Below are 56977 nucleotides of genomic sequence, written 5' to 3'. Positions count from 1 at the left end.
TGCCCAGCGCCAGCTTCGACCGCGAGTCGGTGCCGGTGATGGTCAGCCGCCTGAACTTCGACACCGAGCAGGTCACCCAGGCCAGTGCCGACGCGCTCAAGGTCATCGTCGCCGACGGCCTGACCATCGTCCTGCTGCTGGCGCTGATGTTCATCACCAGCGTCAAGGTGACCCTGGCGATGATCGTGATCGCGCCGCTGATCGGCGTGCTGGTGTGGGTGGTGGGCAAGCGCTACCGGCGCATCAGCGGCGGCATCCAGACCGGCATGGGCGACCTGGCCCAGGCCGCCGAGCAGTCGCTGGCCGCGCAGCAGGACGTCAAGGTCCACGGCGCCCAGGAGTTCGAAAAGAGCCGCTATTCGGGCCTGGCCAACCGCATCCTGCGGCTGAACATGAAGGTCGAGACCACGCGGGCGATCGCCTCGGCGATGGTGCAGATCCTGGCCGCGATCGCGCTGGCGGCGATCGTCTGGGTGGCCACCCGCGAGGCGCTGGCCGGCCAGCTCAACCCTGGCGAGTTCGTCAAGCTGATGACCGCAATGATGGGGATCATTCCCTCGCTGCGGCGGATCACCAACGTGCAGAGCGTGATCGGGCGCGGCGTGGCCGCGGCCGAGCGCCTGTTCCAGGTGCTCGACAGCGAGGAGGAGCGCGACACCGGCAGGCGCGCCATCGATCGCGCGCGTGGCGAGCTGGTGTTCGACAACGTCGGCCTGCGCTACAGCCGCGACGGCGACGACGCCCCGGGCATGGCCCTGGAGGGCATCAGCTTCACCGCCAGGCCGGGCACGGTGACCGCCATCGTCGGCCGTTCGGGCAGCGGCAAGACCAGCCTGGTGCGGCTGGTGCCGCGTTTCTACGAGCCCAGCTCCGGCAGCATCACCCTGGACGGCGCCGCGCTGGACGACTACCGCCTGGCCGACCTGCGCCGCCAGGTGGCCCTGGTGGGCCAGCAGGTGATGCTGTTCGACGACAGCGTCGCCGCCAACATCGCCTACGCCGCCGATGCCGATCCCGAAGCGATCCGCCAGGCGGCCGCGGACGCCAACGCGCTGGAGTTCATCGAGCGCCTGCCGCAGGGCATGGACACGCCCATCGGCGAGAACGGCTCGCTGCTGTCGGGCGGCCAGCGCCAGCGCCTGGCCATCGCCCGCGCGATCCTGCGCGACGCCCCGATCCTGATCCTGGACGAGGCCACCGCGGCCTTGGACACCGAATCCGAGCGCCTGGTGCAGGAGGCCCTGACCCGCCTCATGCCCGAGCGCACCACGCTGGTCATCGCCCACCGCCTGTCCACCATCGAACACGCCGACCAGGTGCTCGTCCTCGACCACGGCCGCCTGGTGGAGCAGGGCACCCACGCCGAACTCCTCGCCCGGGGCGGCCTGTACGCCCACCTGCACAACATGCAGTTCCGCGAGGCCGCCGAATGACCCCGGGCAATGGCACGTAAACCTCCTTCCTGGTGGTTCGACGGCGCGAGGGTGCCGGTCTCCGCCCGCGCCCTGTCCCGCCTCTACGACGGCGCCGTCCGCTCCCGCCAGTGGCTTTACCGCAAGGGCCTGCGCCGCAGCGTCGGCGTCGATGCGCCGGTCATCGTCGTCGGCAACCTCATCGCCGGCGGCAGCGGCAAGACCCCGCTCGCCATTGCCCTGGTCGAACGCCTGCGCGCCGAAGGCTGGACGCCCGGCGTCGCCAGCCGCGGCTACGGCCGCGAGGACGACAAGCGCCCGCGCTGGGTCGACGCGGGCACCGACCCGCGCCAGGGCGGCGACGAGCCCGTCCTCATCGCCGCCCGCACCGGCGCCAGGGTTCGCGTCGACCGCGACCGCGCCGCCGCCGCCCGCGCCCTGGCCAGTGCCGGCTGCAACGTCATCGTCTGCGACGACGGCCTGCAGCACTACCGCCTGCGCCGCGACATCGAGATCGAAGTCATCGACGGCCGCCGCCGCTACGGCAACGGCCTGCTCATCCCCGCCGGCCCCCTGCGCGAGCGCCCCGCGCGCAGCGGCGACTGCGACTTCCGCATCGTCAACGGCGGCAGCCAGGCCATCGACGACCCCGCCTTCGGCGAATGGCCCATGCGCCTGGACACCAGCCTCGCCAGGCCCCTGCTCGGCGGACGTCCGCTGCCGCTGGACGCATTCGCCGATCGCCGCGTCCACGCCGTCGCCGGCATCGGCGACCCGGAACGCTTCTTCGCCACCCTGCGCGCCCACCGCATCGCCGTCGTCCCCCACGCCTTCCCCGACCACCACCGCTACACCGCGCAGGATCTCCAGTTCGGCAGCGACCTGCCGGTGCTCATGACCGAAAAGGACGCGGTCAAGTGCCAGCCCTTCGCCAGCGAGCGCCACTACGTCGTCCCGGTCACCGCCCAGCTCCCCGAAGCCTTCTGGATCGCCCTCCTGGATCGCCTCGGCGGCCCACCCGCGCCCTGACCCGCGCCACCCAGCCCGCACGCCTGGTTACCTCCCGCATACCCCATGCGAGAATCAAAACCATGACCGCACCCACCGACTTCGTCGTCGCCATCCCCGCCCGCCACGCCTCCACCCGCCTGCCCGGCAAGCCCCTGCAGCCGATCGCCGGTGAACCCATGATCGTGCACGTGGCCCGCCGCGCCCTCGCCGCAGGCGCGCGCGAAGTCCGCGTCGCCACCGACGACCCGCGCATCGCCGACGCCCTCCACGGCAGCGGCATCCAGGTCGCCATGACCTCGCCCGACCACCAGTCCGGCACCGACCGCCTGGCCGAATGCGCCGACATCGCCGGCTGGAACGACGACACCGTCGTCGTCAACCTGCAGGGCGACGAACCCTTCGCCCCCGCCGCCGGCATCCGCGCCGTCGCCGCCACCCTGGTCGAATCCGGCGCGCCCATGGCCACCCTGGCCGCCCCGGTCGAAGACGCCCGCAGCCTGTTCGACCCCAATGCCGTCAAGCTCGTCCGCGCCGCCGGCGGCGACGCCCTCTACTTCAGCCGCGCCCCCATCCCCTGGGCCCGCGACGCCTTCGCCGGCGACCGCAGCGCCATGCCCCCGGGCGGCCCCTGGCTGCGCCATATCGGCATCTACGCCTACCGCGCCGGCTTCCTGCGCCGCTTCGCCGCCATGCCGCCGGGCACCCTGGAGCAGCTCGAAGCCCTGGAACAGCTGCGCGTGCTTGAAGCCGGCCACCGCATCGCCGTCGCCCTCACCCCCGAGCCGTTCCCGCCCGGCGTCGATACCTCCGAAGACCTTGAGCGCGCCCGCCGCCGCATGGAGCAGGGCGCATGAGCCGCCCGACCGGCCTGCTGATCGTCTGCCTGGGCAACATCTGCCGCTCGCCCATGGCCGAAGGCGCCTTGCGCGCGCGCCTGGCCGAAGCCGGGCTCGATCACGTGCGCGTCGACTCCGCCGGCACCGGCGACTGGCACGCCGGCAACCCGCCCGACAGCCGCGCCATCGCCACCGCCGCCGGCCACGGCGTCGATATCTCCGGCCTGCGCGCGCGCCAGCTTCACGCCGACGACTACCGGCGCTTCGACTGGCTGCTGTGCGCCGACCTGCAGAACCTGGGCGACGTGCGCGCCCGCGCCCCCGCGGCCGCCAGCGCCCGCATCGAGCTGCTCACCCGCTGGGCCGGCATCCACGCCGATGTCGGCGAGGGCGCCATCCCCGATCCCTACACCGGCGGCCGCGAGGACTTCGAACACGTCTGGCGCATGGTCGACGAAATCGCGGCCGCGGCGGTGGCGCGCCTTCGCGGCCCGATTGACGCATAATCGGCCGATCGCCGAACCTGCCCAGGCCCATGGACGTACAGGTCGCCCCCGAGTTCCCGGACTCGATCGAATGGCTGAACCTCTCCGAGCCGCTGCGCATGGCGCAGCTGCGCGGCAAGGTCTGTGCGCTGGCCTTCGTCAACGCCGGCTCGGCCTGGTCGATCCAGCGCCTGAACGACCTGGTGACCCTGCTCGGGCGCCATCGCGAGGGCCTGAACGTGGTGGCCGTGCACGTGCCGCGCTTCGAACACGAGCGCGATCCGCGGCGGGTGCTCAAGCGCCTGCGCCGGCACGGCTTCCAGTTCCCGGTCGGCCATGATCCCGACTGGGCCCTGTGGCAGCACTACGACGTGCAGGCCTGGCCGACCGTGGTCCTGATCGACGGCGACGGCAAGGTCTGCGGCCGCCTGGTCGGCGACGGCCCGCTGCGCGAGCTCGACGCCCAGGTCGCCGACCTCGTGCGCGCGCTGGTGCCGCAGTCGCTCAACCCGCAGCCGATCGAGCTGCGCCGCGGCGGCGAGCCGGATCTGCCGCTGCGCTTCCCGGTCGGCCTGGCGGTCTCGGGCAACTATCTCTACGTCGCCGACACCGGACACAACCGGGTGCTCGAGTGCGACCAGGGCGGGCGCATCCTGCGCCAGTTCGGCAGCGGCGGCGTCGGCTTCATCGACGGCCCCATGGAGCTGGCCGCCTTCAACGGCCCGCATGGCCTGGCGGTCGAACGCGACCTGCTGTACGTGGCCGACGCCGGCAACCACGCGGTGCGCCGGATCCAGCTGCGCAGCGGCGACATCGACACCCTGTTTGGTGCCGGCCGTCCCGGCACGCCTGCCGATGGCCCGGTTGCCGATCCCCGCTCGGTGGTGATGGATCGGCCCACCGGCGTGGCCCTGGCCGCCGGCCGGCTCTATGTGTGCAGCGCCGGCGACAACCGGGTCTGGGGCTTTGGCCTGGGTGACCAGACCCTGCGCTGCCTGGCCGGCTCCGGCCGGCTGGAAGTCGCCGACGGCACCGGCGCTGAAGCCTCCTTCGCCCAGCCCGTCGCCCTGGCCGCGGTGCAGCAGATGGTCTACGTGTGCGATGCCGCGGGCTCGGCCATCCGCAGCGTCAATGCGCGCACCGGCCTGGTACAGACCCTGGTGGGGCGGGGGCCCTGGGAGTTCGGCGGCGAGGACGGCGTGCGCAGTGCCGCCAGCCTGCAGCAGCCGCTGGCGCTGGCGCTGGATCCGGAATCCCCCCGGCTGTGGGTTGCCGACAGCGGCAACGACCGCCTGCGGGTGATGCGCCTGGGCGGCGGCGAGGTGTCCACCTTCGAGCTGCCGCGGCCGCTGCACGGCCCGGCCGGGCTGGCGATGGCGCCGGGCGTGGCCTGGATCGCCGACACCGATGCCCACGCCGTGCTGCGCCTGGACACGACGAACGGGGACCTGCACCACATCCCCATCGGCGAATGAGCGCCTTCGACGGCAAGCAGTACGTTGCCGGCCTGACCAACGCACCCGGGGTCTACCGCATGCTCGCCGCCGACGGCAGCGCGCTTTACGTGGGCAAGGCCGGCTCGCTGCGCAAGCGCGTGGCCAGCTATTTCAGCGCCTCGCCCAAGGGCGCGCGGATCATGTCGATGCTCTCGCAGGTGGCCTCGATGGAGGTCACGGCCACCCGCACCGAGGTCGAGGCGCTGCTGCTGGAAAACCAGCTGATCAAGTCGCTCAAGCCGCGCTACAACGTGATGCTGCGCGACGACAAGAGCTATCCGTTCGTGCTGCTCACCGACCAGGAGTGGCCGCGGCTGGGATTCCACCGCGGCTCGCGCTCCATCCCCGGCCGCTACTTCGGCCCGTACCCCAACGCGGGCGCGGTGCGCGACACCCTGAACCTGCTGCACAAGCTGTTCCGCCTGCGCAGCTGCGAGGACAGCGTGTTCCGCAACCGCTCCCGGCCCTGCCTGCAGTACCAGATCGGCCGCTGCAGCGCGCCCTGCGTGGGGCTGGTGACGCAGGAGGAATACGACGATGCGGTGCGCCGGGTGGGCCTGTTCCTGGACGGCCGCAGCGACGAGCTGACCGGCGAGCTCACCGCGGCGATGGAGCGCGCCAGCCAGGCGCTGGAGTTCGAGGAGGCCGCGCGCCTGCGCGACCAGGTCGCCTCGATCCGCAGCCTGCAGGCGCGCCAGTACGTGGACGGCCGGGTCGCCGACCTGGACGTGCTGGCCTGCGCCATGCAGGGCAGCGACGCTTGCGTGCTGCTGCTGGCCTTCCGCGACGGCCGCAACCTGGGCACCCGCGCGTTCTTTCCGCAGACCCGCGGCAACGAGGATCCGGCCGAGGTGCTGTCCGCGTTCGTCTCCCAGTACTACGCCGAACAGCCGCCGCCGCCGGAGATCGTGCTCGACCGCGCGATCGAGGACGCGGCGCTGCTGGAGCAGGCGCTGACCGAAGCCGCCGGCAGGCGCGTGCGCCTGCGCAGCAGCGTGCGCGGCGACCGCGCCGGCTACCTCGACCTGGCCACGCGCAACGCCGCGCTGGCCCTGGCCTCGCGCGTGGACAGCCACTCCGCCCAGCGTGCCCGGCTGGAAGGGCTGCAGGAGCTGCTGGGCCTGGACGAGCCGCCGCAGCGGATCGAGTGCTTCGACATCAGCCACACCATGGGCGAGGCCACCGTGGCCTCGTGCGTGGTGTTCGATGGCGAAGGCCCGGTGCGCGGCCAGTACCGCCGCTACAACATCACCGGGGTCACGCCGGGCGACGACTACGCGGCGATGGGCCAGGCGCTGATGCGCCGCTTCCGCCGCGCGGCCGAGGAGGGCGGCGTGGTGCCGGACGTGCTGCTGATCGACGGCGGCGCCGGCCAGGTGCGCCAGGCGCGCGAGGTGCTGGCCGAAGCGGGCGTGGCCGACGTGGCCCTCGTCGGCGTGGCCAAGGGCCCCGAGCGCCGGCCGGGCGAGGAAACCCTGCTGCTTCCCGATGGCCGCGAGGTTCGCCCGGGCCCGGCTTCGCCCGGCCTGCAGCTGATCCAGCAGGTGCGCGACGAGGCGCACCGGTTCGCGATCACCGGCCACCGCGGCCGGCGCCAGAAGGCGCGCAGCGTGAGCAGGCTGGAGGACATCCCCGGCATCGGCCCGCGCCGGCGCGGCAATCTGCTGCGCCACTTCGGCGGCCTGGCCGGGCTGAAGGCCGCCGGCGCCGAGGAGATTGCCCAGGTGGAGGGCATCAGCGACGCCCTGGCCGAGCGCATCTACGCCAGCCTGCACGGCATCGATTCGGTCTAGGCACGGGGCCTGCGACATCTGCGGCACGGTCACCGTAGAATGGCCCGCGTGCAGATGACCCTGACCATTCCCACCTGGCTCACGCTGGCCCGGATCATGATGATCCCGCTGCTGGTGCTGGTGTTCTACCTGCCGTTTTCGTGGACCAACCTCGCCGCCGCGGTGATCTTCGCACTGGCCGCGATCACCGACTGGCTGGACGGCTGGATCGCGCGCCGCTTCCACCAGTACTCCGCGTTCGGCGCGTTCCTGGATCCGGTGGCCGACAAGCTGATGGTGGCGGTGGCGCTGTTCTTGATCGTGCAGGCGCACCCGACGCCGTGGATGGCGTGCTGGGCGGCGGTGATCGTGGGCCGCGAGATCGCGGTTTCGGCGCTGCGCGAATGGATGGCCGAACTGGGCCAGCGCGCCACCGTGCGGGTGGCCGCGATCGGCAAGTTCAAGACCGTGGTGCAGATGGTCGCGATCCTGTGCCTGCTGTATTCGGTAACCCCGCAGAGCCGGCCGCCGGGCCTGGTGCCGTGGTGGAACGACGTGGTGTTCATCATCGGCGACTGGCTGCTGGCCGGCGCGGCGCTGCTGACCCTGTGGTCCGGATTCATGTACTTGCGCGCGGCGTGGCCGGTATTGCGCGTGCAGGACCGCAAAACAGTTGACACCCCCGCCGCGAACGGTAAAATCTCGCATCCCACGACGCGGGAATAGCTCAGTTGGTAGAGCGCAACCTTGCCAAGGTTGAGGTCGCGAGTTCGAGTCTCGTTTCCCGCTCCAGTTTGCGTCGAAGGAACCCCGCACGCGGGGTTTTTTAGTGTCGGGCGCTTGAATTCGCCGCCCGCCTGCGCCAGCCTCGATGGCGCGCGTCACCGGCCTGGTGGCAGAGTGGTCATGCAGCGGACTGCAAATCCGCGTACGCCGGTTCGATTCCGACCCAGGCCTCCATCCCGGATCCATGAAAAAGGCCCGCCTGAGCGGGCCTTTGCTGTTTTCTGGTGCCCGGGGTGGGAATCGAACCCACATGGTGTTGCCACCGAGGGATTTTAAGTCCCTTGCGTCTACCGGTTTCGCCACCCGGGCAGGTGCGCTAGCGTGCCTGAGCGGCGCGGCGGTGGAAAGTCCGGGCGATAGCCGGACGCGTGCGGGCGGCGGGAGGCGTCAGCCGAAGCTGGCGACGACTTCGAATACGCCCTGCTCGTTCTCGGCCTCCACGCTGGCCGGCAGGCCGTGGTAGAGGCTGCGGGCGTCGGCCATGATCGTGGCGATCTCAAGGCCCTTGGCACGCTCGGGAAACCAGAAAACGGGATTGCCGGCGTCCAGAAGCTGCCAGCCGCCATACGACTTCACCAGTTGCAGCGTTGCCGTACTCATGGGCGCGCTCCATGCGGAATTGGGAGGGCGCCCCGGCCCAGCTGTGACTTGCTCAAGGTCGCGGTCGTTGTCCGTTGCTGAGCGGCATCCATTGCCAGGTGCAGGACCGTGCTGCCGGGGCAGGAAGAGCATGCGCCGGCGATGTTTCGGGCGCAGTCGGTACGGCCCGCGCCTGCCCGTAGGAAAAGTCCTACCCCGGGGGAGCGGCCGCTGCCGCAGCGGCGTCGCCGGCGTCGGCGGGGTGTTCGAGGTAGCGATCCAGATAGACCGTTGCTTTCGCCGCCTGGCCGCAGATCCGGCGCAGGATGCTGCCGTATTCCAGCACCACCGCCATCCGCCGCGGCGACACCTCGCCCGCCGAGCCGGCGCGCAGCAGGGCGGACGCCTGATCCCGGATCTCCTGCAGCAGGCGTGCCGGCCCGTCCACCTCCAGGTGCGCCTGCGGCCGCAGCCGGGCCAGCTCCGGCGCCAGTTCCGCCAGGTTGACGTGATACTGGGCCACCCGCAGCGCGTGCGGCAGCCGCGCGTCCAGGGCCGGGTCGTGAACCCGGTGGTGGATGCCGGCCGAGTACTCGCCCGCGGCGGCCTGCAGCGATTCGAGCACCTGGCGCCCGGCCTCCAGCCGCGGCCCGCGCCCCTGCGGATCCTCCAGCGCGGCCAGGCAGTTCCCGGTCGCGATCGCGCCCATCCGGCGCAGCTCCATGCCCAGCGCGTCCATCGCCACCGCCGGCGTCGCCAGCAGGTTCGCATCCAGGTGCTGCGGCCGGGCAAGGTCTTCCCCGGTGCTGCGGAAGCGGCGCTCCAGGATCGCCACCACCCGCGGCGTCAGCGGCCAGAGCACGCCCACGCCGAGCAGCTTGGTGAGGGTATGGAATACCGCCAGCGAGAGCGCGATGTGCGGGTCGTCGGAGACCAGGCCCGCGATGGCCGCGGACAGCCACAGCAGCCCCGGCAGCAGCGCCAGTGCGAGCGCCGCGGTGACCACGTTGAACAGCACGTGCGCGGCCGCCACGCGCCTGGCCGGCGAGGTCGCGCCGATGGCCGCGAACACCGCCGTTGAAGTGGTGCCCACGTTGGCGCCGACGATCATCGCCGCCGCTGCCTGCAGCGGCAGCAGCCCGCCCGCGGCCGCGGTCAGGGTGATGGCCAGGGTCGCGCTCGAGGACTGGGTGAGCAGGGTGGCGACGATGCCCGAGAGCACGAACGCGGCGATGCCGGCAACGGTGCCGGCGTCCTGTCCCTGTACTGCGAACATGCCGCCCAGTCCGTCGAACGCGTCGCGCAGCACGTCGATGCCCAGGAAGAACAGGCCGAAGCCGGCCGCCGCCTGCCCCAGCGCGCCCCAGCGCGATGAGCGCGAGATCGCCCACGCCATCGCGCCCAGCCCGATCGCCGGCAGCGCCAGCGCCCGCAGGTTGAGGTTGAACCCCGCCACCGCCACCAGCCACGAAGTCAGGGTGGTGCCCAGGTTGGCGCCGTACACCAGGCCGATCGCCTGGCCCAGGCTCAGCAGGCCGGCGTTGACGAAGCCGATGGTGGCGAAGATCACCGCGCTGGAGGACTGCACGCCGGTGGTGATGAGCAGCCCCGAGCCGAGCGCGCGCCCGCGGCTGCGGGTGGCGCCGGCCAGGATCGTGCGCAGCCCGCCGCCGGCCGAGGCGGTCAGGCCGTCGGTCATCAGCCGCATTCCCAGCAGGAACAGGCCGATGCCGCCGATCAGGGTGAACAGTCCGGTGTGCATCGCGCCGGGGCTCAGCGTTCCCGCACCCGGGCGCCGTCTTCCAGCGCGCGGTCGGGATGCACCACCACCCGGTCGCCTTCGCCCAGGCCGTCGAGCACCTCCACCCAGCCGCCGCCCTGCAGGCCGGCCTGCACCGGAGCCAGCCGCGCGCGGCTGCCGTCGATCCGGAACGCCGCGTGGCCCTCGCCGTGGCGGAACACCGCGCTGGCCGGCACCCGCAGCGCGTCCTCGCGCTCGTCGAGAACGAACCGGGCGTTGACCCGGTAGCCCTCGCCCAGGCGCTGCCAGGCGTCCGGGTCGCCCGCCAGTTCCACGATCGTCCACACCCGCTGCTCTTCCACCCCCAGCGCCGAGACCTTGGTGAAGCCGCCCGGCTCGATCCGCCGGACCCGGCCGGGCAGGGCGGGCCCGCCGCCCCAGCGCAGCAGCTCCACCCGCATGCCTTCGCGCAGGCGCACCGCGTCGGCGGAAAGCACGTCCACCTCCACCTCCAGCTGCGCGGGGTCGCCGATCTCCACCAGCGGCTCGCCGGCCTGCACCGGGCGCGCGCTTTCGAAGTGGCGGCGCAGCAGCACCCCGTCCACCGGCGCGGTCAGCTCGAACTCGATCGCGCCGCTGCGCCCGCCGCGTACCAGCATCGCCTCGGCCGCGCGCATCTGCTGTTCCGCCGTGGTCTGGCGGTGGCGCGCGCTGGCGGCCTCGCGCGCGGCGCGCTCGCGTTCGGTCTCGGCGCGCTCGGCGGCCTGCTCGGCCACCAGGCTGTCGCGGGCCAGCGCGCGCAGGCGCCGGGCTTCGGCTTCCGCCTGTTCCGCGGCGGCGGCGGCCGCGGCGGCGTCCTCGCGCGCGGCCGCCAGGCTGGCGCGGGCGCCGCCCACCCAGGCTTCCAGCGCCGAGCGGGTGCGTCCGTCCAGCGGCGCGGCGCTGCCGGCGTCCAGGACCACTACCGTCTGCCCGGCTTCGACCCGATCCCCCGGCTCCAGCGCGATGCGCCTGGCCGCCGCCGCCGCGGGCGCGGCGATCACGTAGCGCTCGCGCACCCGGGTGCGGCCCTCGGCCTCGACCGCCTCCTGCACCGCGCCGCGTTCGGCCGCGGCCGCGTCCACCGGTGCGCTTGACGGCCACAGCGCCACGGCCAGCAGGAGCAGCACGACCGCGGCAATGGCGGCATGGCGGAGACGGCGGGGATGTTTCATCGGGTTCATTCCTTGGTCTTGAGCGCGGCCACCAGGTCCAGGCGGTCGAGCCGGCGCAGCACCAGCATGCCCGAGAGCACGGTGGTCGCCAGTATCACCAGCCCGGCCTCCGCGAATCCGGAGGGAGCCAGCGCCAGCGGCAGCCGGTACAGGTCGGTGGCCATGGCCTGCACCAGCAGCGCCGACAGCCCGTAGCCGAGGGCGAAGCCGGGTAGCAGCGCCAGCAGGCTCAGGGTCAGCAGCTCGCCGAACAGCATCGCCCGCGCCTCGCCTCGGGTATAGCCGAGCACGCGCAGGCTGGCCAGCTCGCGGCCGCGCTCGGCCAGGGTGATGCGCGCGCTGTTGTACACCACCCCGGCGGCGATGGCGGCGGCCATGCCGGTGATCGCCAGGTTGAAGGTGAGCATGGTCTGGGCGATCGAGTCCATGAAGCCGCGGATGGTGGCGCCGCGGTCGGTGGCCGAGGCCACCTGCGGCCGTGCGCGCAGCTCGCGGACCACGCCTGCGCGCGCGGCGGGCGAATCCAGCGCCAGCCAGGCGCCGGAGATCGCGTCGCCTTCGCCGAGCAGCCGGTTCACCGTTTCCTGGCGCGCGTACGCGCCCACCCCCAGGTACTCGCTCACCAGCCCGGCCACCGGCACCTCCAGCGTGCGCCGGTGGCCTTCCAGGAACTCCACCCGCACGCTGTCGCCCGGGCCCACGCCCAGCAGTTCCCCGAGGAAGTCGGTCAGCAACAGGCCGTCGGCGGGCAATTGGACCGGCTGCAGGTCGCGGTCCAGCACCCGGCGCAGGTCGGAGCCAGGCGGCAGGCCCTGCAGCGCGGTGCGGTATTCGCGGTGGCCGCTGCGCAGGCGCACCGCGGCGTTGCGGAACGGCTCCACCGCGTGCACCCCCGGCAGCGCCGCCAGCTCCTGCGCCGCGCGTCCGGAGGCGGGTTCCACCAGGGTCACGGTGAAATCGTCGCGCTGGGCCAGGCCGAACTGGACCTCGACGATGCCGTCGATCGCCCCGCCGATGAAGCGCGACATCACCAGCACCCCCAGCCCCAGCCCGATCCCGAGCACCGACAGCGCGGTGCGCAGCGGCCGCCGCTCCAGGTTGCGCAGGATCATCCGCGCCGCCGGATCGAGCAGGGCGCCCAGGCCGATGCGCTCGGTGAGCGTGGGCCGGAACGTGGCCGGCGCCTCCGGCCGCATCGCCTCGGCCGGAGGCAGGGCGAAGGCGCGGCGCAGCGCGGCGAAGGTGCCGAAGCCCGCGGCCGCCACCGCGAACGCCAGCGCCGCCAGCACCAGCGACGGCTGCAGCGACCAGGCCAAGTAGGGGAAGCTGAAGTATTCGACGTAGATGCCGGCCATGGCGCGGCCGATCCAGGCGCCCAGCGCCAGCCCCGGCAGCACTCCCGCGCAGGACATCAGCAGCGCCAGCTGGGCGTAGTGCGCGCCCACTTCCCAGCGGCCGTAGCCGAACGCCTTGAGCAGGGCGATCTGCTCGCGCTGCGCACCCACCAGCCGCCCGACCACCACGTTGAGCAGGAACGCCGACACCCCCAGGAAGATCGCGGTGAACATCCGGGTCATGGTCCGCAGCCCGGCCAGTTCCTCGTCCAGCATCCGGTGCGAGAGCTGGTCGTCGCGGCCGTGCGCGCCGGTGCCGCCCCAGGGCGCCAGCAGGGCGTCGAGCGCGTCGATCACGTCGTCCGCGCGCGCGCCGCGCTCCAGCCCCAGCGCCAGGTCGTTGAAGGCACCGACCATGTCCAGCGCGGCGGCCAGCGGTTCGCGCTGCATCCACAGCACCGCGAAGCGCTCGAAGTCCGGGAACAGGTCGCCGGGCCGGACCTGGTATACGAACTCCGGCGACAGCCCGATGCCGCTGATCCGCAGGGTCTGCCGGCGGCCGTTGAGCACCGCCTCGATGGTGTCGCCCGGGCGCAGGCCGTGGGCCAGGGCGAAGGCCTCGCCCAGCACCACCTCCGCGTCCGCCGAGGGCAGTTCGCCCTCGCGCAGGAACACCCGGTTGAGGCCGTTCTCGCCGGGTACCGGCAGCGACACGATCTGCCCCGACACCGCCTCGTCGAAGCCGGCCACCTCCAGGTTGGCGAAGCCGCTCACCCGCGCCTGCACCTGTCCCACCCCCGGCAGCGCCCGCACCGCATCCACCGCGCCCAGCGGCGCGCGCTTGGCCTGCGCGAACACGTCGGCGAAGCGGTACTCGGCGTAGTACAGGTCGCGGGTCTGCGACAGCGCGTGGTAGTTGCCCTGGGCCATGACCATGGTGGCGATGCCGGCCACCATCACCGCGGCGATCGCCAGCACCTGGCCGCGCAGCTGCCGCAGTTCCCGCCACAGCTTGCGGTGCAGCGGCTTCACCAGTGCAGGTCCCGCGGGCTGGCGCGGGCCGCGTTGCGGCGGTCGCTTTCCACCCGGCCGTCGCTGAGCCGGATCACCCGGTCGGCCATGTCCGCGATCACCGCGTTGTGGGTGATCACCACGGTCAGCGCGCCGGTCTCCCGGTTGGTCCGTTCCAGCGCCTCCAGCACCCGGATCCCGGTCTTCGAGTCCAGCGCCCCGGTCGGCTCGTCGCACAGCAGCACCGTCGGCCGCTTGGCGATCGCGCGGGCGATCGCCACCCGCTGCTGCTCGCCGCCCGAGAGCTGGGCCGGGAAGTGGTCCATGCGCTGCTCCAGCCCCACCAGCTCCAGCGCCTCCTCGGGCGTCATCGGGTCCTTCGCGATCTCGGTCACCAGGGCCACGTTCTCGCGCGCGGTCAGGCTCGGAATCAGGTTGTAGAACTGGAACACGAAGCCCACGTGCTCGCGGCGGAAGCGGGTCAGCGCATCGTCGTCGGCGCCGGTCAGCGCGTGGCCGCGGCACTCGACCGTGCCGCTGCTGGGCGCGTCCAGCCCTCCGAGGATGTTGAGCAGGGTCGACTTGCCGCTGCCTGAGGCGCCGAGCAGCACCACGAACTCGCCTTCGTGCAGCTCAAGGTCCACCCCGCGCAGCGCATGCACCTCCACCTCGCCCATGCGATAGACGCGGGTCAGCCCCTGGGCGTGGAAGACGGGTTCGGTGCCGGAAGTCGACATGACCGGATCATCATAGCGATGCCACCCCGGGCAGGAGCGCGCTGCGCGCTTCCTACAGGTGGATGGTGTCGCCGTAGGCGGGCAGCCCGGCGTCCACGCCGTAATCGGTCTGCAGCCGCGCCGCCAGTCCTTCGCGCCCGCGCGCCTCGCCATGCACCAGGTGCACCGGCGGGCGGCCATCGATCGCGCCGTACCAGCGCGCCAGTTCGGACTGGCCGGCGTGCGCCGACAGCCCGCCAATGGTGTGGATGCGGGCGTTGACCCGGACATCGTTGCCGTGGATGCGCACCCGCTCGGCGCCGTCCACCAGTCGCCGGCCCAGGGTGCCCTGGCCCTGGTAGCCGATGATCATCACGTCCGTCTGCTGCCGGGGCAGGTTGTTGGCCAGGTGGTGCAGGATCCGCCCACCGGTGCACATGCCGCTGCCGGCGATGATGATCGCGCCCGAACGCACGGCGTTGAGCCGGATCGACTGCGCGGTGTCCGGCGTCTCGTGGAAGTTCGGCAGCAGCTCGTGCAGCCGGCGGGTGCCGATCATCTTCCGCGCGCCATCGTGGAACTGGTCGGCGTGGCGGTCGTGCACGGCGGTGGCCTCGATCGCCATCGGGCTGTCGAGGAAGATCCGCCAGCGGGCCAGCTTCCAGCGCTCGAAGTTCTGCGCGAACAGCGCCAGCATCTCCTGCGTGCGCCCGATCGCGAACGACGGCACCAGCAGGTTGCCGCCGTCGTCCCACGCCGCATCGAGCACCCGGCCGATCTCCTCCAGCGTGTCCTCGCGCGAGCGGTGGTCGCGGTCGCCGTAGGTGCTTTCCATCAGCACCACGTCGGCGGCCGCGGGCGGGCTCGGGTCGGGTATCAGCGCGGTGGCGTCGGGGCCGATGTCGCCGCTGTACAGCAGCCGTCGACGCATGCCGCCATCGCGCAGGTCCAGCAACACGCTGGCCGCGCCGAGGATGTGGCCGGCGTGGCCGAGGGTGACGGTGATCCCGGGCAGGATCTCGTGGCGCCCACCGAACGGCAGCGGCCGCATCTGGCGCATCACCGCGTCCACGTCGTCCTGGCCAAACAGCGGCTGCAGGGGTGGCTTGCCGCGCTGTGCCCGCCGCCGGTTCTCGCGCTCCGTGTCCGAGGCCTCGAGCCAGGCCGCGTCGCGCAGCAGGATCCGCACCAGGTCGATACTGACCGCGTGGGTATGGATCGGCCCGCGGAAGCCGCCGCGCACCAATAGCGGCAGGCGTCCGCAGTGGTCCAGGTGGGCGTGGCTGAGCACCACCGCGTCGATGTCCGCCGGGTTGAAGGGCAGCGGGCGGGCGTTGCGGGCTTCTTCCTCGCGCGTGCCCTGGAACAGGCCGCAGTCCAGCAGCAACCGGTGGTCGCCGCAACGCAGGTGGTGGCAGGAGCCGGTGACTTCGCCGGCGGCGCCGTAGCAGGTCAGTTCCAAAAATTCTCTCCGCCAATCGACCGCGACAGCATACCGGCGAGGCCGCGCGGAGCGGAGCCGCGTCGCGCCCCGGCCTGTAGACTCCAGTCCCTGGGTCGAACGCGTGGACATTGGATGAGCCGTTATTTCGCCTGGTGGGCTGCCATCGCCCTGGCGCTGCTGTCGCTGGCGCTGTCGCTGCGATGGCCCGGCTGGTGGTGGGGCGTTGCGGTGTTCGGCGGACTGGCTCTGGTCGGCGTGGCGGACCTGCTGCAGCGGCGCAGCACCCTGCGCCGCAACTATCCGCTGCTGGCGCACTTCCGCTATGGGCTGGAGTCGATCGGCCCGGAGATGCGCCAGTACCTGATCGAGGACGACACCGCCGAGGTGCCGTTCTCGCGCCAGCAGCGCGCGCTGGTGTACCAGCGCGCCAAGTCGGTCAGCGACGTGCGTCCGTTCGGCACCCAGCACGATGTCTACGCGCCGGATTTCGAATGGCTCAACCATTCGGTGGCGTCGCTGGAGATCGAGTCGCACGACTTCCGCATCGTCGTCGGCCCGGACTGCGCGCAGCCGTACTCGGCCAGCGTGTTCAACATCTCGGCGATGAGCTTTGGCTCGCTCTCGCCCAACGCGATCCTGGCGCTCAATGCAGGCGCGAAGGCCGGCGGCTTCTTCCATGACACCGGCGAGGGGTCGATCTCGCGCTACCACCGCGAACACGGCGGCGACCTGGTGTGGGAGATCGGTTCGGGCTACTTCGGCTGCCGCGACGAGTGGGGCAATTTCAACGAGGAGCGCTTCGTTGCCAATGCGACCGAGCCGCAGGTGAAGATGATCGAGCTCAAGCTCTCGCAGGGTGCCAAGCCCGGCAAGGGCGGGCTGCTGCCGGGGGCCAAGGTCACTACCGAGATCGCTGCCGCACGCGGGATCCCGGTCGGCGTGGATTGCGTTTCCCCGCCGCGCCATTCGGCTTTTTCCACCCCGGTGGAAATGATGCGGTTCCTGGCCCGCCTGCGCGAGCTTTCGGGCGGCAAACCGGTGGGTTTCAAGCTGGCGATCGGCCATCCGTGGGAATGGTTCGGGATCGCCAAGGCCATGCACGAGACCGGGCTGCTGCCCGACTTCATCGTCGTCGACGGCTCGGAGGGCGGCACCGGCGCGGCGCCGGCGGAGTTCATCGACCACGTCGGCGTGCCGATGCAGGAGGCGCTGATGCTGGTCCACAACACCCTGGTGGGGCTGGACCTGCGCGACCGGGTGCGGATCGGTGCGGCCGGGCGCATCACCAGCGCCTTCGACGTGGCCCGCACCATCGCCATGGGCGCGGACTGGTGCAACTCCGGGCGCGGCTTCATGTTCGCGCTGGGCTGCATCCAGGCCCAGAGCTGCCACAACGACCTGTGCCCGACCGGCGTGGCGACCCAGGATCCGTCGCGCTGGAAACACCTGGACGTGACCGACAAGGCGCTGCGCGTGCAGCGTTTCCATGACAACACCATGCTTGCGCTGCGCGACCTGATCGGCGCCGCCGGCCTGGTGCATCCGCAGCAGCTGGGCCCCGAGCACATCCTGCGGCGCGAGTCGCTCACCAAGATCCGTTCGCTGGCGGCGATGTACCGGTTCCTGGAGCCGGGGGAGCTGATCCACGGCGCACCGGAGCACGCGGTGTTCGAGGCGTTCTGGGCAGATGCCCGCAGCGACTCGTTCGAGCCCCCCGAACGCATGCGCCGCCTGCGCGAGACCAAATCCCGCTGAACGGCCCGAAAGGCGCGCGCCGCCTGGCGGCGCTCAGCCAACCAGTTCCAGCACCCGTTCCGGCGGCCGGCCGATGACCGCGCGGTCTCCGCGTACCAGCACCGGACGCTCGATCAGCCGCGGATGCGCTGCCATCGCCTCGATGATCGCGTCATCGCCCACCGACTCATCGGCCAGCCCCAGGCTGTGGTACTCGTCCTCGCCGGTGCGCAGCAGCTCCCGCGGGCGGATGCCGAGCTTGCGCACCAGCGCGCGCAGCGTGTCCGCGTCCGGCGGGTCGTCCAGGTAGCGCACGATCTCCGGCTCGATCCCGTTTTCCTGCAGCAGATCCAGCGCCCCGCGCGACTTGGAGCAGCGGGGGTTGTGGTAGAGAACATACGCGGCGGTCATGGCGATCCTCAGGATTCGAGCAGCTCGCGGATGCGCGCGGCGTCCTGGTCGAGCAACTGCAGGCGTTCCTGGCCATGTTCGCACAGCAGCACGAACACCAGATCCAGCAGCTGGTGCAGCGCCGACTGGTACAGCAGCGGCTCCACGTGCGCGCGCTCGTCGTGGCCGGACACCACCAGCGTGAGGTCGGCCTGGGCGCGCAGCGGGTTGGGAGTGTTGCGGGTCACGCTGACCACCGTGCCCACGCGGGTGCGGAACAGGCGCCCGAGTTCGGACAGCACCGTGCGCCGGCCGTGCTCGGAAAACACCAGCATCACGTCCTCGCGGCCGGCGTTGGCCAGGCTGGTCGGCATCAGCACCGGGTCGAAGTGGTACACCGCCAGGATCCCCAGCTGGGCCAGGCGCAGGGTGAAGGCGCGGGCGACGATGCCGTCCTGTCCCAGCCCGAGCACGAACACCGTGCGCGCGCCGTGGATCGCTTCCACGACGGCCTCGATCCGCTCGGGCGGGTTGAGCAGCCGGGTCTCGCGCACCGCGTCCGACTTGGCCTCCCACAGCTGTTCGCCCGGAGAGAGGACGTCGTGGCCCGGCGCGTCCTCTGCCGCCGGCGCGCCGTTGCCGTCCTTGCGGACGAGGTCTTCGCCGATCGCGTACTTCAGATCCGGATAGCCCTTGAAGCCGAGCTTCTGGCTGAACTTGACCACGCTGGACTGGCTGATTTCCAGCGCGTTGGCCAGCTGCTGGGAGGAGTAGTCGCGCAGCAGGTGGGCGTTGTCCAGGATGAAGTCGGCGATCCGGCGTTCGATTGCCGACATCCTGTCGCGCTGGGCGCTGATCCTGAGCAGCGAGGACATGGCGTGGCTCCGTCAGGGGGCCAGCGGCTCGAGCCCGCGGATCTCGCGGATGCCGAGCCCCGGCGCGTCGCCGATTGAAATCTCCGATTCGTTGAAATCCACCCCGCCGTCGACCGGGTCGAACGCGCACAGCGACGGCCCGTCCAGGTCGACCTTGCGGATGGTGTCCGATTTTGCCACCGCCAGGTGCACGGCCGCGGCCACGCTGATGCTGGTCTCGATCATGCAGCCGATCATGCACTCGATCCCGTACAGGGCGGCGATGTCGGCCACCTTGATCGCGTTGGAGATGCCGCCGGTCTTCATCAGCTTGATGTTGATGATGTCCGCCGCCTGCTGGCGCAGCAGCTCGATCACCTCGGACGGGCCGAACACGCTTTCGTCGGCCATGATCGGCGTGTGCACGCGGTCGGTGACGTACTTCATGCCGGCCAGGTCGCGCGCCTTGACCGGCTGCTCCACCAGCTCCAGCTGCACGCCCGCGTCCTCCAGGGTGCGGATGGCGTAGACGGCCTGCTTGGCCGTCCAGCCCTGGTTGGCGTCCAGCCGCAGCAGGGCGCGGCCCTCGACCGCGGCGTAGATCGCCTTGACCCGCTCAAGATCCACGCCGATTTCCTTGCCGACCTTGATCTTGAGCGATTCGAAGCCGCGGTCGACGGCCGACAGCGAGTCCGCCACCATCTTGTCGATGTAGTCCACGCTGATGGTGATGTCGGTGGTGATCGCCGGGTCGCCGCCGCCGAGCATCCGGTACAGCGGCGCGCCGTAGAGCTGCGCCCACAGGTCGTAGACGGCGATCTCCACCGCCGCCTTGGCGCTGGTGTTGCGCTCGGCCGAGCCGTGGATGACCTGCAGGATGGCGTTGAGGTCGGCCACCTCCATGCCCACCAGGCGCGGCGCGATCAGGTTGCGGATCACCTCGATGATCGAGCCGTGGGTGTCGCCGGTGATCACCGCCGTGGCCGCCGCCTCGCCGTAGCCGACGTTGCCGGTATCGGTGTGGATGCTCACGACGATGTCCTCGACCGCATCCACGGTGCGCAGCGCGGTCTTGAACGGGGTCTTGAGCGGAACCCGGAGCATGCCGAGCCGGACGTCTGTGATCTTCATCGTGCGTGGGCTCTCGCGGCTCAGGGGCGGATGCGCTGGATGCTGGTGATGCGGTCGGTGGTCGGGGTGGTGCGGTTGGACATCATCGGCAGCACCGGGGTCACCACCACGCCGCTCAGGCCCAGGCGCACCAGGTCGCCGTCCGGGTCGGGCAGCCAGCTCATGCCGGCGGTGTCGTGGATCACGAACGGTTCGCCGTCAACGTGGCCGATCATCATCATCACATGGCCGGGGATGTAGATCAGGTCGCCCACGCGGGCTTCGGCCAGCGCGGCGACGCGCGCGTCGTGGCCGTCGGCCTCGGAGAAGGCCAGCCGGTTGAGCACCGGGGTGATCGACTGGCGGCTGGTGTTGCGCGGGATCAGCACGCCGAAGCTGCGGTAGATCTCGGACACGAAGCCGCTGCAGTCGCGGGCGTTGTACGAATGCCCCCAGCCGTAGCGCTCGCCGAGGAACTTGAAGGCCTGGCGGATGATGTTGGCTTCGGTCATCGGCAGGTAGTCGTCGGCGACGTCGGCCGAGCGCGGCAGCAGCGCCGGCTCGAACGACAGCGCGCCGTCGTCGTCGCGCACCGGCAGCTCGATCACCCAGTGCGCGGCAGGCACCTGGCCGTTGACCTTTTCACCGGTGACCGGGGCGTCCAGCACCGGCACCCGCACGCCCATTTCCAGCTGCACTTCCGACACCCGCGGGTTCTCGGGCGTGTACACCGTGCTGGCGGTCGCGCCGGTCACCACCAGGAACGGTGCGGCGCTGGCCCGGGCGAGGATGCGCTCGCGCTCGCCCTCGGCCACGTACTGCTTTTCGATCCAGGCGGCGTAGCGCTGGCTGACCACGAACAGCCACTCGCCGTCGGCGCTTTCATGGGTGACCACCACCGGGTCACCGGGGAACAGCGCGCTCTCCTGGAAGCGGTCGATGTCGCTGTTGCCGGGCGCGCTGAACACCCGCAGCCGGGTGGGGAAGGCACGCAGGTCGGCGCGGCGCACGACCATGCCGAAGCGGGTGGCCTGGCTGGCGGGCACCGCGTCGAGCGCCACGTTGTCCTGGATGGCGGCCAGCACGGAGGCGGCCACCGGGTTGCCGTCGGCGTCGAACATCTCGCGCGTGGGCATGCTGGCCAGGTCTTCGATCCAGCCGCGCACCTGGTTGGCGTCCAGCTGGGCCGGCAGCGCGCCCAGGTCATGGATGGAAGCGTCCTCCGCGACCATGCGCGCGTTCTGCCGTGCGATCTGTTCGGGGGTCAGGATGATGCGATCGGGTTCGGCCAGGGCCTGGATCCAGTGGTCGGGCGTGAGGTGCGCCTCGACCAGGCCGGGAACCGCGAACGGCGGGGGCGCCGCGGCAGGTGCGCGGGCCAGCAGCTGGCCGGGCAGCGTCAGCGCCAGCCCCAAAAGCAGTACCGCAACGCGCATGAATCCCCCTTCCGACCGTTTGAGGTGGTTTGTCATCATGGAATACATCATTCATCAAAAGCAATAAGAAAGAATAAATTATTGACTGGCCACTCACGTGCATGTTACACAGCCTTGACAGCGTCCCTGGGGAGGAGAGGCCTGAAAGTGCGCAGCGCGTGCGTTCCATTCCGTTGTCCGGCGGCAGCCGGCAGCGGTTCACGACGGAAATGGCGGCCCGCCATGGCCCTGGCGGGGCTTGTGGCGGGTTTGGTCGTGGCCGCCCCGCACGTGACTGCTGCGGAAAGCGCTCCGGACGCCGGCCCGACTGCAATCGATATCGGCCAGCGCCTGATGGCGCCCGCCGCGATCGTGCAGCAGGTGGACGCCGGGGACTTCGCCGGTGCCGAGGCGGCGATCGCCGCGGCGCTGGAGGATCCCGCGCTGGGCGCCGATGAGCGCGCCGCGCTGGAGTTCCAACGCGAGCGCATGCGCCGGATCCTGATGGACTTCAGTCTGGACGAGGCCGGTGCGAAGGAGCGCCTGCTCCGCCATATCCCCGACATGACCGACGCCGACTTTGCGCGCTGGGACGCGGCCGGCCAGATCGAGGCGCGGGTGATCGACGGCGAGCGGCGCTGGTTCAATCGCGGCCCGTCCAACCTGTTCCGGGTCAGCGAGGAAGCGCGCCGGCGGCGGGTCACGCCGCTCAACTTCTACGACAGCCCGCTGGAGCTGGAAGTGCTGCCGCATCACGTGCAGGTGCGTGATGCCGCGCTGGCCGCAAAAAACCAGTCGGTGGCGCCGCAGCGCGTGCGGGTGACCCAGTCGCTGACGGTGAAACCGGATCAGGTGCCCGCTGGCGAGACGATCCGCGCCTGGGTTCCGTTCCCGCGGGCCATTCCCGGCCAGCAGGAAGACATCCATCTGGTCTCCACCACCCCCGGCAGCCACCAGCTCGCCCCCGAATCGGCCCTGCAGCGCACCGTCTACATGGAGGCGCCCGCGGTGGCCGGGGAGCCCACGCGGTTCTCGGTCGACTACGAGCTGACCGTGTATGGCCAGTACGCCGACATCGATCCCGCGCGGGTGGTGCCCGCCGACATCACCCCGGAGCTGGCGCCGTTCGTGGCCGAGCGCGCCCCGCACGTGGTGTTCACCGACGCCATGCGCCTGAAGTCGGCGCAGGTGGTGGGCGATGAAACCAACCCGTACCACATCGCCCGCAAGCTGTTCGCGGCCGTTGATTCGATTCCCTGGGGCGGCGCCCGGGAATATTCCACCATCACCAACATCAGCCAGCACGCGCTGGAGCAGGACCACGCCGACTGCGGCCAGCAGACCATGCTGCTGATCACCCTGCTGCGCATGAACGGCATCCCGGCGCGCTGGCAGTCCGGCTGGATCTTTTCCGACGGCAGCTACAACAACATGCACGACTGGGGCTGGCTGTACCTGGAGCCCTACGGCTGGGTGCCGATGGATGTGACCTTCGGCGACCTGCCGCATGCCGATCCCGGCCTGGCCGGCTTCTACCTCGGCGGCCTGGACGCCTACCGGATCGCCTTCAACGACGACTGGTCGCGCGAGTTCGTGCCGGCCAAGCAGCACCACCGTTCCGAAACCGTCGACCTGCAGCGCGGCGAAGCCGAGTGGCGGGGCGGCAACCTGTATTTCGACCAATGGAACTACCGATTCGAATGGGAGCTTGTCTCCCAGGGCGCGGATGGAATCGCCCGCTCAACCCCCGCCAACCCCTGATTATCTGTACCGGAGAGAACCACAATGAAGCCCAGACAAACCCGACTTCGCCGTGCCGCCCTGTGCATCGCCCTGGGCGCATGCATGTCCGCCGTGGCGCCGGTGGTGGTTGCGCAGCAGGTCACCGGTGCGGTCGCCGGCCGCGCCACCGCGGGGGACCAGGTGGTGGTGAACAACCCCGCGACCGGCCTCACCCGCAGCGCCAACGTCAGCGCCGACGGCAGCTATCGCCTGGGCCAGCTGCCTATCGGCAATTACAGCCTGCAGGTGATGCGCGACGGCCAGCCGATCGGCGAACCGCTTGAAGTCACCGTTTCCCTCGGCGGAACGACCACCGTCAACCTCGGCTCGCAGGGTGGCATCGCCGACCTCGCCGCCGTGCAGGTGGTCGGCAGCCGCGTGGTCAACCGCGTGGACGTGCGCTCGACCGAGTCGGCCACCAACATCACCCGCGAGGAATGGGCGCGCCTGCCCGTGGCCCAGAGCCTGAACTCGGTGGCGCTGCTTGCCCCCGGCGTGGTTACCGGCAACTCCAGCTTCGGCGGCATTTCGTTCGGCGGCGCGTCGGTGGCCGAAAATTCGGTGTTCATCAACGGCCTCAACGTTACCGATTTCTACCGTCGCCGGAGCTATTCCACCGCGCCATTCGCGTTCTTCGAGGAATACCAGGTCAAGACCGGCGGCTACTCGGTCGAATTCGGACGCGCCACCGGCGGCGTGATCAACGCCGTGAGCCGCTCGGGCAGCAACGAATTCGAGGGCGGCGTGCAGCTGACGTTCGAGCCGGATGCCTGGAAGACCTCGGGGCGCGACCGCATCATCACCGGGGAGAACTCCGACGGCACCACGTCCACCGCGACCTACCGGTCCAGCCGGGACCGCAGCAGCTTCTACAAGACCAACGTCTGGGGTTCCGGTCCGCTGATCCGCGACCGCCTGTTCCTGTTCGCCATGTACGAGCTGCGCGACAGTGACTCCAAGTACAGCAGCTCCACCGGCTCCACCTGGTACGAGAACTCCGGCGAGAACGGGTTCTGGGGCGCCAAGATGGACTGGCGCATCAACGACAACCACACCCTGGAACTGCTTGCGTTCTCCGACGAGGGCGACAGCGACCTGGTGACCTACGGCTACAACTGGGATACCAACGAAAGGACGCCGGCCACCGGCACCAGCAACACCGAGACCGGCGGCCAGAGCGGCTCGGTCACCTACACCGGCTACTTCGGGCAGAACTTCGTGGCCAAGGCCATGTACGGCATCAACGAGAGCCAGGCCTTCACCTCGTCCCCGGCCGATGCGCTGTGCGGGGGCGTGTTCATCAATGCCAGCTACAACGACATCTACAACGCCATGGGCCGGCCGACGCTGGGCTGCCATCCCACCGGTGGCACCATCGTTGCGCACGAGGACGAGCGCGAGGTCGGGCGGCTGGACTTCGAGTGGACGCTGGGCGACCACCAGCTGCGATTCGGCGTCGACCACGAGATCATGACCACCGACCGCGTCACCTACTACCCGGGCCCGTCCCGCATGCGGTACACCGCCTACCAGATGGCCCCGGGCTCGGAGCTGGACAACGGCGCAGTGGTTCCGGCGGGCGTCGACGAGATCCTGATGGCCCGCGAGCGTAGCGACGGCGGCGTGTTCGAGACCACGGCGACCGCGTATTACCTCGAAGACACCTGGAGCGTGACCCAGAACCTCCTGCTCAACCTGGGCGTGCGCGTCGACAACTTCAACAACAAGACCGCGGTCGGCACCAGCTTCATCAAGATGGACAACCTGGTGTCGCCCCGGTTCGGGTTCTCCTGGGACATGAAGGGCGACGGCACCACCAAGCTGTTCGGCAACCTGGGCCGCTACTACCTCCCGGTCACCAGCAACATCCAGTACACCTTTGCCGGCGGCCTGACCGACGAGCGCACCTTCTACCAGCTCGACGGCTGGCGCGAAGCCGTCAACCCGGTGACCGGTGGCAGCTACATGGAGCCGATCATCGGCGCCCAGATCGGCCCGGTGGACACCACCTGGAACGTGGAAGTGGGCGACCTGCGCCAGAGCGTGGACCGCGATCTCGACGCCGTGTACCAGGACGAAGCGATCCTGGGCTACCAGTCGATGCTCAGCCAGACCTGGTCGTGGGGCGTCAACGCCACCTACCGGCGCATGAAGAACGCGCTGGACGACATGCGCCTCAACCATACCCCGTGCGGCGCGCTGTCCTACTCGCGCTGGCCGATCGGCAACCCCGGCAAGGACCTGACCATCTGGGGTGACGCCAGCCTGGGCTGCGAGACCGAGGGCTGGATCACCATCGATACCTCGCAGGACGGCTACATCAAGGGCGGCAGCGGCGAAGTGATCGGCTACTTCGAGCCCAAGCGCACCTACAAGTCGGTGGAGCTGCAGCTCGACCGCGCGTGGGACGGCGTGTGGGCGTTCAACGCCTCCTACATCTGGTCCAAGCTGGACGGCAACCATGAAGGCCCGGTCAACTCCGACACCAACTACGGTGACACCGGCATGGTCCAGCACTGGGACCACCCGGCCAACAACGAGGACTACGGCCCGCTGTTCAACGACCGTCGCCACCAGATCAAGCTGCGCGGCAGCTACGCGCCCAACGACCAGTGGGCGTTCGGCGCGATGTTCACCGCGATGTCCGGCGCCCCGATCAACATGTTCGGCGTGACCTGGCCCGGCGATACCCTGGGCGGCGCGAGCTTCGTCACCGAGGGTTCGGGCGGCGGCACGTTCTGGCACTGCGTGCAGAACTGCTCGGGCACCTGGGACGAGCGCGTGTACGAGTACGCCGGGCGCGGTTCCGGTGGCCGTACCCCGTGGACCTACAACCTGGGCGCCAACGTGACCTGGACGCTGCCGGTGGACGGCATCGACCTCACGGCCCGGCTGTCGGTGTACAACCTGCTCAACAACGACGAAGTCATCAACGTGCGCCAGCGCTACGAAATGGGCCCGGGCGTGTCGCGTGGCCTGCACGGCACCGGCACCCGCTGGCAGTCGCCGCGCTACACGCAGCTGGTGGTGACCTGGAACTTCTGACCGGCCGGTTCCCGCCTGCGGCACGGGCCGCGGGCGGGATGGCTGGCAAAGTGGAGCAACGACAACCGTGATCCGTCATGTTTCCCTCTTCGCGGCCGCCCTGACGGCCGCGATTTTTTTTGCCCCGGCGGCCTCGGCCGATGAGCCGATCGCAGCGGTGGCCCGTGCGGTCGATGACGTCGTCGATCACTACGGCCTGCCCGGTATCGCCGTCGGCGTGGTGGTGGATGGCGAGGTGCGCCAGCTCGAACTGCGCGGCGAAGCCGCGGCGGGAGGCGGAGAGCCGATCACCGGCGACACGCTGTTCAAGGTCGCCTCCAACACCAAGGCCATGACCGCGGCGCTGCTGGCCCGCCAGGTGGACGCCGGCCTGCTGGCCTGGGACGACCCGGTGGCGAAGCACCTGCCGGATTTCCGCATGTACGAGGACTGGGTGACGCGCGAGATCCAGGTGCGCGACCTGCTGATCCACAACAGCGGCCTGGGCCCGGGCGCCGGTGACCTGATGCTGTGGCCGGAGCCGAACTCCTTCACCCGCGAGGACGTCATCGCCGGGCTGGCGCACCTGAAGCCGCTGTGGAGCTTCCGTTCGCGCTACGCCTACGACAACAACCTGTACATCGTGGCCGGCGAGGTGGCCGCGGCCGCGGGCGGCGCCCCGTTCGACGTGCTGCTTCGGCGCGAAGTGTTCGAACCGCTGGGCATGGATGGCTGCCGGGTGGGCGAATGGCGCGTTGCCGACGCCGCCAGCGTCGCCGCGCCGCACGCGCGCCGCGACGGCCAGTGGGTGGCCCGGCCCGACGGCGAGGTGGTGGCCGACATGCCGATGTCCGCGGCCGGCGGCGTGCGCTGCGGGCTGGGCGACATGCTGCGCTGGGTGCAGCAGTGGCTGGATCCCGGCACCGCTCCCGGCTGGCTGTCCGAAGCCCAGCGCGAGGCGGTGTGGACGGCGCACATGCCCATGCCCATGTCGCAGCGGATGCGCGACTGGAACAACAGCCACTTTTACGCCTACGGCTACGGCTGGCGCCTGACCGACGTGGACGGCACGGCCAAGGTCTCGCACACCGGCACCCTGTCGGGCATGTACTCGGCGGTGACGCTGCTGCCGGAGCTGGACGCGGGTTTCGTGATCCTGCTCCACTCCAACGCCGGCCAGGCGCGCACCGTGCTGGAACAGACCCTGGCCAAGCTCTTCACCGCGCCGGACGAAGGCCGGACGGTTGCCCATTACGTGGACGCCCTTGCGCGCGAGCGCGAACAGGCGCTGGAGGCGGGCACGGCGGGACTGCCCGCCGACGCACAGGCGCCGCGCGCGCCGGCCGATGCGGCGTCGATGGAACAGATGCTCGGCACCTGGCGCGACCCGTGGTTTGGCGAGGTCACCGTTTGCCCCGCCGACGGCGGCGTGCGCTTCGAGTCGGCCCGTTCGCCCCGTCTTGCCGGGCCGGTGCTGGCCGCCGCGGGACGGCTGCTGGTGGACTTCGACACCCTCGGCCCGGATGCCGATGCGTGGCTGGATTTCAGCCCGGCGGGCAACGGCCTGCCGGCGCGGCTGACGATGGCCAAGGTCGATCCGGAGGCCGATTTCAGCTACGACTACGAGGATCTGGGGTTCGTTCGAACCGGGGATTGCACGCCGCGGTGAGGAGGCTGTCGCCGGGGTTTTGCCCCTTTGTTGCAATCGTGTTAAACAGGTTCGGGACGGCGCCGGGGAGACGCCGTATCTTCAAACTGGCCAGGGGCGAGCCGGATACATCCGGGTCGGGCTGGATGACGAGGCAACCCGGCGTGACCGTTCGCTGCCTTCCAGGAGAAGAGTCGAATGTCACCCACAGTCACGTCGTTCGCCCGCTGCCGCCTTGCAACCGCCGTACTGGCAACCTTGTTGGTCCCCGGCTGGGCGATGGCCCAGGAGGATGGCGTTGATGATCCACCGGAGGAGCAGTCTTCCCGGACCGGGGAAGTCACGGAGCTCGACCGCGTTGCGGTGACCGGCTCGCGCATCGCGCGGGCCAACGTCGAAGGACCTGCGCCGGTGGTGGTGATCACTGCCGACGATATCGAGAAGCAGGGCTTCACCACCATCTGGGAGTCGCTGGGCACGCTGACCCAGTTCACGGGCCTGGTCACCAACGAGACGGACACCACCGGCACCCAGGCGCCCAACGGCCAGTTCATCAACCTGCGCGGCCTCGGCCCGGGCTACCAGCTGATCCTGCTCAACGGCCGGCGCATGGCCGACTATCCGGCGGTCTACGGCACCAACAACAACGCGGTCAGCACCGGCTCGATTCCGGCGGCGGCGGTGGAGCGCATCGAAGTGATGAGCGGCGGCGCTTCGGCCATTTATGGCTCGGACGCGGTGGCCGGCGTGATCAACATCATCACCAAGACCAACTTCGACGGCCATTCAGTGCGCCTGCGTGGCGGCACCACCAGCCAGGGCGGCGGCGACACCGGCCTGCTCCAGTACGTCGGCGGCGCGAGCGGGGACCGCTGGAACCTGCTGTGGACGATCGAGCACCTGGCGCGCGAGGAGATCATCGCCAGTCAGCGCGGGCTGACCTACTGGGCCGACCCGAGGTTCCAGACGCCCGCCGGCGACAAGCCGACCTGGCTGCTGACCGGCGTCGGGTACTGGGCGAGCGCGAACTCCAGCGTCTACCTCTGGCCGGACGGCAGCGGTGGCTACGCCAGCACCCATGAAGCCATGATGGCCGCCTGTACCCAGACCGATCCGGCATATCACCCCTTCTTCAGCAGTGCGGACCTTGACCAGGCCAACCGCTGCGGAAACTTCGACTACTACAACGGCCGCTCGCTGCAGAACAGCTACAACAAGACCTCCGGCTATCTGTCCGCAACGTTCGATTTCTCCGACAGCCTGCGGGGCTACGCCCAGGCCCTGATCAACAAGTCCGACGACAAGAGCAGCGCCCAAACGCACTACTACATGGGCGGCGACATCTTCACCCACTTCTCGCAGTCCAGGAACGAGGTCATGGGCGGGCAGCGCGCGCTCACCGTCAGCCAGGCGGGCATGACCCATATCGTCTCGGATGAAACGGCCTGGAACCTGAACTTCGGCCTGCAGGGCACCGCGTTCGGCGGCCGCTTCGATTGGGATGCGGGCGTGACCATGTCGCGGTTCGAGATGACATCGTCCATGCCGCGCTTCCTGCGCGACCAGTCGCGCGACTATTTCCTGGGCCCGGTTCAGGGTTACGTCAACGGCGTGGCGGCGCCTGATGGCCGCGATTTCTCCAACCAGATCCGCGAGCTCAATCCCGACCGGATGTTCGCGCCGGTCACGCCGGACATCTACGAGCAGATCACCACGCTCGTGGTCAACAAGGGCGAGTCGGAGAACGACAGCTTCCAGTTCGTATTCTCCGGCCCGCTGTTCGACCTGCCGGCGGGCAGCGTGGAGATGGCGGCGGTGCTGGAGGCGTCCCGCGCGGAATACTACCTGCGCCCCGATCCGCGCGTGGTCGAGGGCTACATCGGGCCCGAGAAGATCTACAACCTGGGCCGCACCCCCGGCGGTGGTCCGCGCGAGCGCTATGCCGCGGGCCTGGAGTTCCGCGTGCCGCTGCTGTCCTCGCTCGAAGCAACGGTGGCCGGGCGTTTCGACCAGTATGAAGATACGGACCTGGATCCGGCACTCCGGAGTTCAAAGGATGCGGTGACCTGGCAGGCCGGCCTGGAATGGCGCCCGACCGACAACTTCCTGATGCGTGCCACTCACGCCACCAGCTTCCGCGCACCGGACCTGATGTGGATCTATGCGGGCGAGGTGATCGGATACCCCTACATCTTCGACGAGTACTTCTGCCGGCTTGACGGCATCGATCCGCTGTCGTCCGACTGCCAGAACATCTCGACGCCCTATTACTACCAGCCGAGCCAGGCCCGCGTTTCAGCAGCCAGTCCGCTGCTGGAGCCGGAGACGGGCAAGTCGACCACGATCGGTTTCGTTTGGGATGTCCTGCCCAACCTGTCGGCCACGGTCGACTACTACCAGATCGAACTGGAGGATCGCGTGCGGCTGATTCCCGACGCGGTGACGTTCGAGCGTGAGGCGGACTGCCGCCTGGGCCAGGATCGGGAAGGCAACCCGGTGGACAGCAACTCGACCGAGTGCAACTTCTACACGTCCTACTACGTGGAGCGCCCGGTGGGCGAGCACAACCCGCTCGGCCGGATCACCCGGTGGAGGTCGTTCCCGATCAACGCTTCCATCATGAAGACCACGGGCGTGGACACCTCGCTGAGGTACCAGCACGACATGGGCCGCTGGGGCGGCTTGGGCGTGCAGCTGGGCTATACCCACGTGTTCTCCTTCGAGACCGCGGATTTCGCCGACTCGCCGCTGGTCGATTCGCGCAACGAGCTCGCCTACAACCCCGTGCGCTGGCGCGCGAACATGCGCGTGAACTGGGCCTACGATGACTGGAACACCAGCGTGTACGCCTACACGCAGGGCGGCATTCCGAACTTCAACCAGGCCACCCGTCCGGGCCGGGGTCCGAGCCAGACGATCTGGAACCTGGATGTATCCAAGCAGATCATCGAGAAAATGCGGCTGGGCCTGAGCGTGACCAACCTGTTCGACAAGATGCCTCCGGTCGATCCGTCGCACACCAGTTGGCCTTACCACCGCCAGCTTACCCACAGTGCAATTGGCAGGCAGTTCTTCTTCAACGTCAGCTACGATTTCTGATCGGCAACCTGCGCCGGCCGCATCCTCCGGGATGCGGCCGGTTTTCTTTCTTTTTGGAGTACTGACATGATCCGGGCCGTCCCACGCTTGCCTACGCTGCTGGCCATCTCGATGCTGGCCTGCATGCCCTCGGCCTGGGCCAGCCCCGCCCTCGACGAACTGTTCGACCAGGCGATGGAACGCTGGAGCCTGCCCGGCATGGCGGTCGCCGTGGTGGAAGACGGGGACGTCACCTGGATGCGGACCGCCGGCGAGCTGCGCGCGGGCGAGGGCGAGCCGGTCACCCCGGACACCGTGTTCAAGATCGCCTCCAACGGCAAGGCCATGACCACCGCCCTGCTGGCGCGGCTGGTCGACCAGGGCAAGCTGGCGTGGGGCGACCCGGTCACCCGCCACCTGCCGGATTTCCGCATGGATGACGACTGGGTTGGCGAGCAGATCCAGGTCCGCGACCTCGTGATCCACAACAGCGGGCTGGGCCCGGCGGCCGGCGACCTGATGCTGTGGCCGGGGCCCAACGCGTTCACCCGCGAACAGGTGGTGGCGGGCGTTGGCCACTTGCCGGTGCGCAGCAGCTTCCGCAGCCGCTACAACTACAGCAACGTGATGTACATCGTCGCCGGTGAGGTTGCCGCGGCGGCCTCGGGCGCAGGCTCGTACGAGGAAGCGCTGCGGCGCGAGCTGTTCGAGCCGCTGGGGCTTGCGGGTTGCCGCGTCGGCGAATGGCGCCTGGACGAAGTGGGCAGCGTCGCCCAGCCGCATGTCCAGCGCGATGGAAGCAACGTGGTGGTGCATGAGGACGGCGAGGTGGTCGCTGCGGTGCCCATGGCGGCGGCAGGCGGCATCCGCTGCAGCCTGCGTGACATGACGGCGTGGATGCAGATGTGGCTGCAGCCGGAGGTGCATGGCCTGGTAGACGGCGAGCCGTGGCTGTCGCAGCAGCAGCGCCGCACGCTGTGGAGCGTGCACATGCCCATGCCGCTGGGCGAGCGCATGCGCGAGTGGGAGGGCGCGAATTTCTACGCCTATGGCCTGGGCTGGCGCATCAATGACAGTGACGGTCATTTCCGGGTGGGCCATACCGGCACCCTGTCCGGGATGTTCTCGGCGCTGACCCTGTTGCCGGGCAAGGGTTCGGGCTTCGTGCTGATGATCAACGGTTCGGGCGGCGACGCGCGTACCGCGCTCTCCCAGGCGCTGGTGAAGCATCTCACCAGTCCCGGCAGCGGCCTGGACGTGCATCACTATGCCGATCTGATTGAAAGCGATCGCGCGGCCTCGTCCAACGATCCCGGTTCCGAGCCGGTGCCGGACACCAGCGATCGCGTTGCGGCCAGCCTGGCGGACCTGGAACCGTGGCTGGGCGTGTACGAGGATCCGTGGTTTGGACAGGCGTCGGCTTGCCCGGCCGGGGACGGCACGGTCCGGTTCGCTTCGCAACGATCGCCCAGGCTCACCGGTACCGTCATGGCCTCAGGCGGAAGGCTGCTGGTGGATTGGGACGATGCCAATATCGGTTCCGAGCCGTGGCTGGAATTCTCGCTGGCCGGGGACGGCAGCGAGCCGGAGCTGGCACTGACCCGGATCAATCCCGCGGTCGGCTCCAGCTACAACTTCCAGGACCTGGCGTTCGTACGTACCGCTGGCTGTCCGTGATCCTGCAGCCGGGTGGGGCGGATCCCGCCCGGCGCGTACGCAGTATCCTGTCGCCCCCGATTGAAGGAGTACCCCATGGCGCAACCGCCAAACGATGCCGATCCCCTGGTCGCCAAGATGATGGCGATGGAAGTCATGCTGCTGACCCTGGTCAGGCCGGTCGCCCGCAACCCGCAGTTCTGGGACGACGTGGACGCCATCACCAAGGCGTTCCAGAACGGTAACCCGCAGGCCATGAAGGACTACCCCCACCGCTGGCAGGCGATGATGGACAGCCTGGCCGAGTGGCGCCGGGCGCTTGCCCCGCCGGCCAACTGAGCGGCAATACCGGGCTTTACCCGGCGACAGGCAACAAAAAACCCCTGGTTTCCCAGGGGTTCCTGTTTGGTGGGCGGTAGTGGGATCGAACCACTGACCCTTGCCGTGTGAAGGCAATGCTCTACCGCTGAGCTAACCGCCCTTGTACTGCCGTCCGCGGGCCGGAGCCTGCGGCGGCCGCATAGTTTACGGGGCGGGCGGGGCGGGGACAAGCACCCGCGGGAAAGGAGCGATCAACCGACCTTTGCCGTGTGAAGGCAATCGCAGTGCTTGCCGGGTGCGGCCGTCATCCGTATCATTCCCGCTCCTGACGGCTTGGCCGTGCAGCGTTCCGGCCAGGTAGCTCAGTTGGTAGAGCAGGGGATTGAAAATCCCCGTGTCGGGGGTTCGATTCCCTCCCTGGCCACCATCAGGTTCCCGAAGCCCGCTTCCGAGCGGGCTTTTTGTTGTCCGCCCGCTCAGGCAGCTGGGAGCATCATCAGCATACGCCCGACTGCCGCGCACGGCAGGAGTCCGAAGATGATGAAGACCATTCCCGCGCTACTGGCATCGCTGCTGCTGGCCGCGTGCGCAACGACCGGCATGAGCGACGGTGAAAAAACCGCACTGTACGAGGCCAATGCCGGCGAGCCGGTACGCAGCTTCCGTTTCTTCGGCCGCCTCAACGGCTGGACTGCGCTGGGTGATTCCGCGGTCGCGGTCTGGACACGGCCCCGGGAGGCCTGGCTGCTCGACCTCTCCGGCGCCTGTCCCGACCTGCCTTACGCCCACTCCATCGTGATCACCAGCAACATGAATACCGTGCACGTGAACTTCGACAAGGTGCGGCCGGTGGGCGCAGGGGCCGGATCGATGACGATTCCCTGCCACATCCGCCAGATCCGGCCGCTGGATGTGGACGCGATCCGCGATGCGGAGCGCGACCTGCGCGAAGGCGGTGAAGTGGTGGACGAGCCGCGCGCTGACGATCAGTCGCCGGACTCGGGCACGTAGCCGGCCGGCTTGTCGGCGCCGCCCTCGAACAGGAACTTCTTCATCTCGCCTTCCAGGAAGGCGCGGTGCTTGGGGTCCAGCGGCGAGAGGCGGTTCTCGTTGATCAGCATGGTCTGGTGTGCCAGCCACGCCGACCACGCCTTCTTGCCGATGCTGTCGTAGATGCGCTTGCCCAGCTCACCGGGCCACGGCGCGAAATCGAGGCCTTCGGCCTCGGCCTGTTCGTACTGGCAGAAAACTTTGCGCACGAAGGCTCCTCACAAGGGGATTGATAATCCCCATTGTAGGTCGGGTCAGGCCGTCGACGCGCTGCCGGTGAGCAGGCGCCGGATCGGCGCGGGAATGCCAAGCGACTCCAGTTCGGCTTGCGGGACCCAGCGAAGGTGCGCGTCGTCAAGCACCTTCGCGCCCGCGCCCACCTCGCGCCAGCGCAGCGGCCGCAGGGTCAGCCGGTAGTGGGTGAACGCGTGGGCGATGGGGTCCAGCGCTTCGCCGCGGGTCCAGTCGCCACGCAGGTGCGCCTGGAACCAGGCGCGCGCGTCCCCATCGGCCTCGGCCTGGGGCAGCGACCACAGCGACGCCCAGACGCCGGCCGGCGGGCGCCGCTGCAGCAGCACGCGCCCGGCGTCGTCGTACACCAGCAGTACCACCGCCTCACGCAGGGGCAGCGGTTTTCCGGGCTTGGGCGTCGGCAGTTCGGCCACGCGGCCCTGGGCGAGCGCGGCGCAGCCGTGGCTGACCGGGCACAGCAGGCAGGCGGGATCATGGCGGGTGCACAGGGTGGCACCCAGGTCCATCTGCGCCTGTACGTAGTCGGCCATGCGCGCGTGGGGCAGGTGCGATTCGGCCAGCGCCCACAGATGGCGTTCGACCTTCGGCGTTCCCGGCCAGCCGTCAACGGCGTGCAGCCGGGCGAGCACGCGCTTGACGTTGCCGTCCAGGATCGGATGCCGATCGCCCCAGGCCTGGGCGAGGATCGCGCCCGCGGTGCTGCGGCCGATGCCGGGCAGCGCCACCAGGGCGTCGATGTCACGCGGCAGGTCGCCGCCGTGCCGCTCCACGCAGGCCACGGCCGCGGCGTGCAGGTTGCGGGCGCGGGCGTAGTAGCCCAGCCCCGACCACAGCGCGAGCACGTCGTCCAGCGGCGCGCGGGCAAGCGAAGGCAGATCCGGCAGGGCGGCGATGAAGCGCTCGAAGTACGGCACCACCACCCGCACCTGGGTCTGCTGCAGCATGATTTCCGACAGCCACACCCGGTAGGGCGTACGCGGGTGCTGCCAGGGCAGGTCGTGGCGGCCGTTGGCGTCGAACCATTCCAGCAGGCGGCTGGCGAAGGCGGCGTTCGCGTCCTGCTTCATTGCGTGCCGGTATCCGCGGGAGCGTCGTCGAAGGTGACCTCCACGCCGTGCAGGCTGGCGCCGGCAACGTCGATGCGCGGCACGGTCAGGCGCCCATCCAGCGGCGGCAGCGGCGTGCCGCTGTCGATGGCGGCGAACCAGGAGGTGACGTCCGCGACCCGCAGGCTGCCTTCGAAGCGGGCCTGGTCGTGCTGAAGCTCCAGGCGCAGCGGGTCGGCCAGGCTGGCCGGCCCCGAGTACGCCAGCCGGAACGGCAGCGGCGTGTCCGCATCGCCGATGGGCGGGGGCAGTGCCGGCCAGGTCTGCGGCCACCGCCTGATGTCGCCGGTGAGCTCCAGCGCCAGCGCCTGCGCATAGGCCAGGCGGCCGCGGCCGTCCAGATCCGGCACCAGATCTTTCCCGCGAAGCGCCAGTGCGGCCGGCTCCAGCGACAGCGCACCGCCGGCAAACGCGGCTTCGGCCGCCAGCCCGAGCGCGAACGCCTGCCTCGTGCCCGGCGATTCGTAGCGCGAAGCCGAGGAGAGCCGCAGCCCCTGCAGCCGGATTCCCGGCGCGCCGGGGGAGGCCGGGGCCAGCCGGGCGGAGAGCACGATCCGGTTGGGCAGCCGCCAGTCATCCGCCTGCGGACTGGCCGTGCCCGCGATGCCGATGCCGGCGCCGGCGGCGGGCCGGGTCATCGCCAGCCGCAGGTTGAACGGGGCGTCGAACGCCTGCGCCTCGTAGCGGCCACGTACCGCGCCGCGCACGCGCTCGCCGGGCGCGAAGTACGGCAGGTCGATGTCGATGTCCCGCAGCGACCATTCGCCGCCCTCCACATGGCCGCGCTTCACCAGCAGCCCGTCGGCCAGGGTCGGCAGCGGGCCGTCGCCGGGAGGGCGCTGTGACCACCAGTCCATGAAGGGCTGCAGCCAGACCTTCGGCGCGTCCAGCTCGATCCGGGTCACCGTCAGGTCGGCGCCGCGGGCGCGCAGGGTCGACCACGGCACCGAGATGAAGATCCGTTCGGCTTCGATCAGCGGCGCGTCGGCGCCGGGCACGCGCGCGCTGACCTGGCGCGCCACCAGCTGCGGGCTGCCGCGCAGCCGGTAATCGAATTGCCCGGCGCTGATCTCAAGTCCCAGCGCCCGGCCGGCCATGCCCAGCACCTGCGGCCCGAGCGTCTGCGGCCGCATCGCCCAGCGCAGCGCGAGCGCGGTGGCCAGCAGGAGCACCACGACCACGATCAACGCGATCGCGGAGCGGCGCTTCACCCGCCCAGCGCCTCCGGCAGCAGCGCGTCGACGAAGGCCTCCGCGTCAAACACCCGCAGGTCTTCGGAACGCTCGCCGATGCCGGCATAGCGGATCGGGATGCCGAACTCGCGCGCCAGCGCGAACACCACGCCGCCCTTGGCGGTGCCGTCGAGCTTGGTCACCACCAGCCCGGTCACCTGCACCGCGGCGTTGAACTGGCGCACCTGCGAGACGGCGTTCTGGCCGGTGGTGCCGTCCACCACCATCAGCACTTCGTGCGGCGCGACCGGATCGACCTTGCCCAGCACGCGGCGGATCTTGCCCAGCTCGGCCATCAGGCCCTGCTGGGTGTGCAGGCGGCCGGCGGTGTCGGCGATCAGCACGCCGGTGCCGCGCGACTTGGCCGACTGCAGCGCGTCGAAGGCCACCGAGGCCGCGTCCGCGTTCTGTCCCTGGGCGACGACCGGCACGCCGTTGCGCTCGCCCCAGGCCTGCAGCTGGGCCACGGCGGCGGCGCGGAAGGTGTCGCCCGCGGCGAGCATCAGGCCGTGGCCTTCCTCCTTGAAGCGGCGCGCCAGCTTGCCGATGGTGGTGGTCTTGCCGACGCCGTTCACGCCCACGGTGAGGATCACGAACGGTTTGGCGGAGGTGTCGATGGCCAGCGGCTGCGCGACCGGGCGCAGCAGCGCGACCATTTCGTTGCGCAGTCCGGCCAGCAGCGCGGCGGCGTCGGCGAACTCGCGCGCCTTCATCCGCTTGCGCATGGTCTCGACCAGGGCGGTGGTGGCGGCCACGCCGACGTCGGCGGTCAGCAGCGCGGTCTCGATCTCGTCGAGCAGGTCGTCATCGAGCTTGGGGTTGCTGGAGAACAGCCCGCCGAGGTTGCGGGCAAAGCCGCTGACGCCCAGGCGTTCGCGCCAGCCCTTTTTGCCCGGAGCGGCGGCCGGGGCCTGCGCCGGGCCGGTGTCGACGGCGGGTGGCGGCGCGACGGCCGGTGCAGCGGCCGGTGCAGCGGCCGGCGGGGCAGGGGGTTTCGGGGCTGGAGCCGGCGCGGGCGCTGGAGGCGGTGCCTCGCGCGCTTCCGGCGCGGCTGGAGGGGCCTGGACGGGCGGCTGCGCGGGCGGCGCTTCCCGAACCGGAGCTTCCTGCGCGGGAGCCTCCGCTTCGGCGGCGGGCGGCGCCTCGGGCCCGGCCTGGTGACTGTCGGGGAACGCGGCCGCCAGTTCCTCGATGCTGAGGCGGCGCCTGCTGCCGGCGGGGCCTTCGGGTTCGGGTTTGTCGCGTCGGAACCAGCTGGCCATGCCGCCGTGCAGTCCTGGATGGGGGAGAATGGCGGGATGTTACCACCCGCATCATTGCTCCCCGCCCGGGTCGCGAGGCTATGAAGTCGCCTGCAGGCAAGGTTCGCATCATCGGCGGGCGCTGGCGCGGCACCCGCCTGCCGGTGGCCGATTCGCCCGGCCTGCGGCCGACCTCCGACCGCGCCCGCGAGACCCTGTTCAACTGGCTGCAGCCGGCGCTGCCCGGCGCCCGGGTGCTCGACCTGTTCGCCGGCAGCGGGGCGCTGGGGCTGGAAGCGCTTTCGCGCGGCGCCGCCGAGGCGCTGCTGGTGGAGCGCGATCCCGCGCTTGCGCGCGCGCTGGAAGACAGCCTGCGCCGGCTGGACGCCGGGCCCGCTGCGCACGTGGTGCGCGCCGACGCGGTGGACTTCCTCGGCGCGCCGCTGCACGGGCGCTTCGACATCGTGTTCATGGATCCGCCGTTCGACGCGGGACTCTGGCAGCCGGCGCTGGACGCGCTGGGCCCCTGGCTGGCCGACGATGCCTGGCTGTACCTGGAATCGCCGGCCGGGGCCGTGCAGGAACCGGACGCCGCCTGGCAGCCGCACCGCGAGATGCGCACCCGCGACGCGCGTCACGCCCTGTACCGGCGCGTGCGCGGCGGTGCCGGGCGCGGGTGACGGTGACGCTGCTACACTTGGCGCCATCCCATCCGGTCGAAACGTGGAAGGCTTCTCCGACATGAGCGTGGCGCGCAACCGCATCGCGGTCTATCCCGGCACCTTCGACCCGATCACCAACGGTCACATCGACCTGATCCATCGTGCCGCGCCGCTGTTCGAGCGGATCATCGTTGGCATCGCCGAAAGCCCCGGCAAGGGCCCGACGCTGGAGCTGGATCTGCGCCTGGAACTGGCGCGGGTCGCCTTGGAAGGCCACGGCAACATCGAGGTGAGGGGCTTCGACTGCCTGCTTGCGGACTTCGTGCGCGAGGTTGGCGGCGGGGTGCTGCTGCGCGGCCTGCGCGCGGTGTCGGACTTCGAATACGAGTTCCAGATGGCCAGCATGAACAGGCACCTCATCCCGGAAGTGGAAACCCTGTTCCTGACGCCGGCCGAACAATACGGTTTCATATCCTCGTCGCTGGTTCGCGAGATCTCGCGCCTTGGCGGCGACGTGTCCGCCTTCGTACCGGCGGCGGTGGCCGAGGCGCTGCAGGCCGAATGGCAGCGCAACCACACACCATCCTGACAACCCGATATCCGCATCCCGAGGGGACAAAGCAAATGAAGACCATGACCCGCCTGCTGCTGAGCGCCTGCCTTGTCCTTCCGCTGGCCGCATGCCAGCAGGAAGAAGAAGTGCAGGTGGTCGAGACCGCTCCGCTGACCGCGCCGCAGACCGAAGACCGCAACGAATGGCGCGCCTACCTCAACGACGTGGTCGGCCGCCACATGGAAGGCATCTTCAACCAGCCCTACGTGTACCTGGTGCCGCCGAGGCGGGACGACGCGGCCGAAGTGGCGGCTGGGGAAGCTGACGCCGCCGAAGGCGCGGAAGCCGCCGAAGGCACCACCGGCCCGGAGCTGGTGAGCCAGGTCAACGAGGCCGATGCCGAGTACCTGCGCCTGGCCGAGCGCGCCGAGATGGACGTGGCGCGCGGCATCGTGCGCGGCAACCTGCTGGCCTATGCCGGCGCGGACTCCGACCGCGTCGCGGACCTGGTGGTGCGCGCGTTCGAGGACGTCCAGGAAGACACCATGGACGGCGTGCGCGTGCTGTTCATCGGCGACGAGGCCGACAACGAGCGGGTGCAACAGGCCGTTGCCCCGGCAGGCGTCGAATACATCTTCATCCAGAAGTAAGCTGGGGCCCAATGCCCCGAGCACGGCCCGGGCTTCGCGCCCGGGCCGCGCAACGCCCGGGCGCGGCAGCGCCCGCGGCCGGCACGGGTGGCGCCTGAGCCGCATCGAGCCCATATGTCGCTGAAAATCAACGAGCTTTGTGTCAACTGCGACGTCTGCGAACCGGTCTGCCCCAACTCGGCGATCTCGCAGGGCGAAACCATCTACCTGATCGATCCGGCGCTGTGCACCGAATGCGTCGGCCACTTCGACGAGCCACAGTGCGTCATGGTGTGCCCGGTCGAATGCATCGACCCGGATCCCGACAATCCCGAAAGCGAGCCGCAGCTGCTGGCCAAGCTGCGCCGGCTGCAGGAGCAGGGCGCGGCGCCGCCCGACGTCGCGGCCTGACGCGCCATCAAACCGCAGCACTGGAGTGAGCATGAAGCCCTGGTACGCCCTGTTCCTCGCCCTGGCCCTGGTGGCCACTTCCGCCTGTGACAGCACCACGGCCGCCACGCCCGCGCAGGCCGACGGCCAGCAGCAGGCGCCGGACACGCCGCCGGGCGTTGCCATCGCCTCCGCGCACTCGCTGGCCACCGAGGCCGGGCTGGAGATCCTGGGCGATGGCGGCAACGCCTTCGACGCGGCCATCGCGGTGTCCGCCGCGCTGTCGGTGGTGGAGCCGATCAGCTCGGGCATCGGCGGCGGCGGCTTCTTCCTGCTGCACGAGGCCGACACCGGGCGCGACGTGTTTGTCGACGCGCGCGAGACCTCGCCCGCGGCGGTCAGGTCGGAGCACTACCTGACCGAAGACGGGGAGTTCGACCGCGACCGCGCCACCAACGGCGCCTGGGCGGCCGGCATCCCCGGCCTGCCGGCCGCGTTCGTGCACATGGCCGCCGAGTACGGCGAGCTGCCGCTGGCGCGATCACTGGCGCCAGCGATTCGCCTGGCCGACGAGGGCTTCCCGGTGTACGGCCGCATGGTTCGCGGCTACGAGCGCCGCGCCGAGGTGATGGAGCGCTACCCCGGCACCCGCGACACCTTCCTGATCGAAGGCCGGGCGATGCGCGAGGGCGACACCTTCCGCCAGCCCGACCTGGCCCGCACCCTGGAGCGGCTGGGCGCCGAGGGCTTCGACGGCTTCTACCGCGGCCGCACCGCCGAGCTGCTGCTGGAAGGCGTGCGCGCCGAAGGCGGCGAGTGGACGGCCGAGGACCTGGCGGCCTACAAGGTGGTCGAGCGCGAGCCGCTGCGCCTTGGCTACCACGAGTGGGAGATCGTGACCGCGCCGCCGCCGTCGTCGGGCGGCGTCGCGCTGGCGCAGATGCTGCAGATCCTGGCCGGCTGGGATCTGGAGGAGCTCGATCCGGCCCTGCGCGCGCACCTGACCGTGGAGTCCATGCGCCGCGCGTTCCGCGACCGCACCTTCTACCTGGGCGACCCGGACTTCGTCGACATCCCGATCCGCACCCTGACCAGCCGCGACTACGCCGCCGGCCTGCGCGCCACCATCCATCCCGGCCGCGCCACCCCCAGCGAACTGCTGTCGGGCCTGCCGACCCCGCTGGAGGACGAGGAGACCACCCACTTCTCGATCATCGATGCCCAGGGCAACCGCGTCGCCGCGACCCAGACCGTCAACCTGCTGTTCGGCTCGGGCCTGGTGCCGCCGGGCACCGGCGTGCTGCTCAACAACGAGATGGACGACTTCGCGCTGGTGCCGGGCGAGGCCAACGCCTTCGGCGTGACCGGCTACGATGCCAACGCGCCCGAGCCGGGCAAGCGCATGCTCAGCTCGATGACCCCGACCTTCATGGTCTCCGACGATCGCATCGCCGTGCTCGGCACGCCGGGCGGCACCCGCATCATCACCATGGTGCTGCTGGGCATCCTGGGCTACGACGCGGGCCTGGACGCGCAGGAAGTGGCCGCGCTGCCGCGCTTCCACCACCAGTGGACGCCGGACAGGATCTCCGCCGAAGGCGGCGCGTTCACCCCGCAGGTGGTCACCGAGCTGCGCGCGATGGGCCACGAGGTGGACTCGCCCGACGAAGAGGACGAGATGCGCCGCGCCCAGGGCCGCACCTCCAGCCACAGCTGGGGCAACCTGCAGACCGTGGCCTGGAACCTGCGCGACAACACCCTGGAAGGCGGCACCGACCCGCGCAACGAGGTCGGCTCCGCCCGGGTCGAGCAAACGCAGACCCCGTGAATCCCGCAGGTCGGGGCCGCGCCCCGACGCCAAGGAGCCATGCCATGAAACTCTGGTCAATCGAAGGCAACACCCAGAAACTCGACGGCGGCGCCATGTTCGGCAACGCCCCACGTGCGCTGTGGACGCGCTGGATGCAGCCCGACGAGCTCAACCGCATCCCGCTGGCCTGCCGCGCGCTGCTGGCGCAGCCGCTCAACGGCAAGACGGTGCTGTTTGAAACCGGCGTGGGCGCCTTCTTCGACCCGAAGATGCGCGAGCGCTACGGTGTGGTCGAGGATCGCCACGTGCTGCTCGACTCGCTGCGCGAGGCAGGCTTCTCGCACGAGGACATCGACGTGGTGGTGCTCTCGCACATGCACTTCGACCACGTCGGCGGCCTGCTGCGCGAATACCGCGAGGGCGAGCCGCCCGAGCTGCTGTTTCCCAACGCCGTCTTCCTCACCAGCCGTCCGCACTGGGAGCGCGCCAAAAATCCGCACCCGCGTGACCGCGCCAGCTTCATCCCCGAGCTGACCGCGCTGCTGGAAGCCAGCGGCCGGCTGCAGTTCGTCGACGGCGGCCGCTCCGACGTCCTCGGCGACGCGGTCAGCTTCACCTACAGCGACGGCCACACCCCGGGCATGATGCTGGCCGAGATCCATGGTGCCCCGGGCCCCGACGGCAGGCCCCGGGGCGGCGTCGCCTTCTGCGCCGACCTCGTCCCCGGCCGTCCCTGGGTGCACGTGCCCATCACCATGGGCTACGACCGCAGCGGTGAACTGCTGATCGACGAAAAGCGCGCCTTCCTGGAGGACAAGCTGGAGCGCAACGTCCACCTGTTCCTCACCCACGATCCCGAAATCGCCCTCGTCCAGCTCACCCGCGACGATCGCGGCCGCTTCGCCCCGAGCCACGAAACCGCCAAGCTGGAAGCAAGACCCCTCGCAATGTAGGAGCGCGCATGGCGCGCTCCTACCGGGGATTGCGGTTCTCAGCCGCCGGGCGTGCCGAAGATCTTGTCGCCCGCGTCACCCAGCCCGGGCAGGATGTAGCCGCGCTCGTCCAGGCGCTCGTCGACCGACGCCGTGTAGACCTCGATGTCCGGATGCGCGGCCTCCACCGCCCGCAGTCCCTCCGGCGCCGCCACCAGGAACAGGCCCCTGATCCGCCGCGCGCCCGCGGCCTTGAGCATGTCGATCGTCGCGATCAGCGTCCCGCCGGTGGCCAGCATGGGATCGAGGATCAGCGCGATCCGGTCGTCCATGTTGTCCACCAGCTTCTCGTAGTAGGTGTGCGCCGCCAGCGTGTCCTCGTCGCGGGCAAGGCCGACCACGCTGACCTTGGCCGCCGGGATCAGTTCCAGCACCCCCGGCAGCATCCCGATGCCCGCGCGCAGGATCGGCACCAGCGTCACCTTGCGCCCCTTGATCCGCCGCACCCGTACCGGCCCGGCCCAGCCCTCGACCTGCGCATCCTCCGTTTCCAGATCCGCCGTCGCCTCGTAGGTGAGCAGCGTGGCCACTTCGGCCGACAGTTCGCGGAAGGTCTTGGTGGAGTTGTCGGCCCGGCGCATGAGGCCGAGCTTGTGCTGCACGAGGGGGTGGCGGACTTCGACGACTTTCATGGGCGCGGGCGGTTGGGATCGGATCCCCGGGAGGATACCGCCCCGAAGCAAAAAAAACGGGGCCGGATCAACCGGCCCCGCAAGGGATTCCCATGGGAGGGGAGATCAGTAGTCGTAGCGCACGCCCACCAGCCACGAGCGGCCGAAGCCTTCCATTTCCAGCACCCGGTTGCGCTGGCCCTGGTAGCGGACCTGGCGGGTGTCGTTGATGTTGTTGACCTCGCCGAACAGGCTGATGCCGTTGCCGAACCGGTAGCTGGCGGTGAAGTCCAGGCTGGAACGGCCGTCCCAGAGGATGTTCAGCTCCGGATTGGTGATGTTGAACTCCTGGATGAACTCCGAACGGTGGTTGTAGGCAAGGCGCGCGTTGAAGCCGGCCTTTTCATACGTCAGCGCCAGGTTGTAGTTGTGGCGCGAGGTGCCGGGCAGTTCGGTCTCGCCCAGGCCGAACGGCAGCTCGGCCTTGGACTTGGCCCAGGTGTAGTTGGCGTACACGCCCAGCCCGTTCCACGCGCCCGGGAGCATGTCGAAGGTCTGCTGCCACGCCAGCTCCAGGCCGTAGATGCTGCCCTTGTCGCCGTTCTCCGGACGGGTGACGTCCTGGCGGATGTCGCGGATCTCGCCGTCGTCCATCACCACGTCTTCCCACAGCACGGTGCTGCTGGCGACGAACAGCGGATCGTTGATGCGCTTGTAGAACGCCGCGGCCGACACCAGGCCCAGCGGGCGCAGGTAGCGCTCGAAGGACACGTCCAGGTTGTGGGCGTAGGCTGCCTTCACGTTCGGGTTGCCGATCTCGATGTCGTCCCAGTCACGCTCGCCGCGGATCCGGTAGGGCGCGGTGTGCATGAAGTCCGGGCGGTTCAGGCCGGTCGAGTACGAGGCGCGCAGGATCGTGTCCTGGTCGAGCTCGTAGCGGAAATGCACGCTGGGCAGGAAGTGGCCGTAGCTGCGGCTGGCGAACTGCGGCACCGCCTCCTCGGTCTCCTCGTTGAACTCGGCCGCGCTGCCCTCCAGCTCGGTGCGCTCGTAGCGCGCGCCGGCCACCATGGTCAGCTTGTCCCAGGTCGCGTCCAGGCGCACGTAGCCGGCGTAGACGTCTTCCGAGGCGCTGTAGTCGGCGGTGATCGAATCGGCGATCAGGCGCTCGTGGTTGGGGCTTGAGGTGAGCGGGCCGGCGTAGTTCTCGAAGGTGTCGCGGCGGAAGCGGCGGCCGGTCAGGAAGTAGTCGAAGTTGTTCGACCAGCTGTCGAACAGCATGTCCGAATAGCCGATGCCCAGCGCGTTGAAATCGTCTTCCTCGCCGTTGCGGTGGCGCTCTTCGTTGAACAGCTTGTCACGCTGGCGCGCACGCAGGCCGAACTTGATGTCGCCATGCTCGCCGAGGAAATTCTGCGCCCGGGTCAGGTCGACGCGGAAGCTGTTCTCCTTCTCCTCGCTGTATTCGTAGCGGTCGTTGAGGCGGCGGAAGTTGTACCAGTCCTCCGGCAGGTTGACCCCGCTGGCCGGCGCATCGGCCACGTCCAGGATGTTCCACACCGGGAAGTCCGGGTTGGAGTAGTCGTAGGCCATGCGCGGGCGGACTTCCGAGCGGAAGATGTACTGCATGCGCGGGCTGGTGGTCTTGTCGGCCTTGCTCTGCGCGGCCTGCCAGTCCAGCTTCCAGTCGGCGCCCAGCCAGTGCTCGCCGCCCAGGTTGTAGGTGCGGATCGACTTGTCGTAGGTGCGCTCGCGCAGCTCCTTGTCGAAGGTGGCGCGGCCGGCCACGCCGGTGACGTCGTTGGAGCCGGCCTCGTGACGCTCCAGTTCGATCGCCAGGGTGTCGCGGAACTCGCGATCCTCGAAGTTCGAGTCCGAGGCGATGAAGTAGAGCAGGTTGTCCGGGTTGATCCGGAAGTCGAAGCGCCCGGTCAGGCCGGTACGGGTGCGGGTGCCCTCGTAGTCCTTGATTTCCACGACTTCCGGCATGATCTCGCCGTCGAAGTCCTCGAACACCGCTTCCACGTTGTCGGTGAAGCGCTCCTGCTCGCTGCGCGAGGCGGAGATCAGCAGGCCGATGTTGCGGTCGGCGCCGAAGGCGTTGCCGATGGTGGCGTTGTAGCGCGTGTTGTCACCGCTGCCCAGCTCGAACTCGCCCATCGCGGCCGAGGCGCGCAGGGTCAGACCGTCGCGATCCAGCGCGCTCTGGGTGCGGATGTTGATGTTGCCGGCGATGGCGTCGGCGTCCATGTCCGGGGTCAGCGCCTTGGTCACTTCCAGCGCGGCGATCACGTCCGCCGGGATGGTGTCCAGCTCCACGCCACGGCTTTCCGCGTCGGGGTTGGCGAGCTGCACGCCGTCGATGGAGACGGTGGTGAACTCCTTGGGCGCGCCGCGCACGGTCACGTAGCGGCCTTCGCCCTGGTCGCGCTCGATCGACACGCCCGGGATGCGCTGGGTGGACTCGGCGATGTTGTGGTCGGGGAACTGGCCCAGCAGGTCGGCCGAGACCACGTTGATGTAGTTGGTCGAGGCGCGCTGCTGGTTGAGGGCCAGCGCGTTGGCGTCGCGGGTGGCGCGCACTTCAACCGTGCCCAGGGTGGTGGCGTCGGCGGCGCCGGCGTTGCTGTACAGGCTGATCTCCACCTGCGCACCGGAGTCGGCCGGCACCACGATCTCGGTGTCCACGCTGTGGTAGCCCAGGTAGTCGACGGTCAGCTGGTAGGTGCCCGGGGCGACGCCGCTGATGCGGAACTCGCCGTTGCGGCTGCTGGTGGTGACCTGCTCGCCGTTGAGGGAGATCACCGCGCCGTCGAGCGAGGCGCCGAAGTTCGATTCGCGTACCCGGCCGACGATGGTGCCGGCGGAAGCGGTCTCGCCAGCCACGATTCCCAGCTGGGAGTCGGCGTGGGCGCGTGGGGCGACGGTGAGGGCGAGCGCGGAGGCGACCGCGGCGGCGATCAGGGTGCGTTGGATGGTCATCAGGTAACGGATCCGGATTCGAATGGATACCCCGCCAATCCGGCAGGGCAGCGGCGCATATGTTTATGACAACGGGTTGCAGACACGTGACCGAATTACTGCAAACGTATTTCAGCGCTGCCTGTGGGGCCGTCCGCCATCTGTAACGGGGCTGAAATATCCGGCGGCAAAAATCGGGATCCCGTTCTCGATTGCCGGATTCTTCATGTCAGTTTGTGGTTTTGATCGGCCTTCGTCCGCTTCCGGCCGCGCACCCGACGCCGTTTCGTATGTCAGCCGCGTTGCACGAACGGGGCTGCTGGTGGCGGCGCTGCTGGCTGTTTCCGGCATCGTCCTGGCCGATACGGGGGCCGCGCGCGAGGTCGAGCCCAACGTGCTCGTGCCGGCGGGTGACCTGCACCATGCGCCGGCGGCGCGTCCGGACAGGATCGTGGCCTCGCCGGCGGCGGACCCGGCGCGCGGATTCCAGGTGGCCTGGCGCACGTCGCTGGGCATCGAGAGCCCGTTGCTGGAGCTTGCCGTGGCCGATGATTCGCCGGACATGGGCGAGCCCCTGCAGCTGGCCGCGCGCAGCAGCCGGCTGGACTCGGAAACCGGCGCGGCCGGCTACCACCAGGTCGAGATCGAGGGTCTGGAGCCGGACACCCTGTACGTGTTCCGGGTCCAGGGCGCCAACGGCTGGTGGAGCCCGTGGCGGCAGCTGCGTACCGCCGCCGCCCCCGGCGCGCCGCTGGAGTTCCTGTACTTCGGCGACACCCAGAACAAGAACGCCAGCCACTCCACCCGGGTGCTGCTGGAGGCGCAGCGGCACGCGCCGCGGGCGCGCCTGGCGCTGTTCACCGGTGACCAGGTCAGCGGCGGCGACGGCGAGGACGACAGCGAGTGGGGCGAGTGGTTCGACGCCGTCGCGCCGGTGGCCGGCACCATGCTGGTCGCGCCGGTGGCCGGCAACCACGAGTACTTCGAGGAGTTCGAGGACACGCCGCAGGAGCGGCGCGTGCTTGGCCTCCACTGGCCGCAGGTGTACGCGCTGCCCGGCAACGGCGCGCCGGGCGCGGAAGCCACGACCTACTGGTTCGACATGCACGACGCGCGCTTCGTGGTGCTCGACGGCACCTCGGCGCTGGACCTGGGCACCGCGGTGGCGCAGGCCGAATGGCTGGACGGCGTGCTGGCCGCCAGCCCGCGCGAATGGTCGATCGTGGCCATCCACCAGCCCATGTTCTCGCCACGCCAGGATCGCGACAACGCGCTGCTGCGCGAGCACGTGCTGCCGGTGCTCGAGCGCCACCGCGTGGATCTGGTGCTGCAGGGCCACGACCACGTCTACGGCCGCCGCGGCGGCCTGGTCGACGGGCAGGGCACGCCGCAGTACCTGGTGAGCGTGGTCGGGGCCAAGCAGTACCGGCACTCGCCCGAGGCGCGGGCGACGATGGCCCCGATCGCCGAGGACACCCAGCTGTTCCAGGTGGTGCGCATCGAGGACGGCGAACTGCGCTACGAGGCGCGCACCGTCACCGGCCGCCTCTACGACGCGTTCTCGCTGGTGGGCGACCGCGCCTCCGGGCGCCGCATCGTCGAACACCCCGAGGGCCGCATCGGCCAGCGTGACTGCCCGCGCGATGCCACCCTCAAGGGCCGCACCGACCGCTGCTGGGAATGAACGGCGCAACGGCCGGCAGGCGCCATCGCTCCCGCGCAGGCGGGGGCCCATGGGCGCTGCTCTTGCTCCTGCTCACCGTCACCGGCTTCGCCGCTGCCGCCGGACGCCCGGCGCTGCTGGAAGTTCCGCAGCCGGCGAGCGCCCCGGACGAAGCCCTGCTGGCGGTGGAAATCCCCGCCGGCGGCTTCACCAAGTACGAGCTCGACGACGACGGCCACGTCTACGTGGATCGGTTCCTGTCGATGCCGGTGACGTACCCGGCCAACTACGGCTCCATGCCCGGCACCCTGGCCGGCGACGGCGACCCGCTCGATGCGCTGGTGATCACGCGTGCGCCGCTGCATCCGGGCGTGCTGATCCGGTTCCGCCCGGTCGGGGTGCTGCGCATGCGCGACGGCGGCGAGGCCGATGACAAGATCATCGGCGTGCCGGCGGACGACGTCGACCCGCACTATGCACAGGTTCGCGACATCGGCGACCTGCCGCCGATGGAGCTTGCCCGGATCGAGGCCTTCTTCCGCGTCTACAAGGATCTGCCGGACACCGGTGCGGCGAATCCGGTCGAGCTGCGGGGCTTCGGCGACGCCGCTGAAGCCCGTGACATGATCCGCGGCGCGCTCCCGTAGAAGCGCGCCGCGTACAACACACGCTTACGGCTTGCGCGGGCCTTCCTTCAGCGCCCGGCGCACCATGTCGACCACCAGGTCGAGCTCGTCCTCGCCCATCTCGAAGCGCGGGGTGAAGCGCAGCGAGTTCTCGCCGCCGTGGATCACGCCCAGGCCGTTCTCGCGCAGCCATTCCTCGCTCGAACCCGCGCCGTAGCCCTTGAACTCGGGCGCAAGCTCGCACGAGAACAGCAGGCCGGTGCCCTGGACCTTGGTGACCAGCCCGCCGAGCTCGTCCTTCAGCGCTTCCAGCTTTTCCACCGCCTGGCGGCCGCGCAGCTGGATGTTGGCGCGCACCTGCGGCGTCACCATGCCCAGCACCGCGGCCCCGACGTCGGCCGCGCGCGGGTTGGCGGTCATGGTGTTGCCGTAGGTGCCGCGCTTGTAGATGCCCGCCGCGCGCTCGTTCATCGCCAGCACCGACAGCGGGTACTGGCCGGCGTTGAGCGCCTTGGAGTAGGTTTCCATGTCCGGCGCCTCCTGGTCCTCGAAGCCGGGGTAGTCGACGATCGACAGCGTGCCGGTGGCGCGCAGGCCGGCCTGGATGGAGTCGACCAGCAGCAGCGCGCCATGCGCCCTGGTCAGCTCGCGCGCGGCGGCGTAGAACGCCGGCGGCACGCTGCGGCCGGGGTCGCCTTCGCCCATCACCGGCTCCAGGAACATCGCCTCGATGAACCAGCCGTTGGCGTCGGCGTCGGCGAAGGCCTGCTTCAGGGCGTCGAGGTCGTAGGGGGCGACCACCAGCACGCTGTCCTCGTTGCGGTAGCTGGCCAGCGCGTTTTCATAGGTCTTGCGGGTGGAGTTGGAGTACAGCCCCGGGGCTTCGGTGCGGCCGTGGAAGCCGCCCTTGACCACCAGGCGCTTGACCGCGCGCCCGGCGTGGCGGCCGCCTTCGTCGGTCATGGTCTTGGCGTTGGTGTCGGCGATGCGGGCGGCCAGCGAGACCGACTCGGAGCCGGAGTTCAGGCACATGAAGGCCTGGAACGGGCAGCCGCCGCGGGTGTGGCCGATTTCCGCGCGCAGGGCCTTGTCCAGCTGCATCTGCGACAGGCTCGGGGTCATGATGTTGGCCATCGCCTGCGGCCTGGCCATCGCTTCGATGACGGCCTTGGGCGCGTGGCCGAAGCCGAGCATGCCGTAGCCGCCGGTGTCGTAGAGCACCGCGCCCTTGAGGGTCACGATCCAGGCGCCGCGGGCGGTCAGGGCGACGTAGGGGTTCACGCCGTCCTGCGGGTAGAAGTTGACGAAGCCGGCCTGGATCTTCTGCAGCTGGGCGTCCTCGTCCAGATCCAGCAGATCGGCGTGCTCGTTGCGCAGGGCCTCGTAGGCCTCGGCCGCGGCTTCGATGGCCTCGACCAGATCCGGATGGCCGGCGGCAAAGCGCTCGATGGTGGCGTCGTCCAGGCCCGGGGTGCGGCGGGTGCCGGCGTGGGCGCGAAGGGGGGAAAGCTTGTTGATCACGGACATGCAGGGGTCCTCACGGGGTCTGGAAAGGGAGCGGTCGCGCGGCGCGCTGGACACGCATGCCTTCTATTGTGGGAAAATAAATCGTCGTTTGAAAGGTATGAATTGATCGCTCTGGTGCATAATTTCATCGCTTCGACGAAATCCAGGTGCCGCACATGAAGCTCACCCCCGCCGATGAGCAGCTGCTGTCGCTGCTGCGCGAGAACGCCCGCCTGTCCACCGCCGGGATCGCCCGGCGGCTGAAGCTCTCGCGCACCACGGTGCACAGCCGGATCGAGCGCCTGGAGCGCCTGGGCGTGATCAAGGGCTACACGGTGCGGGTGGCCGACGCGCACGAGCGCGCGCAGATCCGCGCCCACATCCTGATCGCGGTGATGCCGCGGCAGATGCAGGCGGTGGTGGCGGCGCTGCGCGACATTCCCGAGGTGCGCACCCTGCATTCGGTCAGCGGTGCCTCCGACCTGGTCGCGCTTGGCGCCACTTCCACGGTGGAGGACATGGACGTGCTGACCGACCGCATCGGCGCCATCGATGGCGTGGAGCGCACCACGTCCTCCATCATCCTGTCCACCAAGTTCTCGCGGTGACGCTTGAAGAAATCCGATTTCCACTACGACCTGCCGCCCGAGCTGATCGCCCAGGAGCCGCTGGCCGAACGTTCGGCCAGCCGCCTGCTGCTGGTGCCGCCGGGCGAGGCGCCGTTCGATGACCGCCAGGTGCGCGAGCTGCCGGAACTGCTGCAGCCGGGCGACCTGCTGGTGTTCAACGACACCCGGGTGATCCCGGCGCGGCTGTTCGGCCACAAGCAGAGCGGGGGGCGGGTGGAGATCCTGATCGAGCGGCTGTTGCCTGGGAACCAGGCCCGGGCGCAGATCCGGGCCAGCAAGGCGCCCCGGCCGGGGACGGTGATCGAACTGGATGCGGGTGGCAGCGCCGAGGTGCTCGAACGCGACGGCGGCTTCTACCAGCTGCGCTTCGACGTGCCCGATGCGCTGGAATCGTGGCTGCTGGAGGCCGGCCGGCTGCCGCTGCCGCCCTATATCCAGCGCGTCCCTGACCGGGACGACGCCGAGCGCTACCAGACCGTGTTCGCCCGCGAGCCCGGGGCGGTGGCCGCGCCGACGGCGGGGCTGCATTTCGACCAGCCGCTGCTGGAGGCCCTGCGCGGACGCGGCGTTGAAACCGGCCACGTGACCCTGCACGTGGGCGCGGGGACCTTCCTGCCCATGCGCGCCGAGCGGCTGAGCGAGCACCGCATGCACAGCGAGTGGCTGAACGTGGGCGCGGGCCTGGTGGCGCAGATCCGCCGCACCCGCGAGGCCGGCGGGCGGGTGATCGCGGTGGGCACGACGGTGGTGCGGGCGCTGGAAAGCGCGACACGCCTGAATGAAGCCGGTGAAGGCGAACTGCACCCGTTCTCGGGCGAAACCAGCATCTTCATTTTCCCCGGCTACCGCATCCGCAGCGTCGACGCGCTGCTGACCAATTTCCACCTGCCCGAGTCGACCCTGCTGATGCTGGTGTCGGCGTTCGCGGGCAGGGATCGGGTGCTGCAGGCCTACGCCCACGCCATCGACCGGCGCTACCGGTTCTTCTCCTACGGCGATGCAATGCTGCTGTTTCCTTCGTGAATGATTATAATTCCCATCTTGCTCAAGCCATCCCGGTGCCGGGTTCCAGCCAGAGTCGACTCCCGCACACGAGGAAACTGCATGATGAACACGACAATCCGCAACCGCCGCGCCCCGCGTTTCGCCAGCCTGCTTTCGGCGGCCTGCGCCACCCTGCTGCTGGCCGCCTGCAGCCAGCAGGAAGCCCCGGCCACCGCCGCGCAGGGCAGTGACGCCGCTCCCGCCGGTGCCGGTGAGGTCAACCTGTACACCACCCGCGAGCCGGGCCTGATCCAGCCGCTGCTGGACGCGTTCACCGAAAACAGCGGCGTGCAGGTCAACACCGTGTTCCTCAAGGACGGCCTGATGGAGCGCCTGGGCGCCGAGGGCGAGCGTTCGCCGGCCGACGTGCTGATGACGGTGGACACCGGCAACCTGCTGGACGTGGTCAACGCCGGCCATACCCAGGCGGTCGATTCGGACGTGCTGGAAGAGGCGATTCCCTCCCACCTGCGCGGCGAGGACGGCCAGTGGTTCACCCTGTCCCTGCGCGACCGGGTGCTGTACGCCGACAAGGATCTGGATCTGGAAGGCTTCGCCTACGAGGATCTGGCCGATCCGCAGTGGAAGGGTCGGGTGTGCATCCGCTCGGGCCAGCACCCGTACAACACCAGCCTGTTCGCGGCCATGATCGCCCACTCCGGCGCCGAGGCCACCGAGCAGTGGCTGCGCGGGGTCAAGGACAACCAGGCCCGCAAGGCCGCCGGCGGCGACCGCGACGTGGCCCGCGACATCCTCGCCGGCATCTGCGACATCGGCATCGCCAACGCCTACTACGTGGGGCGGATGAAGAACGCCGAGGAAGGCTCCGAGCAGCGCCAGTGGGGCGATGCCATCCAGGTGGTGCGGCCGGTGTTCGCCAGCGCCGGGGACGGCGGCACCCACGTCAACATCTCCGGCGCCGCGGTGGCCGCCAACTCGCCCAACCGGGACAACGCGGTGCAGCTGCTCGAATACCTGGTGTCCGACGAGGCGCAGAGCATGTACGCCCGTGCCAACTACGAGTACCCGGTGAAGGCCGGCGTGGAGCTGGATCCGGTGGTGGCGAGCTTCGGGGAAATGAAGATCGACGCGCTGCCGCTGACAGAGGTCGCGCGCCATCGCAAGCAGGCGAGCGAGCTGGTCGACAAGGTCGGCTTCGACAACTGATGGCGGAAGGCCGGGCCGGCGCGGTGGCGGGATGACGCCGGCGATTGCAGGCCGGGCGCCGGCAGTGCGCCTGCGCCCGGACTTCTGGCGGCTGGCGGCCACCGCGATCGCGGTGGCGATGCTGCTGCCGCTGCTGGCCCTGGGCTGGAGCGCGCTGCAGGGCAGCGACGGGCTGTGGTCGCATATCGCGGTGCACGTGCTGCCGCGCTCGGCGCTCAACACGGTGCTGCTGCTGGCCGGGGTGGGCGCGCTGGTGGTGGCGATCGGCACCGGCGCGGCCTGGCTGGTCACCGCCTACGAATTCCCCGGCCGCCGCTTCGCCTCCTGGGCGCTGCTGCTGCCGCTGGCGGTGCCCACCTACATCGTCGCCTTCGCCTACCTGGATCTGCTGCATCCGCTGGGCCCGGTGCAGGGCACCCTGCGCGCGCTGCTGGGCATCGACAGCCCGCGCGATTTCCGCCTGCCGGACATCCGCTCGCTCGCCGGCTGCATCCTGCTGCTGGGCTTCGTGCTGTACCCGTACGTGTACCTGACCACCCGGGCGATGTTCATGACCCAGGCGGCCAGTTTGCTGGAGGCGGCGCGCTCGCTGGGGGCGTCGCCCACGCGCGTGTTCCTGCGCGTGGCGCTGCCGATGGCGCGCCCGGCGATCGCCATCGGCGCGGTGCTGGCGCTGCTGGAAACGCTCAACGACATCGGCGCCTCCGAGTTCCTCGGCGTGCAGACGCTGACCGTGGCGGTCTACACCACCTGGGTCACCCGCAGCGACCTGCCGGGGGCTTCGCAGATCGCGCTGGCGATGCTGGCGATCGTGGTGGTGCTGATCGTCATCGAGCGGTACGGCAGGCGCCGCCAGCGCTATTCGGCGACCCAGCGGCCGCGGCCGATGCGGCCGCTGCGGCTGCGCGGCGCCCGGGCCTGGCTGGCGCTGGGCCTGGCCGTGGCGCCGGTGATCATCGGCTTCGCGGTTCCCGCGGCCTACCTGGCCTGGGAAACCGCGGAGCGGCTGGGCAATGGCGGGGTGTCGCGGCAGCTGCTTGAAAGCGCGCGCAACACCCTGCTGGTGGCGCTGGCGGCCACCGCGGCCACGGTGGCCGCGGGGCTGACGGTGGCCTGGGCGCTGCGGCTGGCGCAGGGCCGGCGGCAGGCGCGGCTGGCGGCGCTGAACCTGCGCGTGGCCAGCCTGGGCTACGCGGTGCCGGGCACGGTGCTGGCAATCGGCCTGCTGGTGCCGCTGGCGTGGTTCGACGACGGCGCCAACGTGGTGATCGCCGCGTTCGGCGGCGCGCCGCAGATGGTGCTGATGGGCTCGGCCACCGCGCTGGTGATCGCCTACATGCTGCGCTTCCTGGCCGTTTCCGCCGGCGGCATCGAGGCCGGCCTCACCCGCATCCCGCGCTCGCTGGATCAGGCCGCCGCGGGCCTGGGGCATTCGCCGGCGGCGGTGCTGCGGCGGGTGCACCTGCCGCTGCTCAGGCCGGCGATGGCCGCCGCCGCGCTGCTGGTGTTCGTGGATACCATGAAGGAGCTGCCGGCCACGCTGCTGCTGCGGCCGCTGAATTTCGAGACCCTGGCGACCTGGCTGTATGCCGAGGCGTCGCGCGGGACGTATGAGGAGGGCGCCGTGGCGGCGCTGATGATCGTGCTGGTGGGGCTGCTGCCGGTGGTGCTGCTGGCGCGCACCGGCCTGCGCTACGGACAGGAGCGGATGGCTTGAACATGCAGGCGCTGCTGCGGCTGGACGGGATCGACGTGGGCTACCCGCTGCCCGGCGGCGGCATGAACGTGGTGGTCGACGGCCTTTCTCTGGCGCTGGAGCCGGGTGAAATCGGCTGCCTGCTGGGCGCGTCGGGTTGCGGCAAGACCACCGTGCTGCGCGCGATCGCCGGGTTCGAGCCGCTGCTGGCCGGGCGCATGGAGCTGCAGGGCGAGGTGATCGCCGACGGGCAGTCGGGCCAGCCGCCGGAGAAGCGGCGTGTGGGCATGATGTTCCAGGACTACGCGCTGTTCCCGCACCTGGACGTGGCCGCCAACGTCGGCTTCGGCCTGGAGCGGATGCCGCGCGCGCAGCGCGCCGAACGGGTGCGGGCGATGCTGCAGCTGGTGGGACTGGAGCGCTCGGCCGCCGCGTTCCCGCACGAGCTGTCCGGTGGCCAGCAGCAGCGGGTGGCGCTGGCGCGCGCGCTGGCGCCCGGGCCGGCGCTGCTGCTGCTCGACGAGCCGTTCTCCAACCTCGACATCGACACCCGCCAGCGCCTGGCCGGGGAGCTGCGCGACCTGCTCAAGGCCGCCGGAACCACCGTTTTGATGGTGACCCACGACCAGGCGGAGGCGTTCGCCATGGCGGATCGGATCGGGGTGATGGAGCGCGGCCGGATCCTGCAGTGGGACAGCGCCCAGGCCCTGTACCGGCGGCCGGCGGATCGCTTCGTGGCCGACTTCATCGGCCGCGGCAGCCTGGTGCCGGCGGCCGCGCTGGGCCTGGCCGGAGGCGGCGACGTGCTGCTGCGCCCCGAATCCCTGGCCTGTGATCCGGCCGGTGCGATCCGCGGGGAGCTGGTGGCGGTCGGCTTCCGCGGCCCGCACCACGTGGGCAGCGTGCGCCTGGCCGGCGGCCAGATGGTCGAGGTCGACCTGTGCGACGGGCACGCCGGCCAGGTCGGCTCGGACATCTTCCTGCGGCTGCTGGACGCGCCGCTGGCGTTTCCCGTCGGCACGGCTGCGGACTGAGGGGGCGCGCCGATGTCCAGAATGGAGTTCGAACTGCTGGCCACCGACGGGGCCGCGCGCCGCGGGCGCATGACGTTCCCGCGCGGGACGGTGGAAACGCCGGCCTTCATGCCGGTGGGCACCTACGGCACGGTCAAGGGCGTGCTGCCCGGCCAGATCCGCGCGCTGGGCGCGCAGATGATCCTGGGCAATACCTTCCACCTGTACCTGCGGCCCGGGCTGGAGGTGATCGGCGACCACGGCGGGCTGCACGGCTTCACCCGCTGGGACGGGCCGATCCTGACCGATTCGGGCGGCTTCCAGGTGTTCTCGCTGGCGCACAAGCGCAGGATCACCGAGCAGGGCGTGACCTTCCAGGCGCCCACCGACGGCAGCACCGTGTTCCTGGGACCCGAGGAGAGCATGCGCATCCAGAAGGTGCTCGATTCGGACGTGGTGATGATCTTCGACGAGTGCCCGCCGGTGCACGTGGACGGCAAGCCGGTGGATCCGCGGGTGATCGAGCGCTCGATGGAGCTGTCGCTGCGCTGGGCCGGGCGCTCGAAGCGGGCCCATGAAGGCAACGACGCGGCGCTGTTCGGCATCGTCCAGGGCGGGGTGCACCATGACCTGCGCACGCGGTCGGCGGACGGGCTGAAGGACATCGGCTTCGACGGCTACGCCATCGGCGGCCTGGCGGTGGGCGAGACCGAGGACGAGCGCAACGCCATGCTCGACCACACCTGCCCGCAGCTGCCCGGTGACCGCCCGCGTTACCTGATGGGGGTGGGGCGGCCGGAGGATCTGGTGGAGGCGGTGGCGCGCGGGGTGGACATGTTCGACTGCGTGATGCCCACCCGCAACGCCCGCAACGGCCATTACTTCACCTCCACCGGCACCGTGCGCATCCGCAACGCGCAGTACGAGCGCGACCTGCGGCCGATCGAGGAGGGCTGCGGCTGCCCGGCCTGCGCCGGCGGCCATACCCGCGCCTACCTGCGCCACCTGGTGCGCTGCAATGAGATGCTGGGCCCGATCCTGGGCACCCTGCACAACCTCTGGTACTACCAGCGGCTGATGGCGAACATGCGCGAGGCGATCGCCGCGGGAACCTTCGCCGCCTTCCGCCAGTCCTTCTACCTGCAACGCACCCCGTAGCCCGGGCCCCGGCCGGCCCGCGAGCGCCACCCGGGGCCGGCGTGGCATAATTCCCGGCTGTTTTCCATCCACGGACTCCCCGATGAACCCCATCGACCTGCTGATCGCCCCCGCCCACGCCGCCGCTGGCGCCCCCG

The 56977-nt window shown here is 70.2% G+C and carries 47 protein-coding genes and 5 tRNA genes (2 of these 52 only partly in view); 33 read left to right on the top strand and 19 right to left on the bottom strand.

Annotation, left to right across the window (positions count from 1 at the left end; genetic code table 11):
- The 9 genes from msbA to ACOZ90_RS09540 all read left to right on the top strand — a co-directional run.
- Positions 1 to 1433, top strand: the 3' portion of a protein-coding gene (msbA, locus tag ACOZ90_RS09580; protein WP_422893426.1) for a lipid A export permease/ATP-binding protein MsbA. 337 nt of this gene lie to the left of the window's left edge; only the last 1433 of its 1770 coding nucleotides appear in the window; its start codon lies beyond the left edge, outside the window; it ends in the stop codon at positions 1431 to 1433.
- A gap of 9 nt (positions 1434 to 1442) precedes the next feature.
- Positions 1443 to 2441 carry a tetraacyldisaccharide 4'-kinase gene (gene lpxK, locus ACOZ90_RS09575; protein WP_422893425.1) on the top strand — a complete coding sequence of 333 codons (999 nt, stop codon included), beginning with the start codon at positions 1443 to 1445 and terminating at the stop codon, positions 2439 to 2441.
- Between the two features lie 62 nt (positions 2442 to 2503).
- A complete protein-coding gene (gene kdsB / locus ACOZ90_RS09570; RefSeq protein WP_422893424.1) occupies positions 2504 to 3277 on the top strand; it encodes a 3-deoxy-manno-octulosonate cytidylyltransferase in 774 nt (257 codons plus the stop codon).
- On the top strand, positions 3274 to 3765 hold the full coding sequence (locus ACOZ90_RS09565; RefSeq protein WP_422893423.1) for a low molecular weight protein-tyrosine-phosphatase: 492 nt from the start codon (positions 3274 to 3276) through the stop codon (positions 3763 to 3765). Before kdsB ends, ACOZ90_RS09565 begins: the two co-directional genes overlap by 4 nt.
- A gap of 29 nt (positions 3766 to 3794) precedes the next feature.
- The gene (locus ACOZ90_RS09560; protein WP_422893422.1) at positions 3795 to 5219 is read left to right on the top strand and encodes a thioredoxin-like domain-containing protein; all 1425 of its coding nucleotides are present in this window, start codon (positions 3795 to 3797) and stop codon (positions 5217 to 5219) included.
- Positions 5216 to 7033, top strand: coding sequence for an excinuclease ABC subunit UvrC (uvrC, locus tag ACOZ90_RS09555; RefSeq protein ID WP_422893421.1), 1818 nt, complete (start codon positions 5216 to 5218; stop codon positions 7031 to 7033). The genes ACOZ90_RS09560 and uvrC overlap by 4 nt, the downstream gene beginning before the upstream one ends.
- A 54-nt stretch (positions 7034 to 7087) precedes the next feature.
- Complete coding sequence (gene pgsA, locus ACOZ90_RS09550) at positions 7088 to 7738, top strand: CDP-diacylglycerol--glycerol-3-phosphate 3-phosphatidyltransferase (protein ID WP_422893420.1); 651 nt, start codon at positions 7088 to 7090, stop codon at positions 7736 to 7738.
- A tRNA-Gly gene (locus ACOZ90_RS09545) sits at positions 7729 to 7804 on the top strand. The genes pgsA and ACOZ90_RS09545 overlap by 10 nt, the downstream gene beginning before the upstream one ends.
- A 94-nt stretch (positions 7805 to 7898) precedes the next feature.
- A tRNA-Cys gene (locus ACOZ90_RS09540) sits at positions 7899 to 7972 on the top strand.
- Positions 7973 to 8020: 48 nt separating this feature from the next.
- On the opposite strand, the gene ACOZ90_RS09535 is transcribed toward ACOZ90_RS09540, so the two are convergent.
- The 7 genes from ACOZ90_RS09535 to ACOZ90_RS09505 form a co-directional block, all read right to left on the bottom strand.
- Positions 8021 to 8107 (bottom strand) — tRNA-Leu (locus ACOZ90_RS09535).
- Between the two features lie 78 nt (positions 8108 to 8185).
- Positions 8186 to 8398: a hypothetical protein gene (locus ACOZ90_RS09530; RefSeq protein WP_422893419.1), complete on the bottom strand. Its 213-nt coding sequence runs from the start codon at positions 8396 to 8398 to the stop codon at positions 8186 to 8188.
- Between the two features lie 190 nt (positions 8399 to 8588).
- Positions 8589 to 10139 carry a Na/Pi cotransporter family protein gene (locus ACOZ90_RS09525; protein WP_422893418.1) on the bottom strand — a complete coding sequence of 517 codons (1551 nt, stop codon included), beginning with the start codon at positions 10137 to 10139 and terminating at the stop codon, positions 8589 to 8591.
- A gap of 11 nt (positions 10140 to 10150) precedes the next feature.
- Complete coding sequence (locus ACOZ90_RS09520) at positions 10151 to 11332, bottom strand: efflux RND transporter periplasmic adaptor subunit (protein ID WP_422893417.1); 1182 nt, start codon at positions 11330 to 11332, stop codon at positions 10151 to 10153.
- A gap of 5 nt (positions 11333 to 11337) precedes the next feature.
- On the bottom strand, positions 11338 to 13698 hold the full coding sequence (locus ACOZ90_RS09515) for an ABC transporter permease (protein ID WP_422893416.1): 2361 nt from the start codon (positions 13696 to 13698) through the stop codon (positions 11338 to 11340).
- Positions 13695 to 14414: an ABC transporter ATP-binding protein gene (locus ACOZ90_RS09510; RefSeq protein ID WP_422893415.1), complete on the bottom strand. Its 720-nt coding sequence runs from the start codon at positions 14412 to 14414 to the stop codon at positions 13695 to 13697. Before ACOZ90_RS09510 ends, ACOZ90_RS09515 begins: the two co-directional genes overlap by 4 nt.
- 52 nt (positions 14415 to 14466) lie before the next feature.
- Positions 14467 to 15855, bottom strand: a complete 1389-nt coding sequence (locus ACOZ90_RS09505; protein ID WP_422893414.1) for an MBL fold metallo-hydrolase RNA specificity domain-containing protein — start codon at positions 15853 to 15855, stop codon at positions 14467 to 14469.
- Positions 15856 to 15969: 114 nt separating this feature from the next.
- Between ACOZ90_RS09505 and ACOZ90_RS09500 the strand changes: the two genes are divergently transcribed.
- Positions 15970 to 17592 carry an FMN-binding glutamate synthase family protein gene (locus ACOZ90_RS09500; protein WP_422893413.1) on the top strand — a complete coding sequence of 541 codons (1623 nt, stop codon included), beginning with the start codon at positions 15970 to 15972 and terminating at the stop codon, positions 17590 to 17592.
- 33 nt (positions 17593 to 17625) lie between these two features.
- On the opposite strand, the gene arsC is transcribed toward ACOZ90_RS09500, so the two are convergent.
- Genes arsC through ACOZ90_RS09480 form a run of 4 tightly spaced genes read right to left on the bottom strand, consistent with a single transcriptional unit; the run spans position 17626 to position 21361 of the window.
- On the bottom strand, positions 17626 to 17982 hold the full coding sequence (gene arsC, locus ACOZ90_RS09495) for an arsenate reductase (glutaredoxin) (RefSeq protein ID WP_422893412.1): 357 nt from the start codon (positions 17980 to 17982) through the stop codon (positions 17626 to 17628).
- Between the two features lie 8 nt (positions 17983 to 17990).
- Entirely contained in the window at positions 17991 to 18836 is an 846-nt protein-coding gene (locus ACOZ90_RS09490) for a MurR/RpiR family transcriptional regulator (RefSeq protein ID WP_422893411.1), read from the bottom strand.
- A 12-nt stretch (positions 18837 to 18848) separates the two neighbouring features.
- Positions 18849 to 19946 (bottom strand): dipeptide epimerase, encoded by a 1098-nt coding sequence (locus tag ACOZ90_RS09485; RefSeq protein ID WP_422893410.1) that lies wholly within the window; start codon positions 19944 to 19946, stop codon positions 18849 to 18851.
- Between the two features lie 20 nt (positions 19947 to 19966).
- Positions 19967 to 21361 carry a C40 family peptidase gene (locus ACOZ90_RS09480; RefSeq protein WP_422893409.1) on the bottom strand — a complete coding sequence of 465 codons (1395 nt, stop codon included), beginning with the start codon at positions 21359 to 21361 and terminating at the stop codon, positions 19967 to 19969.
- Between the two features lie 222 nt (positions 21362 to 21583).
- On the opposite strand from ACOZ90_RS09480, the gene ACOZ90_RS09475 reads away from it, so the two are divergent.
- From ACOZ90_RS09475 to ACOZ90_RS09450, 6 genes are all read left to right on the top strand, one after another.
- A complete protein-coding gene (locus ACOZ90_RS09475) occupies positions 21584 to 23101 on the top strand; it encodes a transglutaminase-like domain-containing protein (RefSeq protein WP_422893408.1) in 1518 nt (505 codons plus the stop codon).
- A 24-nt stretch (positions 23102 to 23125) separates the two neighbouring features.
- Positions 23126 to 26167 (top strand): TonB-dependent receptor, encoded by a 3042-nt coding sequence (locus ACOZ90_RS09470; protein WP_422893407.1) that lies wholly within the window; start codon positions 23126 to 23128, stop codon positions 26165 to 26167.
- 157 nt (positions 26168 to 26324) lie between these two features.
- Positions 26325 to 27815, top strand: a complete 1491-nt coding sequence (locus ACOZ90_RS09465) for a serine hydrolase (RefSeq protein WP_422893406.1) — start codon at positions 26325 to 26327, stop codon at positions 27813 to 27815.
- A 258-nt stretch (positions 27816 to 28073) separates the two neighbouring features.
- Entirely contained in the window at positions 28074 to 30893 is a 2820-nt protein-coding gene (locus tag ACOZ90_RS09460; protein WP_422893405.1) for a TonB-dependent receptor plug domain-containing protein, read from the top strand.
- A 66-nt stretch (positions 30894 to 30959) separates the two neighbouring features.
- On the top strand, positions 30960 to 32549 hold the full coding sequence (locus ACOZ90_RS09455) for a serine hydrolase domain-containing protein (protein WP_422893404.1): 1590 nt from the start codon (positions 30960 to 30962) through the stop codon (positions 32547 to 32549).
- A gap of 75 nt (positions 32550 to 32624) precedes the next feature.
- Positions 32625 to 32867: a hypothetical protein gene (locus ACOZ90_RS09450; RefSeq protein WP_422893403.1), complete on the top strand. Its 243-nt coding sequence runs from the start codon at positions 32625 to 32627 to the stop codon at positions 32865 to 32867.
- A 67-nt stretch (positions 32868 to 32934) separates the two neighbouring features.
- On the opposite strand, the gene ACOZ90_RS09445 is transcribed toward ACOZ90_RS09450, so the two are convergent.
- A tRNA-Val gene (locus tag ACOZ90_RS09445) sits at positions 32935 to 33009 on the bottom strand.
- Between the two features lie 191 nt (positions 33010 to 33200).
- Here ACOZ90_RS09445 and ACOZ90_RS09440 point away from each other — a divergent pair.
- Both ACOZ90_RS09440 and ACOZ90_RS09435 read left to right on the top strand, forming a co-directional pair.
- Positions 33201 to 33276: transfer RNA gene (locus ACOZ90_RS09440), tRNA-Phe, on the top strand.
- Between the two features lie 113 nt (positions 33277 to 33389).
- Positions 33390 to 33860 (top strand): DUF6491 family protein, encoded by a 471-nt coding sequence (locus tag ACOZ90_RS09435; RefSeq protein ID WP_422893402.1) that lies wholly within the window; start codon positions 33390 to 33392, stop codon positions 33858 to 33860.
- On the opposite strand, the gene ACOZ90_RS09430 is transcribed toward ACOZ90_RS09435, so the two are convergent.
- The 4 genes from ACOZ90_RS09430 to ftsY are packed head-to-tail and all read right to left on the bottom strand — an operon-like array spanning position 33836 to position 37751.
- Complete coding sequence (locus ACOZ90_RS09430; protein WP_422893401.1) at positions 33836 to 34108, bottom strand: oxidative damage protection protein; 273 nt, start codon at positions 34106 to 34108, stop codon at positions 33836 to 33838. The two genes, ACOZ90_RS09435 and ACOZ90_RS09430, sit on opposite strands and share 25 nt — an antisense overlap.
- A gap of 45 nt (positions 34109 to 34153) precedes the next feature.
- Positions 34154 to 35218: an A/G-specific adenine glycosylase gene (gene mutY, locus ACOZ90_RS09425; protein WP_422893400.1), complete on the bottom strand. Its 1065-nt coding sequence runs from the start codon at positions 35216 to 35218 to the stop codon at positions 34154 to 34156.
- On the bottom strand, positions 35215 to 36468 hold the full coding sequence (locus ACOZ90_RS09420) for an AsmA family protein (protein WP_422893399.1): 1254 nt from the start codon (positions 36466 to 36468) through the stop codon (positions 35215 to 35217). The genes mutY and ACOZ90_RS09420 overlap by 4 nt, the downstream gene beginning before the upstream one ends.
- Positions 36465 to 37751 carry a signal recognition particle-docking protein FtsY gene (ftsY, locus tag ACOZ90_RS09415; protein WP_422893398.1) on the bottom strand — a complete coding sequence of 429 codons (1287 nt, stop codon included), beginning with the start codon at positions 37749 to 37751 and terminating at the stop codon, positions 36465 to 36467. The genes ACOZ90_RS09420 and ftsY overlap by 4 nt, the downstream gene beginning before the upstream one ends.
- Positions 37752 to 37831: 80 nt before the next feature.
- Here ftsY and rsmD point away from each other — a divergent pair, with 80 nt between their 5' ends.
- From rsmD to ACOZ90_RS09385, 6 genes are all read left to right on the top strand, one after another.
- Entirely contained in the window at positions 37832 to 38410 is a 579-nt protein-coding gene (rsmD, locus tag ACOZ90_RS09410; protein ID WP_422893397.1) for a 16S rRNA (guanine(966)-N(2))-methyltransferase RsmD, read from the top strand.
- A gap of 61 nt (positions 38411 to 38471) precedes the next feature.
- The gene (coaD, locus tag ACOZ90_RS09405; RefSeq protein ID WP_422893442.1) at positions 38472 to 38981 is read left to right on the top strand and encodes a pantetheine-phosphate adenylyltransferase; all 510 of its coding nucleotides are present in this window, start codon (positions 38472 to 38474) and stop codon (positions 38979 to 38981) included.
- A gap of 35 nt (positions 38982 to 39016) precedes the next feature.
- Entirely contained in the window at positions 39017 to 39595 is a 579-nt protein-coding gene (locus ACOZ90_RS09400) for a hypothetical protein (protein ID WP_422893396.1), read from the top strand.
- A 114-nt stretch (positions 39596 to 39709) separates the two neighbouring features.
- The gene (locus ACOZ90_RS09395; protein ID WP_422893395.1) at positions 39710 to 39985 is read left to right on the top strand and encodes a YfhL family 4Fe-4S dicluster ferredoxin; all 276 of its coding nucleotides are present in this window, start codon (positions 39710 to 39712) and stop codon (positions 39983 to 39985) included.
- A gap of 31 nt (positions 39986 to 40016) precedes the next feature.
- On the top strand, positions 40017 to 41792 hold the full coding sequence (gene ggt, locus ACOZ90_RS09390; RefSeq protein WP_422893394.1) for a gamma-glutamyltransferase: 1776 nt from the start codon (positions 40017 to 40019) through the stop codon (positions 41790 to 41792).
- Between the two features lie 44 nt (positions 41793 to 41836).
- A complete protein-coding gene (locus tag ACOZ90_RS09385) occupies positions 41837 to 42727 on the top strand; it encodes an MBL fold metallo-hydrolase (protein ID WP_422893393.1) in 891 nt (296 codons plus the stop codon).
- 38 nt (positions 42728 to 42765) lie between these two features.
- Here the strand turns inward: ACOZ90_RS09385 and upp are convergent, their stop codons facing one another.
- Together upp and ACOZ90_RS09375 are read right to left on the bottom strand one after the other, a co-directional pair.
- On the bottom strand, positions 42766 to 43398 hold the full coding sequence (gene upp, locus ACOZ90_RS09380; RefSeq protein ID WP_422893392.1) for a uracil phosphoribosyltransferase: 633 nt from the start codon (positions 43396 to 43398) through the stop codon (positions 42766 to 42768).
- A 105-nt stretch (positions 43399 to 43503) separates the two neighbouring features.
- Positions 43504 to 46359 (bottom strand): TonB-dependent receptor, encoded by a 2856-nt coding sequence (locus ACOZ90_RS09375; protein ID WP_422893391.1) that lies wholly within the window; start codon positions 46357 to 46359, stop codon positions 43504 to 43506.
- Positions 46360 to 46654: 295 nt separating this feature from the next.
- Here ACOZ90_RS09375 and ACOZ90_RS09370 point away from each other — a divergent pair, with 295 nt between their 5' ends.
- Together ACOZ90_RS09370 and ACOZ90_RS09365 are read left to right on the top strand one after the other, a co-directional pair.
- Entirely contained in the window at positions 46655 to 48022 is a 1368-nt protein-coding gene (locus tag ACOZ90_RS09370; RefSeq protein ID WP_422893441.1) for a purple acid phosphatase family protein, read from the top strand.
- Complete coding sequence (locus ACOZ90_RS09365; protein WP_422893390.1) at positions 48019 to 48648, top strand: inorganic diphosphatase; 630 nt, start codon at positions 48019 to 48021, stop codon at positions 48646 to 48648. Before ACOZ90_RS09370 ends, ACOZ90_RS09365 begins: the two co-directional genes overlap by 4 nt.
- A gap of 24 nt (positions 48649 to 48672) precedes the next feature.
- Here ACOZ90_RS09365 and ACOZ90_RS09360 read toward each other — a convergent pair whose 3' ends face one another.
- Positions 48673 to 50154, bottom strand: coding sequence for an aminotransferase class III-fold pyridoxal phosphate-dependent enzyme (locus ACOZ90_RS09360; protein WP_422893389.1), 1482 nt, complete (start codon positions 50152 to 50154; stop codon positions 48673 to 48675).
- 155 nt (positions 50155 to 50309) lie between these two features.
- On the opposite strand from ACOZ90_RS09360, the gene ACOZ90_RS09355 reads away from it, so the two are divergent.
- The 7 genes from ACOZ90_RS09355 to yajC all read left to right on the top strand — a co-directional run.
- Complete coding sequence (locus ACOZ90_RS09355) at positions 50310 to 50741, top strand: Lrp/AsnC family transcriptional regulator (protein WP_422893388.1); 432 nt, start codon at positions 50310 to 50312, stop codon at positions 50739 to 50741.
- 3 nt (positions 50742 to 50744) lie between these two features.
- Positions 50745 to 51785 carry a tRNA preQ1(34) S-adenosylmethionine ribosyltransferase-isomerase QueA gene (gene queA / locus ACOZ90_RS09350; RefSeq protein WP_422893387.1) on the top strand — a complete coding sequence of 347 codons (1041 nt, stop codon included), beginning with the start codon at positions 50745 to 50747 and terminating at the stop codon, positions 51783 to 51785.
- A gap of 84 nt (positions 51786 to 51869) precedes the next feature.
- Positions 51870 to 52973, top strand: coding sequence for a Fe(3+) ABC transporter substrate-binding protein (locus ACOZ90_RS09345; protein WP_422893386.1), 1104 nt, complete (start codon positions 51870 to 51872; stop codon positions 52971 to 52973).
- Positions 52974 to 53004: 31 nt separating this feature from the next.
- Positions 53005 to 54690, top strand: a complete 1686-nt coding sequence (locus ACOZ90_RS09340) for an ABC transporter permease (protein ID WP_422893385.1) — start codon at positions 53005 to 53007, stop codon at positions 54688 to 54690.
- A 2-nt stretch (positions 54691 to 54692) separates the two neighbouring features.
- Positions 54693 to 55703 (top strand): ABC transporter ATP-binding protein, encoded by a 1011-nt coding sequence (locus tag ACOZ90_RS09335; protein ID WP_422893440.1) that lies wholly within the window; start codon positions 54693 to 54695, stop codon positions 55701 to 55703.
- Positions 55704 to 55715: 12 nt separating this feature from the next.
- A complete protein-coding gene (tgt, locus tag ACOZ90_RS09330; protein WP_422893384.1) occupies positions 55716 to 56840 on the top strand; it encodes a tRNA guanosine(34) transglycosylase Tgt in 1125 nt (374 codons plus the stop codon).
- Positions 56841 to 56922: 82 nt separating this feature from the next.
- Positions 56923 to 56977, top strand: the 5' portion of a protein-coding gene (yajC, locus tag ACOZ90_RS09325) for a preprotein translocase subunit YajC (protein ID WP_422893383.1). Its footprint extends 284 nt past the window's final position; only the first 55 of its 339 coding nucleotides appear in the window; the start codon lies at positions 56923 to 56925; the stop codon falls past the right edge of the window.

The sequence above is a fragment of the Luteimonas dalianensis genome (assembly GCF_049339425.1).
In the GTDB taxonomy this organism is placed as follows: Bacteria; Pseudomonadota; Gammaproteobacteria; order Xanthomonadales; family Xanthomonadaceae; genus Luteimonas; species Luteimonas dalianensis.
This window is presented reverse-complemented; position numbering and strand designations above follow the sequence as displayed.

Coding starts and splice junctions, on each gene's coding strand:
- kdsB (WP_422893424.1), top strand. CDS start 2,504: ATGACCGCACCCACCGACTTCGTCGTCGCCATCCCCGCCCGCCACGCC.
- ACOZ90_RS09375 (WP_422893391.1), bottom strand. CDS start 46,359: ATGACCATCCAACGCACCCTGATCGCCGCCGCGGTCGCCTCCGCGCTC.
- tgt (WP_422893384.1), top strand. CDS start 55,716: ATGTCCAGAATGGAGTTCGAACTGCTGGCCACCGACGGGGCCGCGCGC.
- ACOZ90_RS09340 (WP_422893385.1), top strand. CDS start 53,005: ATGACGCCGGCGATTGCAGGCCGGGCGCCGGCAGTGCGCCTGCGCCCG.
- ACOZ90_RS09490 (WP_422893411.1), bottom strand. CDS start 18,836: ATGTCCTCGCTGCTCAGGATCAGCGCCCAGCGCGACAGGATGTCGGCA.
- upp (WP_422893392.1), bottom strand. CDS start 43,398: ATGAAAGTCGTCGAAGTCCGCCACCCCCTCGTGCAGCACAAGCTCGGC.
- ACOZ90_RS09455 (WP_422893404.1), top strand. CDS start 30,960: ATGATCCGGGCCGTCCCACGCTTGCCTACGCTGCTGGCCATCTCGATG.
- ACOZ90_RS09355 (WP_422893388.1), top strand. CDS start 50,310: ATGAAGCTCACCCCCGCCGATGAGCAGCTGCTGTCGCTGCTGCGCGAG.
- rsmD (WP_422893397.1), top strand. CDS start 37,832: ATGAAGTCGCCTGCAGGCAAGGTTCGCATCATCGGCGGGCGCTGGCGC.
- pgsA (WP_422893420.1), top strand. CDS start 7,088: ATGACCCTGACCATTCCCACCTGGCTCACGCTGGCCCGGATCATGATG.
- ggt (WP_422893394.1), top strand. CDS start 40,017: ATGAAGCCCTGGTACGCCCTGTTCCTCGCCCTGGCCCTGGTGGCCACT.
- ACOZ90_RS09400 (WP_422893396.1), top strand. CDS start 39,017: ATGAAGACCATGACCCGCCTGCTGCTGAGCGCCTGCCTTGTCCTTCCG.
- ACOZ90_RS09480 (WP_422893409.1), bottom strand. CDS start 21,361: ATGCGCGTTGCGGTACTGCTTTTGGGGCTGGCGCTGACGCTGCCCGGC.
- ACOZ90_RS09565 (WP_422893423.1), top strand. CDS start 3,274: ATGAGCCGCCCGACCGGCCTGCTGATCGTCTGCCTGGGCAACATCTGC.
- ftsY (WP_422893398.1), bottom strand. CDS start 37,751: ATGGCCAGCTGGTTCCGACGCGACAAACCCGAACCCGAAGGCCCCGCC.
- ACOZ90_RS09475 (WP_422893408.1), top strand. CDS start 21,584: ATGGCCCTGGCGGGGCTTGTGGCGGGTTTGGTCGTGGCCGCCCCGCAC.
- ACOZ90_RS09460 (WP_422893405.1), top strand. CDS start 28,074: ATGGCCCAGGAGGATGGCGTTGATGATCCACCGGAGGAGCAGTCTTCC.
- ACOZ90_RS09450 (WP_422893403.1), top strand. CDS start 32,625: ATGGCGCAACCGCCAAACGATGCCGATCCCCTGGTCGCCAAGATGATG.
- mutY (WP_422893400.1), bottom strand. CDS start 35,218: ATGAAGCAGGACGCGAACGCCGCCTTCGCCAGCCGCCTGCTGGAATGG.
- ACOZ90_RS09510 (WP_422893415.1), bottom strand. CDS start 14,414: ATGTCGACTTCCGGCACCGAACCCGTCTTCCACGCCCAGGGGCTGACC.
- ACOZ90_RS09435 (WP_422893402.1), top strand. CDS start 33,390: ATGAAGACCATTCCCGCGCTACTGGCATCGCTGCTGCTGGCCGCGTGC.
- ACOZ90_RS09385 (WP_422893393.1), top strand. CDS start 41,837: ATGAAACTCTGGTCAATCGAAGGCAACACCCAGAAACTCGACGGCGGC.
- ACOZ90_RS09470 (WP_422893407.1), top strand. CDS start 23,126: ATGAAGCCCAGACAAACCCGACTTCGCCGTGCCGCCCTGTGCATCGCC.
- lpxK (WP_422893425.1), top strand. CDS start 1,443: ATGGCACGTAAACCTCCTTCCTGGTGGTTCGACGGCGCGAGGGTGCCG.
- ACOZ90_RS09360 (WP_422893389.1), bottom strand. CDS start 50,154: ATGTCCGTGATCAACAAGCTTTCCCCCCTTCGCGCCCACGCCGGCACC.
- coaD (WP_422893442.1), top strand. CDS start 38,472: ATGAGCGTGGCGCGCAACCGCATCGCGGTCTATCCCGGCACCTTCGAC.
- ACOZ90_RS09395 (WP_422893395.1), top strand. CDS start 39,710: ATGTCGCTGAAAATCAACGAGCTTTGTGTCAACTGCGACGTCTGCGAA.
- arsC (WP_422893412.1), bottom strand. CDS start 17,982: ATGACCGCCGCGTATGTTCTCTACCACAACCCCCGCTGCTCCAAGTCG.
- uvrC (WP_422893421.1), top strand. CDS start 5,216: ATGAGCGCCTTCGACGGCAAGCAGTACGTTGCCGGCCTGACCAACGCA.
- ACOZ90_RS09530 (WP_422893419.1), bottom strand. CDS start 8,398: ATGAGTACGGCAACGCTGCAACTGGTGAAGTCGTATGGCGGCTGGCAG.
- ACOZ90_RS09560 (WP_422893422.1), top strand. CDS start 3,795: ATGGACGTACAGGTCGCCCCCGAGTTCCCGGACTCGATCGAATGGCTG.
- ACOZ90_RS09345 (WP_422893386.1), top strand. CDS start 51,870: ATGAACACGACAATCCGCAACCGCCGCGCCCCGCGTTTCGCCAGCCTG.
- ACOZ90_RS09525 (WP_422893418.1), bottom strand. CDS start 10,139: ATGCACACCGGACTGTTCACCCTGATCGGCGGCATCGGCCTGTTCCTG.
- ACOZ90_RS09500 (WP_422893413.1), top strand. CDS start 15,970: ATGAGCCGTTATTTCGCCTGGTGGGCTGCCATCGCCCTGGCGCTGCTG.
- ACOZ90_RS09485 (WP_422893410.1), bottom strand. CDS start 19,946: ATGAAGATCACAGACGTCCGGCTCGGCATGCTCCGGGTTCCGCTCAAG.
- ACOZ90_RS09335 (WP_422893440.1), top strand. CDS start 54,693: ATGCAGGCGCTGCTGCGGCTGGACGGGATCGACGTGGGCTACCCGCTG.
- ACOZ90_RS09365 (WP_422893390.1), top strand. CDS start 48,019: ATGAACGGCGCAACGGCCGGCAGGCGCCATCGCTCCCGCGCAGGCGGG.
- ACOZ90_RS09520 (WP_422893417.1), bottom strand. CDS start 11,332: ATGAAACATCCCCGCCGTCTCCGCCATGCCGCCATTGCCGCGGTCGTG.